The organism is Ohtaekwangia koreensis, assembly GCF_900167975.1.
GTDB classification, from domain to species: domain Bacteria; phylum Bacteroidota; class Bacteroidia; order Cytophagales; family Cyclobacteriaceae; genus Ohtaekwangia; species Ohtaekwangia koreensis.
The window spans coordinates 3,026,704-3,084,374 of record NZ_FUZU01000001.1 but is presented as its reverse complement, the minus strand read 5'-3'; the positions used below and the strand labels follow the sequence as shown (position 1 = coordinate 3,084,374).

The window sequence follows — 57,671 nt, the reverse complement described above, 5'->3', positions numbered from 1 at the left end:
GGCCTATATCCCGGCCAACGTCTGGTTACGGAGCCGATGGCTCATTTAGTGTTGCAAAAATCACTTTCGCCAGTCCACTATATAATGGGAAGAACGTAGAGATTTTTTATCCTCAGGGAATCACTTCTCCCAAGCCCACTATATTTTATTCGCATCCTTTTGGTGGAGAAGAGAGTGAATATAATATAGGGCTATACGAGTTCATTGCTAAAAAAGGGTATGTGGTAGTCTTTGCTCCCTATCCAACGACTGGTGTTACGGTGGATGAACGCTATAATACATTGTGGGAGAGTTTCAAGAAAGCAGCCACTGACTATCCGGACATCATCGATAAAACCAAGGTTGGCTTCATGGGACATTCGTTTGGCGGTGGCGCTTCTTTTGGCCTTGCTTACAAAGGATTTGTTGAAGAGGGCTGGGGGGCTAACGGACGCTTTATATTTGCGATGGCTCAATGGTATTCCTTTCAGATCACGCAGGCACAGCTGGAAAGTTTTCCCGCCAATACCAAACTGATTACACAGGTATATGACGATGACGTTACCAACGATCACCGGATGGCAATCGATATGTTTAAAAACATTAATATAGCAGCTTCTGAAAAGGACTTTATCCTGATCAGGAAAAGTACTTTGCCAACGTATACCTATATAGCAGACCACGTATTGCCCAACACGAAAGATGCCTATGATGCGTATGATTATTATGGGATATATAGATTGCTGGATGCACTGATCGACTATAGCTTTAATAATAACGCTGCCGGTAAAAAAGTTGCTTTGGGAAACGGTTCTGCCGAGCAGGTAACCATGCCAAGTTATGACGGCCAGGCATTGGCTCCGCTTGAGGTCACAGATAATCCAGTACCACAATATCTACAAACCAGATATGATTTCAGATGTGATTCCGATACGAACCTTCGGGGCGCGTACTGTGAATAACAAATCATCAGTTTTTTCAGTAGTTCCTCAGGATCAACGCCATGCTGTATAGTGTATATATAAAACTGGCGTTGATTCAACAGATTACGGATGTGAAATGGATCATTTGCATGACCTTGGAATAATTTTTTAGGGACGTATAGCAAGATCTTAGTATGCGCCACATTTTCTTATTTCTATCAGGGTTCGTTTTCGCTGCTTCGGTTTTCGGGCAGGGGGGAGACAAGAAACCCAAAATTACCGGCCAGGATCCGGTAAGCATTACCGAAGAACAAGCTTATACAATAAAACTCACGGACCTGGATGTTACCGATCGTGATGACTTGTTTTATCCCTGGGGCTTTACACTCCATGTTAATCCGGGTGCTAATTATACACTTTCAGGTAGCACGGTAACACCTAATGTTAACTTTACCGGTATACTTTCGGTGCCGGTAACGGTAAATGATGGTAAGAACGATAGTGAAGTATATAATTTCAAAATCACAGTAAATCCGGTTAACGATCCACCGGTTATTACAGGACAGGTTGCGCTTAAAACGGTTGAGAATACAGCGATCGTAATACAACTCTCTCATCTTACGGTAACAGATCCTGACAATACATATCCGACTGGTTTTTCACTGAGTCTTGCCGGAGGAGCAAACTATACGGTTAGTGGTACTACCATTACACCGGCAACAGGTTTTACGGGTACGCTTAGCATTGGCACTACGGTAAGTGACGGCACGGCAAGCAGCAGTGTATATAGTCTTAAGATAACGGTTTCTCCTGGCAATGTTGCTCCTGTCATTACAGGACATGCAGCCTTGGCCACTGCGAAGAATAAACCCATTACCATACAGTTATCAAATCTCCAGGTAACAGACCCTGATGATGTATACCCGAAAGATTTCACGATGACTGTTGCAGTAGGTAGTAACTATACCGTGTCGGGTGCCACCGTTACCCCGGCACAAAACTTCGTTGGTACACTTACGGTACCCGTAACTGTTAATGATGGCGCTGCCACCAGTGCGCCCTTCAATGTCAAGATTACGGTAACCGATGAGTTGATGATTACAGGACAGAAACCGTTGGAGATAAACGAAGGTCAGTCTATCACATTACAGTTATCAGACTTGGTTGTTAATGATCCGGATAATAAATATCCAACAGGTTTTACACTTCAGATCTCGCAAGGAGAAAACTATACGGTCTCTAATCTGCAAATAACACCTTCACCAAATTTCACGGGGAACCTGGGAGTTAGCGTTACGGTGAGCAATGGAAAAGCTACGAGTAAACCCTATACACTTACGATTGCAGTGAAGCCTGTCAATAACGCACCTGAAATTGTAAACCTGGAAACTGAGTCACTGTTATATACCATCACCAACGATCCAATCTTTATTACGAAAACACTCGACATCAAAGACGCTGACGACACCAACCTGGTATTGGCGGAGATCAGCTTTCAGCCCGAAACGTACCGGGGTGGGTTTGATGAGCTTACGTTCAAAAATACTTCGAAGATCCGAGGAGTATATGACTCTACGAAAGGTGTACTATCACTCATTGGTACTGCTACACTTGCCGAATATCGTGATGCCATACGCTCTGTTCAGTACTACTATAATAACGTGGAAGACCCGGAACTGGAAACCAAAACTATATACTTCCGGCTCAATGACGGCAAAACGTTAAGTGCACTGTATGAGCGTAAGATAGGTTTGATGGAAGATATAGGCTTTGATATACCCAACGCTTTTACGCCCAACAACGATGCTGCCAACGACACCTGGCGAGTAAAGCCTTTGAAGCAGGCAGATCGTTTTGATAATACGATCATCCGTGTATATAACAAGAGAGGTTCACTTGTATTTGAGACCACGGGATTCGATAAAGAGTGGGACGGCCGCTACAACGGAGAAGTTCTTCCTCCGGATACGTATTACTATACCATTGACCTGAACCTTACCTATATAAATACAAACTATAAAGGTATCGTTACGATACTGCGGTAGCGATCAGATGGTGTGATCTATCTTTGATTCAGATGCAACTCTATGAGTAGCATTTAAACATGTTTACACATCCTCAAAAAAAATACACCCCTGTGGTGGTTGAGAATTAAAAAATACTTTTACATTTGTTACATAATGAATACATCAATGCTTCATATCGCAGCTATTTGCCCGTTTCACAAGGATGTGAAATGGAAAATATTTGCCTGGGATCAGAGATGTCTGTAAGATGAAAGTAACCTTACCACGATATACAAAGCCCGGGCACCACCCGGGCTTTTTTATTAACTATTGATTTTGAAACCATGTCGTTTGACCATATACTTATAAACCTTAAACGCGAACTCATCCGCACCTTTGCTGTGACGGATGAATGGTTCGACAGAGAGCACCCGTTGCGTTGCTTCAAGCCTTCCTCGGGAGGATGGAGTATAAACGAAGTACTTGAACATGTTATGCTTACCAATCATTACCTGTTGATTCTTATAGAGAAGGGAGCAGACAAGGCGCTTCGCGCAAGCACGACAACTTCTGTTTCTGGTTTACAACTTGAAAATTACTCGCTGGTTAATCCTGCAATATTGGAAATCGCACAACCTGATGCCTTTACATGGGAGCGTCCGGAGCATCATCAACCCACCGGACAAAAACCGATGCAGGAGGTAAGAAGGGAATTGAGAGATCAACTTGAGCAATATTTATATATACTTGATCTTCTGCCCAACGGTGAAGGTATACTTCACAAAACTACAATGTCGGTTAATAATCTTGGAAAGCTGGATGTTTACCAATACCTATATTTCCTCGCCTTGCATGCACAACGACACATTCAGCAGATGAACAAGGTTGAGCAGGAATTTAATATGTCACCTGTAGCACCATTACTCAGCCTGTAAAATAAAGTTGCAAGATCAGCGCCACTTTCAGTGGGCGCTTTGCTTTTTTGAAGTGATAAAAGAATCCATTTATTTACTTAACAAATATGAAACTAATGTATTATTTTCACGTTTGTTAAGTAAATAGTATGAAAGATCAATCTCTTGGTGAATTCGAGGAGCTGGTATTATTGATGGTTGCCGCTCTTCATGACGAAGCCTACGGTGTGGCCATCCTGGAATCACTTGAAACCAGAATGGAGCGCAAGTATAATATCAGCGCTATACATGTGGCTTTGAAGCGCATGGAAGACAAGGGATTTATAAAATCTCATTTTGGCGGCATTACCGAAGAACGAGGTGGAAGACGAAAGAAGTTTTATGTAATCACCGCCTATGGAAAAAAAGTGCTTGATCAACAATATGAGTTACGCACAGAGCTATATCAACTTATTCCCAAGATATCGTTTAGCTCATGAATGCAGCACCCCCTAAATACGCGTTAAAGTTCCTTCGCTGGTTTTGCCGCGAAGATTGTCTGGATGAAATTGAAGGTGACCTGACCGAGCTCTATAGAAAACATTGCCTGGAATCTTCTTCACGTGCGCATTGGAAATTTGCAAGTAGTGTAATTCGTTATCTACGCCCGGAGTATATGAAGCTGTTTCAACGTAGCCGATCACATTCGCTAATCAGTATATCTATGATCCAAAATTATTTTACACTGGCTTTTCGAAATATTCGCAAGCGCGCTACATTTTCATTCATCAATATCGTTGGCCTGGCGATGGGTGTTTGCGCATGCCTTGTGATTTTAAAGTATATAGACTTCGAAACAAGCTACGATACATTTAATGTGAACGCAGCCTCGCTATACCGCATCAATCGGACGTTCATTCAGAATGAAGAACGAAAGTCTCCAAATATAATGACTACCTATGGGCTTGGCCCTGCATTGGCAACCGACTTACCAGAAGTAAAACGATATATCCGCACGCATACAGAACATTCAGTGGTAACCTGTGAGTCTGGCGAAAGTGACGCTAAGGTTTTTCACGAAGAGAATATACTTGCAGTCGACTCTACCTTTCTTCGAGCCTTTACCTTTAAAACGCTTACCGGTAATTTATCAACAGCCCTTGACCAGGCGAATGCCATCGTACTTACGCAGTCTGTGGCCCATAAATACTTTGGCGCTGCTGATCCGATCGGAAAGACATTGACACTTGCCGGTGGCCGCATGAGCGGGAGTTATACTGTATCTTCAGTTATGGAAGATATACCACAGAACTCACACTTTGATTTTGATATACTCGTTCCGCTCTATGCTATACTTCAAAGTACACAATACCAGAATGATGATGGCTGGGCGTGGAATAATTTTACAACCTATATTCAGTTGAATGATGGTGCGAACCAGCAAACAGCGGAGCAAAAGTTTCCTGATTTCTGCAGACGAAGACTTGATCCCAAATGGAAGGATTACAATGGGCATGTAGAATTGAAGCTGCAGCCGCTTCGTGACATTCATCTTCATCCTGGTTTGCGAGGTGATGTTGAAACCGTGAGCCGGGGTACCCTATATTTCTTTGGCATGATCGCTGTCTTTATAGTATTGATTGCCTGGATCAACTATATTAACCTTTCAACAGCGCGTGCCATGGAGCGTGCCCGCGAAGTGGGGATTAAAAAAGCCATTGGTGCTTTCCGTAGTGAACTCATAACTCAATTTCTTTTTGAGTCGGTTGTGATCAATTTCATCAGTACACTTTTGGCTGTTGGTCTGGCCATTACGTTACTTCCTGTACTTGGCGATATCATTGGAAAAGAGCTGTCGTTCCAGTTCAGCGATGTGCGACTTTGGTTTGCTCTCGCGGGTTTATCTATAGTAGGCACACTGGCTTCAGGTATATATCCAGCCTTTGTACTGTCGTCTTTTCGAATCACCAAAGTATTGAAAGGGAATGGGAGCGAAGGGCGTGGCTTTTCATTGCGTAAAGCATTGGTGGTATTTCAGTTTGCTGCTTCTTTAATTTTGATTACTGGTACATTTGTAGTCTATCGGCAAATTCATTTTATGCAATCACAAGACAAGGGATTGCAGATGGACCAAATGCTTGTTCTGTCAGGACCCGGTACGTTGCCATGGAAAACGGCACAACAGAAACTTGAGATCTTCAAAGAAGAAGTCAAGAAGATGCCCGGTGTAAAAGCTATCGCTACCTCGGGGGCAGTGCCTGGCGGTGGACACAACTGGGGCGCGGATATCCGCAAGAGCGGTACACCTGTTACAGAGATTAAGTCAGGAAGTGTCGTTTGGGTGGACCCGGATTTTATACCTACTTATAACATTACTTTTATAGCAGGTAAGAACTTTGACCCACGGGTTAAGTCAGATATGGAGTCTGTTATTATCAATGAAGCTTCGTTGGCTGCCTTTGGACTTGGCACAGCAGAACAAGCATTAAAAGAGCAACTTGTTATAGGAGAGGATACAGCTAGCATTATAGGCGTGTTGAAGAACTATAATTGGAGTTCTCTTAAGTCAGACTATACGCCTTTTCTTTTTCTTGCCGATACCATCGCGACCACAAAGGTATCCATTCATCTTGCGGCCCATACTATACCTGCTACCATAGAAGCGATTGATGAACGCTACAAGACGCTGATTCCAGGGGAACCATTTGAATATACTTTTGTGGATGATTCCTTTAATCGACAGTATAAAAGCGATCAGCAATTCGGTAGCATTTTTGGATTGTTCGCCACGCTTGCTGTAGCGATTTCATGCCTGGGTTTATGGGGGCTCGCATCCTTTACGACATCACAAAAAATGAAAGAGATAGGAATCCGAAAAGTATTGGGGGCATCGATCAGCGGTATAGTAATCCTGCTATTGGGCCAATTCCTTCAACTTGTGCTGGTGGCTTCATTCATTGCCTTGCCACTCTCCTGGTATGGTATAAATACGTGGCTGCAGGGATTTGCTTTTCACATCGGACTACACTGGGATCTGTTTGTATTGCCGATAGCTATATTAATGCTGATTGCGTTTCTTACTGTAAGTATGCAGGTAGTCAAGGGAGCTATAACCAACCCGGCTAAAATATTACGGTCGGAGTAGGGGGATGATGATACGTGTTGTGTGGATATATTTCAGTTTAGAAACCATCCCATCCCTCGTTGTCATCAACGAATTTCAAGGTTATATCGCGTAGTTCCTTTAAAAGTCTTTCGCGCAGTCCGTCTTCGCGGGTATAGCCTGTAATTTTAATAAGGCTTTCGCTTGAATTCTTATTCGTTACAGGAGGTGTTACACAGCTTACATTCATGCCGGCTCTTTGCATGCTGTACACATTGTTTGTGAATGCGTTACCGGTAGACGACTGTCCACAAACTTCAAACGTCCTCTTTGTATCGTCTTTTATAATTTGCCAACATCTTGTATACATACATTCCGGGCGTTAATTGCTTTCGCTGGAGCAAAAATACAACTTAACATTTTATAAAAATGCTTTTGTTTTACACGTATCAAACGCCTGTGAATCAATTAGCTAATTGCTCCCGGCAAGAGTTAACAACGCTTCATGTAAATATTTCCTGAATTCCGGAACGATTATTCCGGAATGTTGTTTTATTCTGGAACGATTATTCCAAAAACAACGAATCAAAATTAAGAACATGAAAAAGTTAACAAACAAAGTCGCAGTAGTTACAGGAGCATCAAAAGGAATTGGATCAGAGATAGCGAAAGGTCTGGCGGCAGAAGGAGCATCAGTTATTGTCAATTATGCATCGGCAAAGGAAGGCGCTGAAAAAGTAGTTGCCGAAATTGTAAAGAACGGTGGCAAGGCCATCGCTGTCAAGGGTAATGTAGCGCATCAGGCAGATGTAGACAACATCTTTACGGAAGCACAAAAAGCATTTGGAGGAGTAGATATACTCGTGAATAATGCTGGAGTATATCAGTTTGGCGCAATAGAAGATGTGACAGTTGAAGAATTTAACCGTCAGTTTAATACCAATGTATTGGGATTGTTACTGGTTACGAAAGGCGCTGTGAAAAGCTTTGGTGAGAAGGGCGGCAGTATTATTAATATCAGCTCAACAGTAACTCGTATAACACCTCCGGGAAGCTCTATCTATACAGCAACGAAAGGCGCGGTAGATTCAATCACGCAAGTTTTGTCAAAAGAACTTGGTGCCCGAAACATTCGTATCAACTCCATTAACCCTGGTATTGTAGAAACAGAAGGAACGCACTCTGCTGGTTTTATAGGAAGTGAGTTCCACACCAATGCAGTAAAAGCAACACCACTTGGACGTACAGGTCAGCCCAATGACATTGCACCCATTGCAGTATTTTTAGCATCGGACGATTCACGCTGGCTGACAGGTGAAACGATTATTGCCAGTGGTGGAGTACGATAAGTTATATATGAACGATGGTCTCTTTTTTGACGTTCTCTCATAAGAGGCTAGTGTACCCATACTTAAAAATGAATAGCTTTGCCTTTTAAACAGGTAAGGCTTTTTTCGTTATGGCACGAACAAAAGATTTTGATGAAAGCGAGGTATTAAATAAAGCTGTGTCCCTTTTCTGGCTTAAGGGATACAACGGTACGTCTATGCAGGATCTGGTAGATTCACTTGGTATAAGCCGGTCAAGCCTGTATGATACCTATGGAGACAAGCATACGCTATATTTAAAAGCATTGGAGTTCTATCAGAATACTTCTGGAAGCGCAATGTATAATATAGTGACCAATGCAACATCTTCCAAGGAAGCGATCAAGCAGCTGTTAGAGTTAGTCGTCAACAACTTACTCAATGATAAACAGCATAAGGGCTGCTTTATGGTGAATGCCGAAGTAGAGGTAGCTCCACATGATACCGAGGTAAGAGATATGCTTTGCAAAAATGAAAAACAGATTGAAGAGGCTTTTCATCTTGCAATACAAAGGGGGCAACAAAGCGGAGAAATTACCAACCGACAAGAGGCGAGGGCGATTACCCGTTTTTTCCTAACCACTATAAAAGGTATACAGGTATCCGCAAAGTCAACCACAGACAAAGCCTATTTTGATGACATCATTAAAACTGCTTTGTCGGTACTCGGGTGATTGCTTCGTCTCTGTAGAAAATCCTGAGAGTAATTATCAATCTCATCGTACCGTCTTTCCAAACTCCAGCCAGTCGAAACCGGTCTCAACCCGATTATGGCGCAGGGCAGGAATCTGCGTAGTAATCAGCAGCGTAGTACCACCAAGATCCGCATGATGATATTGTGGAAGCTGTTGTTTAACGGCTTTAACCATTTTAAAAGATACATCTGTAAAAACTTTTTGCACCGATTGTTTAAGCATGTTAATGTTATCCATGCCATACATCAATACAACCTGAGGTCTATACGCAGCTATATTTTCGACAATGCGATCAATGCGCGCATTATATACATGATCCTGGTATAATGCACGACTCTTCAAAAAACTCAGTTGTGGCAAATCAAGCCAGCTATAGTACCAGCCGTGATTATGCGGACAAGGCAGGGGATATAGCTTGATCAACGCTTCCTTCCGTGCATCAGGCAAAAGAAATCGCTGTTGTTGGTATGCAAGCACATCCGTAAGTTCTTCATTTCGGTAACCGTGTGCAAAGGCTATCAGATTTTTCCAAACACCGTGCAGTGTAGCATTGCGATCGAATCTATACTCATAGAGATTGGAAACTATACCAGCCTTTGAGCCACCGGATCTGAAAGCAACATGCCTGTATACTTCGCGAATATCACAGAGTGTTTCAAACGTCTTTTGAGAGTCGTATAAATAGTTAAACTTCTCCGCTACATCTTCAGGTAAATCACCACCGCTTTCCTCATATCCTATATACCAGATCTGCGCATCCCATGAGCCGTAGCCATAGAAGTTATCAATCCAGTAGGTGAGTCGCTCTTGTTCTATTAGCATGGTGAAATATAGCAACGCCATTCTTAACGTCAGCTTTTGAGTCACAATTTTTAATTCTGACTCTGAAGCCAAAGTATTATCTTGCCTGCCACCCAAATGAGAATTTAGTTAAACATAAAAGCATACTTAAAACAATAGCTTATGTCAGTAATATTAAATTTTACGGAAATTGAAAGAAACGCTGACGCCATCATCAGTGAAAACAAAACGTGCGGCTTATTTGAAATTAACAAAGACAAAGTAAAAAAACTCAACCAAACATATACCTCTAAAACAGAAATTTTTAGCAAATTATTGAAAGACCCACACTCAGTTTGGAAAGGAGAAGTATATAATATACCTCCAATACATAATTATATTTTTTATTTATTGGCATTGGACTTTGACAGCTCTGTCGGTTACCGAAATGAAGAAGATTATTTAGTGGTACTTGCATTCGAGCCTCAGCCAATTTATGCAGTCGTATCTCAGGCGAATAAAGATTTTGCAAATGATGGTTTAAAAGAGCTTGAAGTAATGTTAGAGCATGCCGTGGAAAGCAACTCTTTGATTATGGTTGATTGGGGATAACATAGGCGGGTGTCTTGTTATCAATCCAGTAGCGTAGGTAGCTCTTGTTCTATTAGCATATTGAAATATAGCAACCCGGCCGATTCTTACTGACATCTATTTTCTTCTTTTTCGGTCCCATATTTCGAGAATATATAGCAAGAGTATACTCACACTTACCCGCACTCTACATCGTAGGAACTAAGAGCTCTCGGATATCTACATTGAGAATTTTAGCCATCTTCTTCAAATCCTTTAAATGCGGCTGTGTTTTGTTATTGCAAATTGAGGCAATAGTGTTCTGAGTCTTGCCTAATTTTTCAGCAAGTTCTTTTTGACTGATTCCCTTAATGACAAGTACTTCCTTGATCCTATTAATCCTCTCCATGAATCTGTAGAAAGCGTGAAGATAGGTATTAATGTCGTTTAAAAAGGTATAAATCACTGTCAGTCTGGTATTTATAACACCTGGAATTGTATTTATGACCTTATCGAATACCAATTATTTTGATATTAATACAAATAATATTTACATTTATACTAATCTAATTTGTACTAAAAAGACGCATTCCATGTTAAAAGAAAATATTCAGAAACCCGTTTCTACTAGCAGTGTAGAATTGTGGAATGATCAACTCTATCCGCACGTAACACCGGAGATCATCGACAGACTGAACAATCTGCTGGACTTTACCGAACCGGGTGAGCTTCGCGAATATCTTCTCGAGATATACCATCTATACATTATTCACGAACACGACAGTCTTCCCTATAATTTTAAGGAGCTTGCGAATAGTATGCAGATACTTTTCGATTTTCTGAAATTCGCTCAAGAAGAACTGAATAATAAGTGAAGCTTATCCGCGAATCAAAGTGGAGATTTTTTTACGAGCGGGCGTAGCGAACCCTTGCATCTTTCTATACCGCACGTCCGTAATGTTCCGCGTTATGTTAAATTGCTTAGGCACACCGTAATCTTCTCAAGAGTTTTTTAACGAAGGCAAATTACACGACACTTCATCGTTTACTCCGGGCTGGGCAGCACAGCAACACGCTTTGGGCAGGCTTCGGAAGTGGGAGGGATGTGCGGACTGCACAATGGGTGTTGATGCTTGGGCAAGCAAAAAGCGATAGTGATAGAAGTGAAATCCCTAAGTTTGATGGCAGGATGAAGACGGAGTTAACTACTTCTTTTTGCATTGATAACTCTCAATAAACTTAATGTCGTCACCACGCCAATTACGCAACATTCAGCATATAGATTTTTTGTCTTAAGATCATGAGTTACCTGATTGCTTAAGTCGATGACCTTGTCTGTAGACTCAATTATTGCCCGGGCATAATCTCTCAACTCTCTATCTTGACTAGTATTCAGTTCTGATGCAATGTAAGTCGCAATCCTATTCTTAAACATACCTTCACTGACTTTAACTCCTTCAGGCGGTATGTGCTTGGCAGGGTCAAATATAAGTGATGAAATTTTTTGCATAATAGTTCTTGACGTATTACCGATGTTTTGAAGATCAACTGTCTCTGCGGCTTTCCTTAGGTCTTCAATAAGTTTAAGTTGAAGATTGTTTATTTCTTCCCATGGTGTGACCGCTGGCACAATATCATTATGGATTATCTGATATTTTCCAAGGTCAGGAAACATTTCAACCTTATAAATATTAATAGTTGTCATCTGTTGATACAACGCAGCCAAATCACTTTTTCCATGCGTCACTAACCGAAAGTACTTTGCAAATATTTCAGGATCTACACTTACATATAACGTAAATAAATCTTTTCGTGAGCCTCCGGTAAAAGCCATTTTGCTTCCAATTGCTATTTCTGAATGCCTTAATAATTCATAAAGCCACTTTTTGTCGAAATCGTCTTTAAGAAGTCGGAGTAGATATTGGTATTCAACATCTTTGATCGGTTCCATAATGGCCTAGTTAGGTTAATAAAGCTAAATATTAGAAAACGGAAATAAAAAAGCGTGTTAGCAAGTTTAAAGTTATATAATGGTTCCCGGTATGCTAAGTTGGTTACGCACCGCGATTTTCTCAAATGTTTTTTAGCGAAGGGCCATCACACGATCTCCATCGGTTACTTCCTGGCTGGGCAGCAACGCTTTGGTCAAGCTTTTAAAGTGGGAGGGAGGAGCGGAGTGCACCATGGGTATTGATGCAAAAGAATCATTCTATTCAATTATGATGCATTCCCCTTTACTAATTTCATCCATTACCTTTTTGTACTTAGTAACAATTTCAGACCCATTTTTATATCTCACCTTAACATATTCGTTTCTGCCTGGTTCCCTCTTACCAAGTTTTATTGGCTCAATCTGTCTCACAGTCCTCAAGCTATTCATTAGCCCTCGGGTCTGCTTTTGAATATTGTCTAGTCCACGTCTATCCACATATGACAGAGAATTTAAGGACGGCTTTACTTCCGATATTAATGAAAGAATTTTATTACCGTACTGAACACTACTATCTACGTTTCCTGAGTATGCATAATAATCCATGATGTAGAACAGTATCACAACGCTATCCGCCTTGCCTTCGGAAGATAGGCCCGTACTAAAATGCTTTTCAATTATTAAAGCTGTATTAAAAGCATCGTCATACTTTTTTGCTGCCCTAAAGTAATCAATGACACGAATGAACGCATCAAAATCTATCAGAGTCAAAGACTCATGAAAGTTGTCAAATTCATTAAACACTTTAATGTATCGAAGTAAATATGAAATTGATGCCTGAGAGTTATGGCTGCTTTCAACTAACCCTGCTATTAACGCAGATTTTCGTTCTATCTGTGGATCAATTCCATCAAACGTAATTACACGCTTATACAGCCATTGAGCGGCCTTTAGATTTTTACTGGTTAATGATGTTTCGGCTACTTTAAATAGTAAGCGATATTCTTCGATTGCCCCTGAATATAAATCGTTTAACGCATAATGGAGTAATCTTTGAAAATCATCTTCTAGTTCCAGTTCGACAAGATTCGAAAGAATGAGAGCCAACTGTATTTCCGAAAACAATGGAATAGTAAGAGTTGTTTCTTTAAAAGCTATTTCGCTTTCAATGATTAGGTCTGTTACCTCTTTAAATAATGATTTCTTAATTTCTGATGAATCTTCGCAAGTTATGATGAATAGTATAATTGTGGGCTTGGCATGGATTTCAACAAATTGTAAAGCCTCCCGAAATTTTTCAGCGGCAAGTGGCTTGTTCTCTAGTCTATAAATATATCCCAATCGATAATTAATCAATGCGAGTAAAGAATTTCTTGTTGGAATCTCTTCTTTATGTTCGCTGACGTAATTGAGTGCTTGTAGATAAGTAAATTCAGTGTTCTCCGCGTTATAGTTTTCCTCATCATTTAATAAACACTCACCTTTATTAACGTAAGCATTAATTACTGCACTAGGGTTGTGTGAATTGTGAATAATTTCATCGAAGTATTTTGATGCAACTTGTCTTTTGCCAAGTTTAATAAAGTTGGCTCCTATGTAGTTTATCTGCGTAAAATACGATTCTGGTGAAAGATCCATGCTAATAGGTTTTTCCAATAAATATTGATTGGAAAATTCATGATTACCAAGTTCGTAGTATGCTATTCCAATTTCATACTTTGCAAGATTTGCAAAATTGCCTTTGGGCTCGTTTTGTAAAAATTCCAACAATATTTTTATCCCCCCCTCATAGTCACCCTGTTTAATTCTTTCACAGCCATAGTCATAATAACCTTTCTTCTCAAGTTCAATACTATTTAACCATGCGTCAGATAAGCTTTCCTCAATCACTCGATTCTTTATTCGCAAGTTCTTCTTGTCGATCTTCGTTGACGTTATGCCAAAAAGATAAAATTTATTAATGACATCATCCGAAAGCTCAAGTGATTCACCCTTTTTCAATTTAATTAGCGCCTTTCGGACTTCTGTGTTATGTTTTATAAGGTCGCGAATGTGATCAATTGGTGGATTTTTGAAATTGGTTAAGTAGAAGTCTGTAATAGCCTTATCCACTGTTCCCTTCGTAATTAGTTCGCCTTGTAATTGCTCGTCCTCAATTAATGATAATATTTCGAAGGTCATCCTTGGATTACCTCGAAGCCAATCATAAATATACTCTTTGATATCACTACCTAGCTCCAACCCACTCTTAGAAACAAACTCTAAGAATTGCTCAAAAGTAAAATCGTCTAAATAGATAGGAATCGCTATATTAAATGGAGAATTCTCTTTCGTTTTAATCAGTTTCTCTGGATCAATTACCCCCGATAGAACATACGTAACTCGTTTTAAAACGGGATAAGTCTCATTGATGAAATAATTTTTTCTTATTTGTCCAAAGATGTCATCAGAGAAACTGTGCTTGCGTAAGTCATCAACTTCGTCCAGAAACACTACAATTGTACCAGGGTACCTTTTTAGTATTTCTCTCATTTCATTTTGATACTCTTCAGTCGGGCTAGCAGAATTATTTTTGCGCTTGGCAAGAATTACCTGAGCCGCTTCTTGAAATTCCTTAATGCTCTCATTGGCATTTAGGATTTGGTTTATAATGTACCTGAAGCAGTCTTGCGCAGACTCAAACTTGTTTGTAATGTCAATGTATACGTATCGGCTATTTTCATTCTCTAAGGCACGTTTTGTTTGTATCAACAGATTAGTCTTGCCCATCTGTCTCGCTACTGAAACGTAAGCTGGTTTGGACATTCTGAGAATTATTTCTCTTAACTTACGATCTGCGTCACGATGTACGTACAGGTCATCAGGAATGATCGCATTGTTATACAGCTTCTTTTCTTTCATATTGAGTAGCCTTCGGACTTAATCATCGAAATAGCATCAAATACAGACCCGCCTTCGAGGATCACTCGCTCGACAATACTTTTCAATCTGCCGGGTAGGCCCTCGCTTGTCCTAATCATTTCATTTGCTGATTTGAATGAAATCGAGAAGTTCAGCGCGGACTGAAGTAATTCTAAAAGTGAACTAAGTTCGTCATCGGTCCATAAATCAAAGTTTTTAAAAATGAAGTTTTTATGTGCCTTTATTTTGTTAGGATGATTTTCATCCCCACTTAGCAAATGAACCGTAGGATTTATCCGGGTACAGATAATCCATTTCACTTTATTATTGCTTTTGTTAAGATTTGCGTAGCGTTCAGAAACCTTAATAAAGCTTGCCAGGAAATCATAGAATTTCTCTTTGACTGAAATCGGCACTTCATCCACGAAAATTATTATATCCTCATTATTGGTAATCTGGCATAAATTATCAGAAATTTTTTCAAACACATTGTGTTTTGTCGAAGGAAGCGTCAAGCTACATTGAGCAATGATTTCGTTATTTATATAATGAAAATAATCTTCAATATTGCCGGACACCGAACAAGTTAGATCAATATGCTTAGCCTTTTTATTTTCAATACTAAGATTTCGTAATACGAGTAAAGTCTTACCTACACCCGAATGTCCACTTACCCATATATTTTTTGGATTTGCTAGATAGTTTTTAAAGATTGCATCTACTGTTCTTTCATGATAATACTTGCCGGAACCCGAAGTAAAAGAAATGGAAAACACATTATTTAACAACGAATAGTCTTTACTGACTGTGGAGAAGTCATCTAATTCGAGAGGTGGAAGTTTACTATCAACTAAAAATTTTTCAAACACTGGAATATCGTAGGCGCATAAGCTAGAATAAGCCCCATCTTTTCCTTTCAGCTTAAATAAGACTCCAACTAAGAACAGACTACCGCTTTGCTCGACAAATATTCCCGAACCTGAAAGACCGCGTATTGTTTCAGGCATGGCATTCTCGAAGGTGAATTGAACTATTTCTGAAGTAATTTCGAACATAGTGCTTCTTACAAATGAAATTCGGCACATCACGTTCTGCCGGGGCTCGGCTTTACCTTTTAATAGGAGGGGATAGCCATAAATTACAACTTCAGAACCTTTAGCCGCTTTTGCCATTCGCGTAGTTTGCAAATTGCTGATTCGTTTAAGAACTATAATAGCTATGTCAAGGTCCTGATGCAGGTGAACATCGAGCACCTCAGCAATTGGGTCAGTTTCCAGATATCTAAAGACTTTAATATCTTCTTTGTTGCATTTATCCGTTTCTGTTAGGCAATGTTTTGCAGTAAAAATATAAGTGAAATCGGAGGCTAATGGTTGAACTACGCAACCGCTGCCCTCAAAACCATTGCAAATAATTCTCACTGCATGATCATCGTATAGTTGTTCGATAGTTGGCACGTCAATTCATTAAGATTGTGTAGTTATTATCTTCGGTCAGATAAATGATTTCAAAATTGTATTTTTTGAAATCATCTTCTAGAAAAATGCCTTCCGTTTTTTCATTTTTGTAATTGAAGTATAAAATGATCTTATCCGGTCTGTGTGTAACAATCCGTGACAAACATTCTTTTGTAGGAAGCCCGTTGGAACCATCGGAGGATATGATAAAGTGATTACAGTCAATCATGCTCAGCAACTCTGGGCTAATGCCTGAGGCGCTTCCATGATGCGATACCTTCACAAAATTTAGCTGTAACTTATTTGTCGAACTGTAACCAAGCTTTTTCAAATTATTTGAGATTACCGAAGGAAACGCATCACCCATAAACAGCATACAAATATCCCCTTGCTCAATAAGAAAACCCATGCTAGCTCTATTTGCCAGAGATCCAATTTCTTTAAAGTTCTTATTTAAAAGTTCCTCAATTGAGTAACTAGAATCGTGTCTTGACGAGACTTCCAAAGGTTTATTAGATTCAAGTTCCCAATCCTTGTAGAATGTTATAAGATCTTCTTCGTTAGGTGAAAGCATTGTAAATTTTAATGGTCCAAATGTGTGAGTATCCGGGGCCTTCAGAATGAATTCCGCCAGAATTCCCTCTTCCTGCATCAAGCCTTCAATAGTCCGACTGTTCCGTACACTCATTTTTAGATCGTCTGCATCAGATATATGAATCGTACTTTCTGCTTTTTCAGGGAGATTTAGTTCCTTACTAATCAAGGCTCCTGTATTAAACCATACTTTCCTAAATAGACTAACTAACCTCTTTTCATCTTCGAGGTATTTCAAAAAACCACCAATGTGGTCATCATCAGTATGGGTCAGAATAAGGAGGTGGACAATCTTTCCTTCCATCAGTTCCTTCTTCAAGCTACCCTTAACATAGCTTTTCTTTGTGCCGGCATCAACCATTACCCTAATTTCCCCATCTTCCATTGGAACCGTGAGGATCATACAATCACCTTGGTATACTGGCAAAACTTTTAGTTTAAGCATTGGTATTAGCAACAGTAAAATTAATGATTACCGATCAGCGCTTCAAATGAGGACTGCACTAAGCTGTGCGCTGGAATGTGCGGCTATTTAACGTCAAATTATATAACTGGGTCAGACAGTTAGCCAAGTATAAGTTATATAATTTATATTATGTTAAATAGATTTATCAGCGGATGCTTGATCATAATTTGGCATTAAACTCAACGCAAAAAGCCTTAATCATAAGTAACGGTCCTAAAGCATATCCCGGGTAATCCCTTCCCTTGCTGAATGCTAAAAAACCATATACTTGTGGAGAATTATCGTTGTAGTATATTCGAGCTTGCGGCCAACTTCCAGCAGATGCTGCTTTTTAGTTTTTATCCAACGCTATGCATACGGTTTCTATTCTATCACATCAGATCACCATCGACCAACAGGTCATCACTTTTCCGCTGCCGCTCGACACGGTAAAAGGTATTTTTGGCGCTGACGCCGTCACCAATAAAGTCAAGTTTAATACGATTTACACTTGGCATGCGCTGGGCGTTTATGCTTATTCTAAGGACGAAACCGTTGTGGACGCGATCGCTTTTGAGATCAAGAAAGAAAAGACTTACAAATTTCTCCCTGCTTCCATTTTTCAGGGTGCGATTACGCTCGCAGGCGTACCGCTGCCGGCCTATACGTTGACAAAAAAGAAACCCACGGATACACATGCCAATTGGATTGCCGGTGACACGATGGTATTCCTCGACCTGAATGATCAGGACGAGATTCTTACTGTTGAGATTTCCAAATATGTGCCTGAGGTCATACCCGAACCCGACCGTTATGCGTTCAAGGCTATTGACGGCAAGCCCCTGCAGTTTAAGGATCTCAATTTCAAGCTAGCGGTGATCCAGGTGTTGATGTATGAGAAAGAATTGATCCACCCACCCTTCGACATCTTTGAGTTCGCCAAACGACACAAAGCACGCACCATCGATGTAGACTCGGAAGGGTATGACATCATACCCGAGGCGCTGCAATACTTCGAGCAATTACAAATAGACGAACGGTTGGCACCAGAAGTGGCTGAGCTCATGCAAGATGGCGGTAATGACATCTACATGAACATCATTCCATTCTGGAGCGGCTCTACGGATGACTTTAATATCCAGTCTTTTGAAGATGTCGATCAGTTCCCAAACCTGAAGACCATCATATTGTTTTATGATTCTCGCCTGAAGCAAATACAAGCGGAGATGAGGAAAAAGGGAATTGAGGTTGATCCACTTTGAGCGCTATCTCAAGTTTATCAGAGACAATGTTAGTCAGTTTGTGGGCAAGTTGGTCTCTGCCATATTCGTAAAGCATCATAACAACGATAGAATCTTCGACTTGTATTCTTACTATCAAATCGGCCATCAGGCGCAAAACAGATGCCTGCCCACTCCTTGAGGTTAAACTGGCCGACTGATGATATTCAAAACTGACAGGTAAACCTGTCGTTGACAGTTTCTCTTTATCGATCAGCTTTTCATGATTTCGAAAATGTCGAAGCCGATCAGTTAATCATCCACTATAAAAGCCGTTATTGTTATCAACTTATAAACCATTGCCGAATGAAATTTCCCCTATCACTTGCTGTTGGTATTATCGCGTTGAGTTCAGCGTGTTCTTCAGATGATGACGATACAGCATCAACCGTTGACTACAAAGAAGAGATGCGAAATCTGGTAATCAACATCAGCACCAAAGCGAAAAGCACTTCTCCCGACTTTGTGATCATTCCACAGAACGGCATCGAACTCGTTACACAAAACGGAGAAGACGATGGCGCATTGCACACTGCTTATCTTGATGCTATAGATGCCCACGGTCAGGAAGACTTCTTGTACGGATATGACGAAGATGATGTAGCAACTCCTTCCAGTGTTACAAGCTATCTGAAAACTTTCCTTGATCGCTCGCATAGCAGTGGCAACAGCATTCTCATTACCGACTATTGTTTTACAGAAAGCAAGCGATCAACATCCTATACTATAAATAACACGTATGGTTATTTGTCATTTGCTGCTGAGCACCGTGAGCTCGATTTCATTCCTGCGAGCGAACCTTACCAAGTGCATAGTGGTGATGTCAATTCATTATCCGATGCCAAAAATTTTCTTTACCTGCTCGATCCTCAGAATTTCTCGTCACGCACTGATTTTCTGGAGGCTTTGAAAAATACACGTTATGATATCCTGATCATTGACTTGTTCTTTCACGATGGCACTTCTCTCACTGCCAGTGAAATCGCTCAGCTAAAAACGAAGAACGGTGGTGGCAAACGAAAAGTAATTGCCTATATGTCTATAGGGGAAGCTGAAGACTACCGATATTATTGGCAAAGCGAGTGGAGTAAAACCAAGCCCTCCTGGATGGATGCTGAAAATCCGAACTGGCCTGGTAACTATAAAGTAAAATACTGGGAAGCTGACTGGCAAAACATCATCTACAAAAACAGCGATTCCTATCTGAACAAAATTCGGGATGCAGGATTCGATGGTGTTTATCTTGACATCATTGATGCTTTTGAATATTACGAATAAGCGCAAGGCACTCATTCCTTAGATGATCATATATATTTCTACCGAGCGATAACACGCTACGCTTGGTATCATAATTCCCTTCTTCTATCTTTAACGATCTTATTTTCCACCAACCCCAATTCATTATGAAAAAATTGTTTGTTACCACATTGCTATGTTCACTTTCTATGCTGGCGTTTTGCCAGGGACAATTCCAAAAGGAAACAGCAGGTTCGCTTAACTTCGTATCGGGCCACGTTATGCAACTTGCACAGGCAATTCCCGCAGATAAATATAGCTGGACTCCCGAGAAAGGTGTTCGCTCGATAGCAGAAGTTTGTGCTCACATTATTTCTGCGAATTATTTTTTTGCTTCCAAGCTCGGTGCAAAAATTCCTGAAGGTGTTAAAATGGAAACATTGGAAAAAGACCTGAAGACAAAAGATGCCATTACTGCGGAGCTCAAGAAGTCTTACGATCTGGTTATGGGTGCAATTAAAAATACTCCTGATGCATCGTTAGCAACCAAAGTAGAGTTTCCATTCCCCGGAGAATACACCAACATGTCAGCTATTCTTATTGTCGTTGGCCACTCGAACGAACACCTTGGACAACTGATAGCCTATGCGCGCATGAATAAAATTGCTCCTCCATGGAGTGAAGGCAAATAAATCTAACTAAAAAAATCTTCTGTTACTTCATAGTTTACCTCACAGGTGACCTTGAAATAACAGAAGATATATATAGTGCCTAATCTGAAGTTACCAGCTCAAGTTTTATTTAAGATATAGGGCACTCCTGCCCTTTCTTTACACGCATCCCCCCTACTACTTATTCAGCTCTCAGGCTCTTCACCGGATTTATTGAAGCTGCAGTTATAGTATGCCAGCTTACCGTTAGCAGTGTAATGAGCAGAGTACCCAAAGCCGCTGCAATGAACGCCCACCAAGGCATGGCCAGATGATATCTATAGTTTTCAAGCCATGATGAGACGGCTATATATGCAATGGGTATGGCCATGATGCTGGCAATAGTCACCAGCAGTACAAAGTCCCGCGACATCAATTTCCAAAGATCAAGCACAGAGGCGCCCATTACTTTGCGCACACCTATTTCTTTCATGCGCTGTTCCGCCATGAAAGATGAGAGCCCAAGTATACCCAGGCAACTGATGAAGATTGCCAACGTTGAAAATATAGTGGATAGTGTGCCCACGCGCTCTTCATCTCCGAATTTGCGAGCATAGGATTCATCGGTGAACTCATATGTAAACGGAACCTCGTTGTTGTATTTACTATATACTGCTTCTATGTTCGCCAAAGCTTCCGCTGTACTGATAGTCGGACTGATGCGCGCAACCAGGAAGTTCTCCTGCCACGTTGATAAATAATATAGTGTTGGTGTAACGGGGGTGTAAGGCGATGAAGTTATAATATCTTTTACCACGCCCACAACCGTATAAGGTGCATTACTCGACCGTACAGTTTCTCCTATTGGATTTTTCAGCCCCATATATTGTACGGCCGCTTCGTTGAGTATGATGGCGGTAGAATCAGATATATACTCGCGTGAAAAATCGCGTCCCATCACGATCTCCCACCCGATAGTCTTCCCATAATCATAGGAGCCACTGATCACTCCAAAATCGACTGACAGGTCGGGATCTTTACCATTCCAATCCAGTTGACTGGTGCTAGACCATTGCTGCGTTGTAGGAGACATAGCCTCTGCCATTGCCAAAATGGTTCCGTTTGCTTCGAGCTCATTCTTTACAGCATCAAAATGTGTATGAAGTTCACTAGCCATAGGTATTGCCACAAGTCCATTCGTGTCGTAACCGATGGGTCTGTTTTTAGCGTGCTGAACTTGCAGGTATACTACCACGGTACCGATGATCAATACAATTGAAACTGCAAATTGAATGGTGACCAGTATCTTTCGCGGAATAGCTGCATTGCGTCCGGCTTTGTATCCACCTTTTATGGCTTTGCTGGATTGAATAGATGACAGATATAGCGCTGGATAACTTCCGGCTATTATACCTATACCCAAGCAAAAAAGTATTGCGGTAAACCACCAGGTTATGTTCGTCCATTGCAGGGAAACATTCTTATCTGCAATAGTGTTGAAATATGGCAACACGATATATACCACACCTATTGCCAGCAACAGTGAGAAAAATGCTGTGAGTATAGATTCACTGAAAAACTGATAGATCAATTGGCTTCTCAGTGATCCGATTGCTTTACGGATACCGACTTCTTTCGCACGTTTCTCTGATCGTGCGGTGCTCAGGTTCATAAAGTTTATACATGCCATCAGCAGAACAAAGCCTCCGATGATTCCAAATAACCAAACGTATTCGATTCTGCCTCCTTCCTTTACTCCGTTTTTAAATTTCGAGTGGAGATGCCAATCCTGCATGGGATGAATAAACAGTGCAGGCTTTTTCTTTGCCAGTGCTTCATTTACTTTTTTCAGTTTTGCATCACGGATTTTTTCCGATGCACCTTCAAATGAAGCATGCTCTGCGAGCAAAGTATATACTACAAAGGCATTCGGCCTCCAGGGATCGCTCATGGATTTTATCCAGTCGGTAGCGTTGAATAAAAGATCCCATGATGCAATAAATTCGAGGTTTGAGAATTCGGAAGTTGAAGGCATATCTTTATATACACCTGCGACCTTTACGACCAGTCTCTTGTCACGGTCGATCGTTATGATTTCACCCAGGGGATTTTTATCACCGAAGTATGCTTTCGCGGTTCTTTCCGATAACAAAATAGATGAAGGATCTTTCAGCGTATGCGAAGAACCATATACCATTTCCAGCGAGAATATTTTTGTAAAATCCTGCTCTGCAAAAAGTCCTGTCTTGTTTAGCTTGTTGTCTTCCGTTGTAAGCAAATGTGGCTGAAGACCCGTTGTAAGCACAACGTTAGAAAAATCACTTCCGTAGTTCTTCCGCAGTTCCTCTGCGAGCGGCCATGGAAGCGTCCACCAGGTTTGTACTTCACCGTTATTGGTAACATTTTGTAATACACGACCGATGCGCGAATATTTATCAAAATGTTTTTCATAGGATAGTTCATCGGCAATCCACAGCGCTATAACAATGGTTACAGCCATTCCCACGGAGAGCCCGGTTATATTAATGAAAGCATGCAGTTTGTTTCGCACCATGTTGCGAAAAGCGGTTTTAAAATAGCTTTTATACATAGGCCACGTACTTATAGGGGTTACTGTTTGTTTCCGGATTGCAAAGGGTCGTATATAATGGAGTACTTCCAGCCAGATTACTAACCTTGCTATATATTTAGACCGCGTGAGTCGCGTAAAGCTATACATCTCCTCGAGGTCTCCCGTTACCTCATCCACTAAATCATGGCGGAGGAAAAGCCGGAGAAACCGCAGTGCAGCTTTGGGTATAGTATCTTGTTGTTTCAACTTAACTCATATTGAATTTTCCTGAAAATGCCGGGTACTGTTTCCAGAGTCCGAGCTTAAATTCCATTGACTCTTTCAACACGCGTTTTCCTAAAGCCGTCAGGGAGTAAATACGTTTTACCCGTGCGCCTCTTTCAGAGGTACCTTCTCGCGTCTGCGATTTTAAGAAGCCTTTGTTCTCAAGCCTGTCCAGTGTAGAATGCACAGCGCCAATGGAGACAGCCCGGTTGGTTTGTGTTTTAAATTCCTGGGCAATGCGGAAGGCGTACGTATCTTCTTCACCGAGGATTCCGATGATGAGCATGAGCACTTCTTCGAAATCACCTAAACGTGTTTCAATCATTCCTTACTAATTTGTAGAACGAATATACAGATATAGTGTTCATTCTACAAGTTAGTAATGAAAAAGTTTTTTTGCGATTGTGCGCTTTTTTTGAAGGTATAAACATATGTTCTAATAATAATCTTTGCTTCCTCCATAATCTTCTGTGCCAGAATCCAAAAAATTAGTTACTTGAACTCATGAATAAGTTTATCTTCTCGAAGGCACAAGCCCGAAAAATCATGCTTCATGCAGCGGGGTTATCTAAACGTGGGCAGTTTGGTAAGGGTAAAGAAGGTGTATACAAATTCATCGATCATCTGGGATTTGTCCAGATCGATACGAACTACGTTGTCGAGCGTGCGCATCACCATACCATCGTGTCTCGCGTACCTGACTACAAGCCTGAATGGCTCGATGAGCTCCAGGCAGAAGGAAGGATTTTCGAATTCTGGACGTTTGCTGCCGGATATATACCCCTGCATGACTTCCGTTTTTCGTTGCCCATAAAGGAAAGCTTTTCCGCCCGAAGAAAAGCGCTGACGCAGGCAGAGATCAATATGATGAAAAAAGTACTTGACCGGATCGGTCGTGAAGGACCTCTTATGGCGCGCGACTTTGAAAATGATCGTGTCACCAAAAGCTCGGGTTGGTGGGACTGGCGTCCTTCGAAGCTTGCACTTGAAAGGTTGCATCTTGACGGAAGGCTCATGACTGTGCGACGAAAGGATTTTCAAAAGGTATATGATCTGCCTGAAAATATAGTATCAGAAGAAATCGATACACGTATGCCCACTGCTGAAGAATTTGCCAGACATGTTATTCTGCGATCGCTCAAAGCCCTGGGTATAGCGTCCATAAAGGAAATTGTATATAGTGCCCGGTATGTAAAAAATTCTATAAAAACAGAAATACAAAAACTTGTTGATATAGGGGAAGTTTGTGTCGTAGAGGTTACGGGCGTCAAAACGTCTCCCCTCTACATGCTACCTGCCTATAAAAATAAAAAGATTGCATTGTCGGGCGATGCTTTTATACTTTCGCCATTTGATATACTCAATGTATACCGGCACCGCTTAAGAGATTTCTTTGATTTTGATTACCAGGTTGAATGCTTTGTGCCTAAGGCAAAACGGAAGTATGGATATTTTTCATTGCCGGTATTGATAGGAGACACTTTTGTTGCTCGCATGGATTCGAAAGCCGATCGAAAACAACGGACACTCATCATTCATAACCTTCACACCGAGTCACTCAAGTTAACCAAACCAATGAGCGATAAAATTTGTGAGGCGATTGAGATCTTTGCAAAGTTTAACCATTGCGATCGCATCATCATTGAGAAGTCAAATGACAAAGCACTTCTGGCCTCTGTGCGGAAGGCTTTAACGTAATTACTAGCCCCTATATCTATTCTTCATCAATGACTTATTGAAATTTCACGGAGCTTTGTTTCTTCAATGTCTACCAGGGAAAGATACTTCCGGATGAGTTCTTCATCGTATGCTTCTTCGCGGTTCAGTTGGTGAAGTGCCTTTCGCTGCTCATCCAGCAATGATAAGTATATATCTTGATACTGGATCAACACCTCCCGGCCCGTGCTATTGAAACCATCCAGATCGTTTTCAAATATACTCAGGTCGGTGCGAAGTTTGGTGGCCAGGTTCCGGATGTGTTCGTTCTCCCCGTGCTCTTTTGTATATACCTGTTCGAGATGTTTCAATGAACTTTGAGCAATTGTTTTTCGAATAGTCAATTCCTGTTCTTGCTCCTTTACTGCAGCGAGCGGATCTTCCATTTTCATTTTCCGGATGATCCAGGGAAGCGTTAAACCCTGAAATACAAGCGTTACCAGGATCACTATAAATGTGATGATAAGGATCAGGTTGCGATATGGAAACGCTTGTCCCGGTTGTATGAGCACGGGTATAGATAGCGCTGCTGCCAGAGACACAACCCCACGCATACCCGCCCAGCCAAATACGAACGGAACCTTCCAGCCGGGGTTAGGATCTGCTACGGTAATGAAGCGTCCTATGAACCGTGTAAAGAGCGATGCTCCCAGCGTACAACAAATCCTTGTAACAATCAATACCAGTGAGATTACCAGCCCGTATCCTATAGCTTCGCCCAATGTGACTTGTTCTACTCCGCTCACGATATAGGGCAGTTGAAGTCCGATTAATAAAAACACTACTCCGTTTAAAATAAACCCGATCGTGGACCAGACATTCGAACCTTGTACACGTCCCTGGTAAGTGAGCATGACGTGACGTTTGCTGGCCAGTAAAAGTCCTCCTGCGACAACCGCTAGTACGCCTGAAAAATGAAATCGCTCTGCAAAGTAATACATGCAATACGGTGCCAGAAAACTTAAGATGATCTCTATACTCGGCGTGGTCGGCAACCATCTGTATATAGCATAGAAAATGAGTCCTATAGCCAATCCGATCATTGTCCCCATAACAATGACAAGAAAGAAACTGCCCACTGCCTGTGACAAGTGAAATTGTCCGGTTACTATAGCGGCCAGTGCAAACCGAAACACAATGAGGGACGATGCATCGTTGAGGAGGCTTTCGCCTTCGGCAATGCTTACCAAACTTTTAGGAGCTTTTACCTGGCGCAATATGGTTGTAGCAGATATAGCATCGGGAGGCGATACAATTCCACCCAACAGAAATCCAAGCGCCAATGTAAACCCGGGAATGAGAGCCTGTGATGCAAACGCAACAACGCACGATGTAAAGATTACAATGGGAAATGCAAAGCTTGTAATAACACGTCTCCATTTCCAGAAATCTTTCCATGAAGTCTGCCATGCAGCATCATATAATAAAGGAGGTAGGAAAATAAAGAAAATGAGTTCAGGATCAATTGTGATATTTGAAAACAAGTTTGTGAAACTCAGCGCCAGTCCGCCCAATACCAGCACAATCGGGTATGCCAGCGTAAGCTTATTGGCTACCATAATCAATCCGATAATAATAAAGATAAGGTATATATACTCTATAAAATGACTTTGCATGGCAAGTGTTTACGGGTTAAATATAAAAGAAAAGCTTGTGATCTGGTTATAGAACATTCACCTATATATTTTATGGAGGCCCTGGTGTTAATCCTGGAAAATATCTGACTCATCTGGAAATATAGTTGACTGGTTAAAGAAGTTCGTATTGGAAATATAGCCCAAACAGCACCAGGCTACAGAACCTGAAACAAACCTTATGATAATCAAAGGTATGGAAATCACGCAAAGCTTTGTTCATGATTAGATGCGATACATTCAACGAAACCGCCTCCCTCCTGCGCCAGTGTCAATGGTAAACCGGCTTTTTAATGCATGACGTCAAGTCTTGCTATACTTTCAATACTATACTGTTAGAATATACTTCAATTTAAATTACTTTTGTGCGATGACGGGAAAAGCATGGGCAACAAAGGTTGGGTAAAAGAAGAGAGTTTGATCGGTCAGGTGCCGGAAGCAATGTGGCAAGGCGAACTAGAGAAATCATCTTCCAAATATCACGTAGTCGCTGCATGGGCCGCAATTATCTTTGATCCTGTTTTCGCCATCACCGACTATTTAAATATCCCGGAAGCCTGGTCGCATTTACTAGCGATCCGTCTGTGCGTATCACTCATCACATTAACCGTACTCATCCTCCGAAATCGCTTTTACCTCCCCTCCCACATTATCGTTGTCGTGCCCTTCACGCTGATCTCACTTCAAAATGCCTATACCTATGGTTTGATTAACGATAGTGATCTGCTTGGTCATAACCTTAATTTCACGGCGCTTCTGATCGGTACGGGTATGTTTGTGGCATGGAGCTGGCGTTATTCTTTCGTAGCGATTTTGTTGTCTATTATCAGTACGGCATACTTTGTCAACGGCAATTCGAATTTACAGATCAATGAGTTCTTTGTTCAGGGTGGATTGATCCTGATTTCTTCATTTATTTTTATGTCGATGCTCGTGCAGACCCGCTATAATCTCACCATTCGTGAAATTAAGGCAAGGCTTGCTCTACAGATCAGTAATAACGAAGTCCGTGTTCAGAATGAAGAGATCAAATTAAGAAATCATGAGATCCTGGCACAAGCCGAAGAGATAAATGGTATAAATGAGAACCTTGAAAATATAGTTCGCGAACGAACTGCAGAACTTGAAAAGAAGAATAAAGCACTTGAAGAATACGCCTTCATCAACGCACACAAACTACGAAGTCCGGTGGCCAGTATATTGGGATTGATCAACCTGATGAAAAAAGTACAGACTATTGATCAGGGAAAAGATGTACTTGAGCACCTGGAGATCTCTGCTGAGAAACTTGATGACGTTGTCAGCTCCATTACAAAAGCCATTGAACGTGGCGATAAAAAATAGAACTATAATCAAGGTACTGCAAAGCATCGATATACTTAAACAAGGCTTTCAGCTAATATATATATTCAATTCCAAATATATCTCAAGCATGGTTCCGTTGCGAAACCGGCAGAATTACCGTGAAGGTAGCGCCATCACCCTGAACCGATGTAGCAGATATATGTCCACTATGATTCTCAGCAATCTTCTTGCACATCGCCAAACCGATGCCCGTGCCCTGGTAGTCTGCCTTTGAATGCAATCGTTGAAATATATTAAAGATCTGCTGTGCATACTCCTGGTTAAACCCAATACCGTTATCTGAAAATGATATTTTATAGTATGCCATGAACGGCTTGAGATCAGGATATTCAACGCGCTCGTATTCACGCAGTGCCTGTGACGCAATTCGTATACAGTTTTTATTACCGGGTATAGAAAATTTAAGCGCATTGGATATGAGGTTACCGAAGAGTTGACTCATCTGTACCGGTATAGCTTCAATGGATGGAAGATGATCGCTTATAATTTCACAATCTTTCTGCTCGATCAGCAATTCGTAATCATTTACGATTTCGCTAAGTGTGTCGTTGAGGTCTACCGTTTCAAACTGATAGGTGTTCTTCGAAAGTTGAGACAGCGCCAATATATCCCGGATGAGTGTCAGCATTCGGGAAGCCGATGACTCTATCTTTTGCAAATATAGTCTGGCACGTGGATCGATTGTTTCACCCAGAGCATTGGTAAGCATTTCGGTGAACGTACTTATTTTTCGTGCCGGCTCCTGTAAATCATGGGATGTAATATAGGCGAACTGCGACAACTCAGCGTTTGATTTCTGGAGATCCGCGGTGCGTTCGGCTACTACTTCTTCAATTTCCAGGCGCGCCTTTACCTGTTGTGTGACATCAATGGTTATTGCCAGCACACCTAATATAGTTCCGTCTGAATCGCGGTACGGCTCGTAAGCAAAGTTCTGATATATAGTCTCATATTTCCCTTTCCGCAATAATGTTACCGGACGTTCATTGGCGTAGAATGCGTTCCCTGTAGTATATACTCCATCCATTAATTCCTCCAGGCCCTGGTTGCGCGCATCCGGCAATCCTTCAAATATAGGCCTGTTCATTACCTCTTCTGCTGGTTTGCCCCAGAGTTCAATAATCAGGTCGTTGGCAACTTCTACCACATGATCGGGACCTAGCATGATACACATAGCCACCGGTGCCTGCTTTACCATGTTACGGAAATTACTCTCGCTCCGTTCAACCTGTTGCTTGGCAATGATGAGATCCGTTACTTCTGCCGCGGTGTTCATAACACCGTATACATTGCCTTTAGCATCAAATAACGGCGTGAAACTATAATTGAAGTAATAGGTTTGAAGCTCGCCATCCACCATCAGGTCTACACGTTCATTACGGGCATGATATGGAACTCCAGTGGTATATACTCGATCCAGCTTCGGGTATATCTGCTGACTGTCTAATTCCGGTAATACCTCGTAATAGGTTTTTCCTACCATATGGGGGCCCTTTCCCCAAACATCAATAATAGCCTGGTTGACCAAGGCTATACGCATCTCTCTTCCTACGTATACACCTATAGGAAATGGAGCACTTTCCACCAGCGAGCGGACCTGATTTTCACTCTCTTCCAGTTTTTTTCGTGTCAGGATTTCTTCGGTGACTTCCACCGCTACCACCATCACTCCTGAAATTGAATTATCACCTTCCCGAAGTGCTTCATATACAAAATGAACATATACTGTTTCAGTCTTGTCTTCGCGGAAGAGCGTTACGGGTGCTCCGTATGCGGTAAAGGTCTCACCGGTTTTATATACATTGTCCAGCAGTGCTTCAAAGCCTTCATACTTTGCTTCCTGCAGTTCATTGAATATAGGTTTACCCAGGAATGTTCTCTCTGGTTTACCCCACAGTTTATACATACGTTCATTAGCAATCTCCACCACATGTTTAGGCCCTTTCAAAATACACATGGCAACGGGTGCCTGGAGAATTATCCTTTTGAAATTGGATTCGCTTAGTCTGAGTCGTTCGCGCGACTGTTCTATCTCCTTTAATAAATTTACTTTCCGGGTGGTTTCCGTGCAGACCACCAGCACACCATCGATCGTTCCGGTTTCACCTATAACAGAGCTATAGCTAAAGGTCCAGTATACATCTTCGATCTTGCCATTTCGAAATATCGGTACGAGCTGATCTTCCAGGAAGAAGGACTTGTTTTCATTTTTTACCTGTAAGATGAGCGGGTATATAATAGACCATATCTCAGGCCAACAGTCAATCGCTTTTTGTCCCAATGCTTCCGGATGTTTTCCTTCATTACCCAGACTCGGGCGATAAGCATCGTTGTAAAACTGGATCATCTCATCTCCCCACCAGAGAAACATGGGAAATCCGGAATGAAGAATAACACCAACTACTGCCTGCAGCTCCCGTGGCCATGTATCTACTGCACCGACAGGAGTAGACGCCCAATCGAATGTCCGGGTGAGCTCTCCCATTTCACCACCACCTTCGAGAAAATGATATTTTATTTCAGTATGCCCGATCATGTCACATCAAGCTATTTGGATAGCTCTTAATTTTAATAATTTGAAAAAATTACGAGTCTTGTGGTTGTCCGATTCGCTGCAACGTCAATTCATCAATCTCTCCAGGGCATTGAGTCCAATAAAAAGAGCAACACCTATAGCTTCATTGATATATATTCTCGAAGAAAAAAACTCACCATCATCGTCAACAGGCAACAAATTGTTAAACTTCATCGAACTTTAAAAGTAAGTTACGCAGGAATGGTTTAAAAACCTGAATTCTGGCTCGTAATTCAGTAAAAGCCTCTGTGCAGGACGGAGTTCTTTGCAAAACGAGATTTGAACTTTGTGGAGCCAAGCTTTTGTTTCGTTAAACAGACTGGATATGCAAGAGATATATAGTTATAAATAGACAATGACTGGGGAATGCATGCATGCGAGGTGCTACAATCGTTTTAAGGATCCATGTAGCGGTGTATTGAATGCGTTCCCTGCCGATCGAATCAACTCGTGTATTCAAATGATATCCGGTTCATCAGGCGATAGACTTTCATTTAAATTGAAAAAAAATGCGTAACAATGTAGCCCGGATTAACCAGTCGTGTATTTCCAACTTCAGTTTCCGCAGCTGATTCCACACAGTACACGACTACTATGCCCCGCAGTCACTCGCTCACACGCTTTTTTAAACCCTCGAAAATCCGGTTAACTTTGCTTTCAACGTTTTACTCAATTTTAAAAATGAACTGCGGCAAGGCTTTCGCGCTACTCCTCGTATTGAGCGTTGTGTACAGCAACGCTGTGGGGCAATCGAAAGTAACGGATAGTCTTGAACAGCGCCTTCCACAACTACAAGGGAAGCAAAAGATTGAGACTCTGAATCAACTCACCTACGAATTCATTACCCATGATAACGACAAAGTTGTTCGCTATGGCAACGAAGCCATTCGGCTCAGCAGACAAATCAAGTATATAAAAGGCGAAGCTGTTGCATATACATACCGAGGTGTATACGAATATCTTTCCGGGCAATTTGCATTAGCACATCAAGACCTGCACCGCGGCCTTACGTTATCCATCCAGGCTGGCGATCGGGCCAACCAGGGATATACCCTGTTGCAACTCGGTGTATGCGCCCTGGAAGAAGTAGAGAAAGATTCTGCGTTGTTTTACTTCAACAAAGCCTACGAGATTTTTAAGGATAGTACAAATGCGCTTACGCTCTCCAAGATATACCGGAACATGAGCGCACTCTATGGTCAGCGCTATCAATACGATAAACAACAGCTATACCTGGACCGTGCTATTGCCATACGCAGACTACTGTCCGATGATATACTTCTTGCCGATGCCCTTATTTTGAAAGCGGGCAATACACTGACATCAGGAGATATAGCAACCGCTGAGGCGATGCTTGATGAGGCGGAAGAACTCGTGAAAGATCATTATGAAGATCGTGAAGATCTGAATGACGTTCGCCATTTGCGAGCACTGATCTACTTCAGGAAAGGCAGGTTTGATGAGGCTGTAGTATTACTGGACTCGGCCCGTAACTATTATTATAGTAAATCACTCATCCGCAAGTATATCACCTTGCTCACCGACATGGGTAAAGTATTTTCTGATCGCGGTGAATATGAACTGGCACTCAATAATTTATACGATGCACTGCGATTAAGTAAAGAACATGGATTTGAGGCTGATACCTATAGCATCCGAAACCGGATCGGCTGGGTAAATTTTCACCTGGGTGACCTGACACAGGCCTTGCGACTTGCAAATGAAGGATTGCGCGATGGTCCGAAGCGACAGCTTCAAGGCGACCTGGCTGATGCACTGATGCTGAAAGGTGTGGTGCTTACGGACCTGAATGAATATATACCTGCGAAGGCATGCCTGGACTCTGTTGCAGAAGTCTATACGCGCATGGGAAACGACCGCGGCCTTAGTGAAGCATTGATGAACCTGGGGTTTATGGAAGCGAGGCAAAAACATTTTTCACAAGCACTCGCACTCTACCAGCAGAGTATACAGCGCGCTGAAACCTCGAACTATACCTTTGGATTAGCCTGGTCGCGCTGGGGAAAAGGTGATATATATGTACGGCAAGGTAATTTTAAAAGTGCTATACATTTGCTCGATCAGTCAGAAGAATATTGCAGGCTGGCACATGCTAACGAGTTGTTGATTCTGAATTATAATACGCGCAGGGATTTATTAGCAGCACAAAACCGGTATAAAGAATCATTGCAATATTCGATGATGGCCAGCGCATTAAAAGATTCTATCCACCGGACCGATCTTGCACGCAGGTTTGTTACCCTGGAGAAAACACAAGAGATCGAACAACGGGACCGCGATATAAAAGTCCTGCAAAAAGACAAGCAGCTAGCTCAGGACAAAATCAATTTACAGGAATCTAAACTGCGCCAGCAATTTATACTCTTGATTGCCGGAGTTATGTGTATAGCCTTGCTCGCTGCCCTTACGCTGATGTATTATCGTTTCTATGCACGCATTAAAACGCTCAACCGGGTTATTACAGAGAAGAACAAGCGGATACAGGCGCAAGCCGATAAACTCCAGGAGATGAATGCTGAGTTAAAGCATTTATACCAAGAAGTATCGGAACAGAATGAAGAGATACAGGCGCAGTCGAGCAGGCTATCGGAGAGTAACAAAAGCATCAGCGATCTAAACCGGAACCTGGAACAGATTGTAGCCGACAAAACACTTGAGCTGCGTACTACCAATGATGAGCTGGTACGATATAACAACGAGCTGCTACAATTCTCCTACACTGTTTCGCATAACCTGCGCGGCCCGGTGGTAAGGTTGCTTGGGCTTGCTTCGCTTGCACAGGCGGAAGAAGAATTAGTGCAGGCAAAGAAATGGGTTGACCTCATGGCGAAGACTGCTGCTGACCTTGACCTTATCATTAAAGACCTGAACAAAGTATTGGTATTACGAAATGAACCAGATCAGTACCTGGAGGTTGTGGCCTTCGAGAAAGAATGGCAGCAAAGTATAGCACTCCTGCAGGACAGCCTTACGGGACAGGAAGAGATCACTGCAGATTTCACGGCTATACCTGAAATCATTACGGTGCGCGCCATGTTGCAAAGTACATTCTACAATCTCCTGAGCAATGCTATCAAATTTCGTTCCCCCGACCGGCAGCTGATCATAAAAGCTACCAGCCAACACATAGAAGGAAAAGTGGTGATTGAAGTACAGGACAATGGTCTTGGATTTGATGCAAGTTTACACAAGGAAAAAATATTCAAACTATACAAGCGATTTCATACACATGTTGAAGGACGCGGTATAGGACTATATCTGATCAAATCACAGATCGAAGTGTTACATGGAACGATTGAAGTAGAATCACGCAAAGGATGGGGGTCACTTTTCCGCGTGACTTTACCACTGATAACTGAAGAGTCGCTGCATCATGCCAGTAGAGATCAAACCGCACAAGCTGATCCAGGTATATCATCCGATATAAAGAGTGGTGGATGAAATATACCGTGGCTGTCCAGTTTGTTTATCAACTAAAAGTTTCCTGAGCTATTCAATACGAACCTCATCCACAAAGATCCATGCCTTCCCTCCTACTCCTGCGTGCCAGGACGGAATGCTTCCTATATTTTGCGCATCGATGCGAAGGAATCGTGCAGATTTATTTTTCAAGTCCGCCCGGAAGTTCTTAATGATCGTCTTCTCAGACTTATCAACGGAGGCACTAAAGCTTTCTTCTTTTACGGGACTATATTTGATGCCATCCATTGAAACTGAAAAAATTACTTTCTTAGGAGCAAAAACCCATGCCCCCTGGTCGTGGAGAAAATTTACTTGAATACTGTTCATGCTTTTTGCTTCACGAAGATCTATAGAGGCTTTAAAGTCTGTGCCCTCGAACCCGAGCCAGTGTCCATCAGCATTGTTTGTTGACCCGAGTAATTTATCCGTTAACGTTCTTTGTCCACGAGAGGAATACCGGGCATGTGGTGGATACTGTAATGTAAGCAGCAATCGCTTCGGCACTTCCCGATAGTATACATGCGCAGAAGCACTTTGGGCAAGTCCTTCTTTTTTTGTAACTGCCCGTACTCGCGTAGGAGTATGTATTGTAAACGGCTTACTATATCGCGTTGAATTCACGGAAGGCTCAGCTCCATCCAAAGTATAGTATATTTCTACTTGTTCATCGGTGCTGTGAATGGAAACCTGTATGGTTTCGCCCGGCTCTATCTCAGGAAGAGCAGGTACTATCACAGGCGGGATACTCTGTTTGTCCCGGGGATGCGCGAAGTATAGTTGATCTGCGCGCAGCGCTGTACGCTTTGGCTCCGCTCCTTGTTGAATGTAAACTTCCAGGGATTCATCCGCTAGGATATGATCATACTGCACGGCTATAGCGTGATATCCTTTTTTCAAGGCTATAGCTTTACCCGGAGTGATCACTTCATCGTTTATCAACACGCGTGATGGATTAACAGCATACGAGAAAAACCGGTACTCATCATCCGCTTCTATGGTAATATAACCTTTCCAGGTCAGACCGAAATCATCGGTTACAAGCTGCTCGGGAGTAATGCTGATATACTTCTGAACACCTGTAACCAGCGGCTCTTCATCTGTCCAATGAAAGGGCTTGCCCGTGGTCGTTTTACGAAAGTACTGAAAGAGCAGTCCGTGCGCATTGTCTTTACTCACAGCAGAATTTTTATCAAGCGACTGTTGATGAACTCTTTCAGGAACAACGGGCAGTCCAGCTTCTTTGCGCAGTCGTGCCATAGCCCAGCACCACCAGGCAACTTGTTCAGCATTGCCCGGGTCTACCACCCTCCATGTACCCTGCTCAAACTCCTTTAGTTTGTCCCGGTTGATGCGATATACACCTGCAGACGTTCCGTTAAACAAGAACGAGTTCTCCATATAGATGGGATGCTTATACTGTACTATTTTCAGCATGGCGAGTATATCCTGGATGCGTTGCCATTCTTTTTCATGTCGTGCGTACTCGATCTCCCAGGCTATACCTTTGCCGATCATTTGCCCATAGAACTCTCCATCGGGCCATGAGTCAGTCGGCATCCAGTGTATACCATTCCAGATTTGCATATTCTTTCTATAAGCTTCCATGGTATTTACCATCACCGTGTGTGCGAGTGGTTCCCACTGGGCTGCGACTGGTGAGAGATTTACCCAGCCCATGCCATCAAAAGGTATATGCGCGTTGTTCTCTTTCAGCAGTAGTTCTCTATATATTTCTTTTCCATTTACATTTCGAACCAGGTGACGTTGCGCACCTTCACGAATAACGTTGATACGTTCTGTCCAACGCGCAGCATGTTCATGGTCGTTTCGCCTTTTGGCAATGGTAATCATGGCTTCCAGGGCCGCACCTGCAAAACATTGTGTGAGCAAATTATAGTTGCTCGGCACAAGACGTGAATGCTCAAATGCATAGTTGTAAACCAGGTTTGGTATAGCACCGGACTCTGTTAAGCCCAGGTAAGGCTTCTCGGTAGACTTATCCATCAACGTAGAGGCTATGTGCCAGGTGCGTTTCTCAAAGTCAGTTTCACCACGATGCACTGCAAGCTGTGCCCAGGCCAGGATAACATGCGCTTGTCCATCGACCTGATCGGTGCGACCTATAATTTTATAAGGATTACGAATCGAGTCGGCAGGTTTATCGGGATATACTTTGCGGTCAAATACATGCGGCACACGATCAAGTCCGTTTGTCCTCATGGCATCAAACACACAGGTGATCAAGTGTTCGGCACGCTCTGTGTCACCGGCCTCAATCAGCAAGGGAACTATAGCGCCTACCGTCCTGGAATACATACCTGCATATTGACCTGTTTTAGATTCTTGCAGAAATCCATCCGCTTCTACGCGATCCACTAAATCATAGTATGTACTGGAATATAATGCTTCGAAAAACTCAGACGAAACTTCATTCTTGATTTTGTCTGGTATATCATTCTTGTTATTTGAAGTGTTCTGACACGAGCATGTTAAGATGAAAAGTATAAGAATGAAGAAGGTATATCGCATAGAGGAAATCAATCTTGCTCAGGGCATAAAGCAGCAAGTTAAAGAAGTAATTAATTCCGGCAAGCGTGCGTAACTAATTCAGGAAATCTCCTGCTGTAGAACATTCGCACGATAACACGAAAAAAGATACCGGTATAGATCACACGGACACACGTGTATATAGCACAAGTGAAACACCCTACTGAATCCTTTGCCTTCTATCTACAATTATAGAGTACGTATAAAAAATAAGGCAAGCATATAAATATACACTTGCTTTATCTTATATATACTTGATGACAGGCTCTGCGCGTCTACCCTTCAAGTATACCGAGCGATAATTTTCCCTATTCAAAACCAAGCTTGGCTTTACCAGCTTGTACTTCAGGTGCTGACATAAACAATTTCCATAGCAAGCCGGAGCGATAATTTTCGATCATGACAATGGCAGGACCCTGGTCAATGGCAAGATAGCGCTTCGGATACCAGTTGTGATGTTCGCTGAAGGCATCATAAAATCCATACACGCCAAATGTTTTGTCGCCCAGGTCGAAGTAAAAATGCTTCAATGCTTTCATGGATTCCTCCGGAGTATAGGGGAACGATGACAATGCAGCGGTAGGTGAAATAACACCAAGATCTTCATTGGGACTATGTGCTGCATATCCGTTTATAGAATAACTTGCTGTTAAGCCCCAACTGTTCACTCCATAGCCCTTATAGCCTTTTGGATTCTCAATGCAGTATTGGCGATTGATGAGTGTATGATTTTTATTGTGTGTCCAATAGTCTGCGTAGCGGTCCTTTAAGTTATGTGGATCCAAACCCAGGAAAGAATAATGCGACCAGAACAAGGGACCACCAAATTGCTGCGCTCCATTGTGACGTAAGTCCAGGTGATAACCATATTGACTATGCGTGGAGTCGTTGCGTATACCACCTTTGCGCGCCCATCCATCGTGGTATACTTCTGCCGGTATACCATGTGTTGGTGAAGAGGCTGCAAGTATATACATGATGAGGCATTCATTATAGCCTTCCACCGCGAAGTTCATTTTCCATGCATTGTCAGGAGACCAATGCCAGTATAGAACATTTTTGTTATTCTGTCGATGCCAGTCGAACTCAACCTCTTTCCAAAGTTTATCGATACGTGAAGCAAGCGACTTCTCTGCGTCATTGCCGTCTTTAAAATATTGACGCACACAGAGCAGCCCCTGCAACAAATATGAAGTTTCCACCAGGTCGCCTCCATTATCATTCGGACTAAACGGCTTTACTTTACCGGTTTCACCATTCCACCAATGTGGCCATACGCCATGAAAGCGATCTGCTTTTTCAAGCCATGTAATAAAGTGCGTGAGCCGGTCAACACCTTGTTGACGAGTGATGAATCCGCGTTCCATACCTACCAGTATCGCCATCACACCAAACCCGGTTCCACCGGAAGTAACAATGTGTTTATCATTCTCGGGATAAACATTATCGGCATGAAATCGCTCGCGGGCAGCTCCCGATGTAGGCTCGGCTCCATCCCAGAAATATTGAAACGTTCGGGCTTCAACCAACGTCAACAACGAGTCGTCACTGATGGCGACAGGCGAGTATTGGAGCCCAGTCTTTTTAGTAGTTGTGCAAGCCGTCAGGACTACGGCGAACACCCAAACCAGGTATACTAATTTCTTTTTGATCATGATGGCTTGATATCTCTGTTTTATAAATCCGACAATTAATTTTCTAAAAAAACGAATATGGCAGAAATGCAAAACAAGTTAATAACCTAAGGTCAAAAAGGACACAAATCAAGACGATCTATAGCGCATAGACTGAAAATTATTTTTTAGATAAAAAACATTCAGACAAACGTTTTAAACATCTCAACACTTCATCTTGAAAATTCATTTTGCACTAAAAAAACATAGCCTGACGGAAGGCTTATTCAGCGGAATCAAGCATCGCCACAACGCGTGCCGGGGCAGCTGAGGCGCCTACAATTTTGAGCGGGAACACCGCCACCTTGAAACCACTATATGGTAACGCATCCAGGTTTACCAACTGCTCCATGTGGCAATATTCTTTATGCTGTCCTACCAGATGTGCACGCCAGAAGACTTCGGGATCATTAGACTCTTTTGCTTTTTTGATTTGATATGTAAGCGGCATATCCCAACCCCACGAATCAATGCCCATTACTTTTATTCCCTGATCGATTAGCCATGCCGTTGCTTCAGCACTCATGCCTGTGCCTATATATGGAAACTCTTTAGTGCCGTTAAATTTGTCGCGCCCTGTTTTGATCAGCACGATCATTCCTTGCCTGAGCACAAGATTTTCCTTCTTCAAAAAATCCTGTACATCCGAGAGCGTGATCACATCAAAGTCCGCTTTGTGTTTCATGTCAATCACGATGCCATCATTATAGCACCACTCGAGCGGAACCTGATCGATCGTCTTGGCAGGTTGTCCTGCACAGGTCGGTGAGTAATGCCAGGGTGCATCAATATGCGTTGTGGCGTGCACGCCCATGTGCTGAATTGTGTCGTCCGCCCAGCCTTCAAAACCTTTTGGAAACAACCGGAATGGTAATCCCAATAGCCGGATCAGCCACTTCGCTTTTTTATGAGGCTTGTGCTTGATTTTAACACGCATAAACCAGGGATCATTTTTGTTAAACTGAATCGGCTTCGACAGGTCAATAATCTTCATGATGCTCAAAACGTTAAGAAATAGAGTATACTTTCTACAGGGCTGCAAATGAAGTGAATTTATACTACATCTCCACGTACACAAATTTTAGGTATATAATTGATAATTAACATTTTGCGTATAGCCCTACCGGTATTGGTTCGATTTTTTATATACCTATTATAAACTTTGGACGTGGAAAATTCATTCTTCATCATCGGTCTTGGTTCTTCTGCTGGCGGACAAAATGCCCTTATTGAATTTTTTGAAAATTTACCCCCCGATCCAAACGCAGCCTTCGTGGTGGTCACACATCTATGGCGCACCCATAAAACAACTCTGGGCGACATCCTTTCCAAAGCAACACCCCTGCCCGTCTCGCTCATCAAGAACCATCAAAAGATTGAAAACAACCATATATATGTAATGCCTGAAAACGTAGAGCTTCAGATCAAATATGGTATAGCCTGCACCCGGCCCAGAAAGGAAGAGGAAATAATTAACCGGGCGATTGATACATTCTTTATATCATTGGCGGAAGATCAGAAAGAGCATGCTGCAGGAATTATATTTTCTGGATGCGGATCAGATGGTGCGAAAGGCGTTAAAAGAATTCACGAACTCAAGGGAAAAGTGTTTGTGCAAGATCCCACGTCAGCGGCATTCAACATGATGCCCAAAGCAGCCATAGAAGCGGATCATCCCGATAGTATCGAGACTCCGACTGCTTTAGCCAAGAACCTGGTATATCTTCTTTCCAAGAAATATAGTGTCATCCCCTAGCAAACGAAGTGATGCCCGGCACTATATGATTATTGTTCTTTTCCTTCAGAAGTTTTTTGACAAGTACTCTTATGATTTCTCCAAACAAATAAAATTTATTACTTTACCTGTTGTCCAAACTTTCACGCAGCATAATTATATCTTGGTCAAATTTGTATGGTGAGAATATTCGTTTTACTTGTTGTGATGTATAGCGGTGTATATACCGTCGGTGCACAGATCATTCAACCCATTGACAGCACGTATCTCTATGCATTTCCTGCGTTTGTAAAAAATGTTAACCGCATTAAAGAGAAGGTGTGGCCGGGTATGACACTCGGCCCGGCATGTATATTCAGGCTTCATGGCCCCGCCTTCCTGACTGGTCATCCTCAACCCCCTGCTGGCGCTAAACTTGTTGGTGACAGTATATATATGTTTCCTCAGGCCGACTACGGCATTATGGGAACATCCCAAACCGAAATAAATAAACATTTAACAGCACATAACAATTATGGGCAAACGCATTATGTTAGTCTCAACCAGTTTTATGCTGAACTGTTTCATGAACTCCATCATGTATATCAGCGAACCCATATCAAACAATTGAAATTTGACAATCCTGCCGACCTGTTAACCTATCCGGAAGACTATCACAACGATGCGATTCACCAGTATGAGAATGAACTTTTACTGGAAATGCTGTCCGCCTCGCCCAAGCAGTTGGCCGAGTATATAAACAAATTCTACAGTTGCAGAATGTTGCGCAAGGATATTATTGGCGATAAATATGCGGACTACGAAAAAAATGTTGAATCCTCCGAAGGACCCTCAACATACTGCGAGTATATGTATATGAAGGAATTTGCCAGTACTGCAAAAGAAAGGGAGTATATAAACAAGCGATTTTACTTTACACTTGTAGAACCCGCATACGGCAGAGAAGGATTACGAAACAGATTTCTGCTCAGTGGCATGGTTCAATGTATACTGCTGTCCAAAACGTTTAAAAACTGGCAAACAGAATACTATACTTCAGGCCTAACGCTCAACGACTTCTTTTTTTTGAAGTTCAAACCACATAACGTTAAACTTCCTGCCTTAACAGACTACGAGACAAAAGCCAAGTACTTTACAGCACTTGAGAAGGAAAAACACAAAAATCATCTGGATGCTTTTCATAGTCAGAACGGAATCAAGATCAGCATTACATTCAAAGACATTCCCCAGCTTAAGGGGCTAGATCCCATGCATGCCGAGTCTGTAAGTGATAGTCTGGTGCTGCATAGTACCTTACTGAAATTGGCGAAGGGCAACAATTATTTAACGGTAGCCAACAAGAGCGTAGCGACTTATGTCCATGGACAAATCTGGAAGGTAAAAAAAGTAACGCTGTTTGTTCCCGAAAACTCTATTCAGATAGACCAGGACATCTTTATCTGTAACGAAGAAAATGCAACCATTCGCTGGAAGTATATCAGCCAGGTAAAAACCGGCAATGAATATATAGTTATGCTAGAATAGGAGTACGTCAAAGTCCACTTATCTATGATGTCGGTATCACCGGCAAGTATACATGAAACTTCGCTCCGTTGTTAGGTGTAGAATCCGCATATATATGTCCATCATGTCTTTGAACAACTTTCTTTACAATGGCGAGCCCTATACCGGTACCTGATTCTGTTCTATCTCCCACGCGCCTGAACACTTCAAATATTTCGGTGGCCTGCTCAGGTTCGAATCCGACACCCTGATCTGAAAAGATTATTTCATGATGCGGTTTGTTCTTAACGATCAACTCTTCGGGTAACTCTCCGTTCTTAATAATTTTACTGGTAATGGAAATCATCGGTGGTTCACCGGGCTTGGTAAACTTGATGGCGTTTGAAAGAAGGTTTAGGAAAAGCTGATGAAATTGAAAAGAGATCCCCTTTACAAAAGGTAGTTTATCTGACTTTATCACCGTGTTGCTTTCAGAGATCCGAAGTTCAAGATCATTCTTGGCCGATGCCAGTATATCATTCAGATCAACCGTTGCGAAATCCCGGTCTGCAGAAACCTGAGAGTATACAAGCAGCGATTCCATGAGCAGTTGCATCCTGGAAGCACTCGACATTATCTTCCTGGTAAACTCCCGTATTTGTTCAACGGATTTATCTTCCTCTAATTGCCGTGCGGCAAATACCTGTATTTTCCGAATGGGTTCTTTCAGATCATGACTTACAATATAGGCAAACGAAGATAGCTCCGCGTTCAATTGTTCGAGGTCATGATTTTTAAGTTCAAGCTCCAGAGAAGTGTTGCGCAGATAGTCTTCGGCTTTCTTTCGTTCTGTAAGATCACGAGTAACTTTTGAGAATCCAATGATGTTACCGGCATCATCATGGAGTGCAGTAATAACAACACTCGCCCAAAACAGTGAGCCATCTTTTCGCTTCCGCCATCCCTCGTTGGTAGCTTTACCTTTTTGCGCTGCATCGTTCAATAGCTTTTCAGGCAAACCTTTTTTTAAGTCTTCAGGAGTATAGAATACACGAAAGTTTTTTCCGATGATCTCCGCAGCGGTATAACCCTTTATTAACTCCGCTCCCACATTCCAGTTCTGTATATCACCGGCGGTGTTCAAAAGCAAAATCACATAGTCTTGGACTTCTGCGATCATGCGATTAAAACGCTCTTCACTTCGTCTGAGTGCTTCGTTTCTTTCTCTTAGTTCAAGAGTATAAATTGAAAGCCTGTCTTCCGCTATTTTACGTTCACTAAGATCTTTAGTAACCTTCGAGAAGCCAATGATGTCACCGGCTTCATTATGCAGCGCTGTGATGGCAACATTGCCCCAGAACCTGCTGCCGTCCTTTCTAACTCTATATCCTTCGTGATTTACAAAGCCATCTTTTATAGCCTTGGCCACCAGTTGTTGTGGCAGATTGGCATCACGATCCTCCTGTGTATAAAACAACCGGAAATTTCTCCCTATAATTTCTTCCGAAGTATATCCCTTTAGTTTTTCAGCACCCTTGTTCCAGTCTATAATTTTACCAGACGGATCTAATAAAATTATAGCATAGTCGCGAACTTCCGAAACCATTTTATGATACCGCTGCTCCTCCTTCACTAACTCATCATTCTTCATGCGGAGTTCCTCGAGCACGTTGTTATACCGGTCTTCGGCTATTTTCCGTTGGGTAAGGTCACGCGTAACTTTTAAGTAACCGGTTACTTCTCCTTCCTCACTATGTACAGCCGTGATGGTTATACTTCCCCAGAACCTGGTACCATCTTTTTTTACCCGCCATCCTTCATGCACAGCCTTGCCGGTTTCCTTCGCCTGGTTTAGCAAAGTGCCCGGTAAATTCCTGTCGTTATCTTCTTTAGGGTAAAACAGCCTGAAGGTTTTTCCAATAATTTCTTCCGCGGTATATCCTTTGATCTTTTCGGCTCCTTTATTCCAGGAGACAACGATGCCGGAAATGTCCAATAGGATGATGGCATAATCTTCAACTTCGTTTATTACACTTTCCAGATGCACGGGGACGGAAGGGCCAGATACTGAGTTTGTAAAGGGTGAGTTATTCTGTACGGCTGAAGATACAGCAACGACTTTAGACTTCATTGCATTCTTGTTAGAGAGTGACAAAATTCAATTTTGTTTAAAAATGAATTACATACTGGCCATGGTTCGCCCACAAAAGTTAAACAAAACATACCTAGTGAAAATTTTGTGCCAGCCGATATCAGTCACTAATTACCAGACGATGAGATTTGTTAGCTTCAATGGCGCGTAATGTAGCCGGCAGGTTAGTTCTTGAGGAAATGGAAATTTTCTCAAGGAAGTCTTTGAGTTTCAAAAAGCTCGGTGGTTTTTCAAGGTAGCATATGGCGCCTGATTGCACAGCCCTTTTTCCATCGAGTCCTGCCGATGAAGTCGAATACATCACTACCGGGATCTCGCGCAATGTTGCGTCTGATTTTAATGTTGTAAGGCAATCCCAGCCGTTCATTTCAGGCATGTTGATGTCAAGAAAAATTATTTCCGGGCGCACCTGACCTCTGTAAAGAGCAGAGATCGCTTCCTTTCCGTTTGCTGCAGAATAAAGCTCGAGCGATTGATCTATATCCCGTAACGCTTCCCCAAAGAGGTCTGTCTCGTCTTGATCATCATCGGCCAAAAAAAATCTTCTTATCATTAAAGCTGGTTTACTAATAATGCATGCTTGGTTCTAAACTATCCAAAATTCTCCACACTCTATAGCCGAAGTCTGTTTAATATCAATTAATCTTCGATAAACGGTTTAACCAGCGTGATAAAAACTTACTGGCGAACATAAGCGTATGTTCTATAGTTCTTTGAACTAAAATCAATTTCTTTAATGACAAGCCATATGCCCTATACTATAGAAACAATAGCAGCTCCCTCTACCCTTGGATTAAGTTCGAACGGAGTGGAGAAACTTGCCGAGGTACTTCTGAGTTGCGGCTTGCAACAAAAGATACATTCGAATCACCCGGTGATTTATATACCTGCACATTATTACCAGCGCAGTACAATACGCGATAGCGAAACCAACTGCCTCAACACAAGCGCTATCATCCATTTTTCTAAAGTCCTGCACAAGGCAGTCACCACAGTCATACAACGAAAGCATTTCTGTTTTGTACTGGGTGGAGATTGCAGTATACTTTTAGGGATTACAGCAGCATTAAAAACAAAGGGAGTATACGGACTTGTTTTTATCGATGCCCATGCAGACTTCTATTCTCCCGAGAAATCTACCACCGGTGAAGTTGCTGACATGGACCTGGCTATAGTAACGGGCCGCGGACCTGAACTCCTTACAAACATCGATGGATTAAAGCCTTATATACTTGATGAAAATGTTATCCATATAGCACAGCGTGATGAAGAGCAAACTGAAGAATATGACTCTCCCGATATACGTGCTACAGATATAGCATGCTTCAGCCTCAAACAGATCCGGGCCGAAGGTTTAGGCGTCATAATGGAAAAAGTTCTGCGGCATATCAATACATTGGACATAGACGGATTCTGGATTCATTTCGATACCGATGTGCTCGCAGATGAAATTAATCCTGCTGTTGATTACAGGCTTCCCGGTGGGCTGCAATTTAATGAAGCGACCATGCTCCTCAGCAATCTTCTGGCCACCGGAAAAGCCGCAGGAATAAGCGTAACAATTTATAATAGTGACCTTGATGCAAACGCATATATAGCGAGGCAAATTACCGATTGCCTGGGTAACGCGTTTTAGGAATAACCGTGTTTCTTTTGAGAGCAGCTTGTGCTATATTACATTTATATACCATATCTCACCAAATAAATGAAATTCTTGAACCGAAGCCGCCTAAAGGTATATGTGATTTTAATTAGCACAATGTGTCTGGCATGCAACACGAACAAGCAAATTGAGAACGATACGCAAAATTCAGGCGTTACAGATATCGTAAATTATACCGAATCAGAGTATGATTCCATGAGAGAATATTTTACGAAAGATTCATTATTTCAAGCTGCTCTTGCTACCAAGTTTACCGCCGGTGACACAAATTTGCTAAAGATCAAAAACCTTTTATCCACCCCGTATAGTTTAAGGAATACTGTTGAGAAAAATGATTCTGTAATTGGCGCAATGATATATGCATACTCAGCGCAGAGAAATTTATTAAAAAGATTTGATGACATTAATGCTAACTTAGAAAGAACGCTAGGCGATTCTATGGAGATGGAGGAAAAGAAAGCAGAAGCCATGAGAGTGTTGTCAAAAATGAAAGAAGAACTTAAAAAGAATTGATGTACATATCGCTAGAACTTACAAGGTTGATCAAAATCTAAAAGACATTGGCTGGTTTGGTAAAATTATGATCTGAAGCACTCTTGTTGGTGTATCTGATAAAGCGTTTTGAAATGGATTTAAAATATAGATATAGTCATTTTACACCGCGGCCTCTTTATTGTACTTGGCCCTATACTCCAGAGGTGACATACCGGTAATTTTACGGAATACTTCCCGGAACGCCTTTACGTCCGAGTATCCAACATCGTACATTACTTCGTTGATGGTTTTGCGTGTCGACTCAAATGATTTTTTGGCTGATTCAATTTTAACGCGCTGTGAGTACTCCACCGGTGTATTTCCGGTGGCTTTGATAAACCTTCGGTCAAAGTTTCGTCTGCCGACAGCGAACCTGGAAGACAGCTGTTCAACGGATATTTTTTCCTGTAATTTACTTTCTATATAGGCTTGTGCTTTTTTAACCATGTCATCACCGTGTACTTTTTGTCCAGTGAAAATGGTGAAGGCAGATTGGCTTTGTCTGTCGATTTCTATTTGAAACACCTTGGAGCAAAATATAGCAGTTTGCCGATCATAATATTTCTCCACCAGGTATATCATTAAATTGAGAAATGAATAGGCGCCTCCATTGGTATAGATTCCGTTTTCATCGGTGATCAATTTATCTTCTTGTAGCTTTACTTTGGGAAACATCATTCTGAAATTATCGGCAGCTGCCCAATGGGTAGAACAGCTTTTCCCATCCAGCAGACCTGACGAGGCCAGGATAAAAGCACCGGTACATATACTGGCTATTTCAGCACCCGCCCTATATTGTTTCTCAACCCAGTCTATAACCGCTTTATTTCCCTTTACGGCTTTTTCATAATTATGATTCAAAGAAGGAATGATAATGAGATTCGTTTTGGCTATAGCGGAAATACTGGTATGTGGTTTAACAGTAAATAAACCTTCATAGAATTCTACCTTCTTGGAAATACCGGCCAACTGAATTTTAAACAACTCCTTCTTCCCTGTTTTCTTCCAGTATTCATTGGCTCTTGTGAATATCTTGTAAGCACCGACTATACTGCTGAGGTTGTTGGGTCCGTCAGGCACGATGATGGTGAGATGTTTCATGGACGTTTTTTTTACAAAGGTGGAAATTTCACATGTCCAAATCAACCCGTCAGAAAGTCCATTTTACACCCCTTCCAAGTAATTATTAGACTATACATTTGATATATGTTTTAATGTAATCAGAAACGAAAAAAATACGACTATGCAAAATCAGGATTTCACCACAACCCTATTGTTTGATCAATCTCCGAAAGAAGTGTTCGATGCCATCAACAATGTTAGCGCATGGTGGTCAGAAGAAGTTGAAGGAGGTACAGAAAAAGTCAACGACGTGTTTACCTACCATTATAAAGACGTTCATTTTTGTAAAATGAAACTGATTGAAGTTGTGCCCGAGACCAAAGTAGTTTGGCTTGTGTTGGACAATCACTTTAGTTTCACGATAGATAAGAGTGAATGGAAGAATACAGAAGTAAGCTTCGAAATCTCAAGGAAGAACGACAAGACACAACTCCGATTCACACATATAGGTTTAGTCCCCGACTATGAGTGTTACGATGTATGTAAAGAAGGATGGAGCAACTATATAAATGGCAGCTTACGGGACTTGATCACTACCGGCAAAGGACAACCCAACCCGAAAGAAGGTGCAGGCTTCAATGCCGAGTTGGTTGATAAATGGAAATTACAGTAATAAAGAGCATAACGATTATAGCGATGTATATACCACACTAAACAAACTACGACATGGAAAATAAAAATTTAACGATAACGTTTTTGGTTAATCAATCTCCAAACGAAGTATTCAACGCTATCAACAATGTTCGCGGCTGGTGGTCAGAAGACTTTACAGGCAACTCGCAAAAGGTAAACGATGAATTTGAAGTTCGCTTCGCAGATGTACATTACTCAAAACATAAGCTGCTGGAAGTAGTTCCTGACAAAAAAGTTCTTTGGCTGGTAACCGATAGCAACCTTGGTTCTCACAGTGACAAGCACGAGTGGACGGGAACGAAAAACAGTTTTGAAATTTCCGCTGAAGGAACAAAAACAAAGATCACTTTCATACACATCGGCCTGGTTCCTGAACTTGAATGTTTCAGCGATTGTACCAATGGATGGAACTACTACTTGTTGAAAAGCTTGTTGCCCTTGATCACAACCGGCAAAGGCCAACCTAATGTAGTGAAAGAAGAAGTTGAACACAAAGCAACGCAGAACTAAATGATTTGATTACCACGCATGACTATACTATAGCGATAACAGATGTAAGTCGGTCTATAGCCATGTATACATTATAACTATCAATATATACTATAGCACTATGACAACAAGTACTACAACAATGACCACGCGGGAGGCTGCGGAACGATTCAATGAACTTGCTCAACAAGAAAAGTGGTTCGAGATTCAGGAAGAATTATTTGCCGATACTGTAAGAAGTATAGACCCTGTTGATTCACCTTACTTCGGCTATGCAGAAGGTAAGGCCGCGGTTCGTAAGAAAGGTGAGGAATTTGTAGCCCGGATCGAGGCAGTGCATAGAAGATATACTTCTGCGCCCATCGTAACAGGAAATCACTTTGCTGTTACACGTGAAGTGGATATTACTGTACACGGTTTGGGAAGGATCCAGATTAACGAGATCATGCTCTATGAAGTGAAAGACGGAATGATTGTGCTGGAACAATTCATTTACTAAGGCGACTCTGTCAGATCGCTTAGGAGAAGCCTTTTGCTATAAAACAAAAAGAGGAAATTGAAATCCGTTTCAGTTTCCTCTTTTTATTTTACAACGGGTATGCTAACATAAAGGTCCTTCAAGGTATGATTAACAGGTCTATATCTGAGTTCTGAAACATGCAGAAAAGTAATCCGGAATCGAACAATGACGTTCGGTAACGAACCGCTCGTACCAACCTATAGTTGCCAGACGACCGGCAAATCGCGATATTTATTTCTGGTTTGATTGTTGGCAATGACCAAACCAGAAAGACCCCCCTCTATGATCAGAACCTATTTTAGAATTGCGTGGCGCAGTCTGCTGAAGAACAAACTGTTTTCATTCATTAATATTTTCGGGCTGGCACTGGCTATGTCTGTAGGTATGATGGTAATGATTCGTGTTAAAGATTCGCTTAGCTTCGACAAGTTTCATCCGCATCCGGAATATACCTATAGGATTACCTCGCACATTACCAACCCTGAAAAACTATCGTGGGAGTTGGCAAGTACACCGCTTCCTTTACAGGAGATTCTTGAACGGGATACGTTGCTGGCTGCTGCATCCGTAAATCTTTACCCTGTCATTCATGAATCTGCAACAGATGGTGCGAAAGATATAGTGGTGTCTGGAAGTTTTACACAAAGTTCTTTCTTTGATGCCTTTGGGTTTAAGCTTTTGCATGGCAACGCTGCAGTTGCCCTTTCCCAGCCTTTCAGTGTCGTGTTAAGCAGATCAACTTCAGAGAAATTTTTCGGCACCAACAACCCGGTTGGCAAACTGTTAACCCTTGAGAAGCTGGGGGTATTTCAGATAACCGGTGTATTGGCGGAAGCTCCCGGCAAGACACACATCAGTAACGATGTATATATATCCTATACTACGGTTGATAAGCTGGAAGCTTTGGGTAAGTTGCCACCTAAATCGAAGACGTTTAATTCCTTTGAAAGCGGCTATACCTATATTGTACTGCATGAGAACCAGTCGCGGGAAAAACTGCAGTCAGCCCTGGACAGGGTTGCCGGGGACATCAATCAGGATTCAGACCATGGTATATTTAGGTTCAAAACACAAAAGCTTTCCGCTATATCTCCGAATTGGGGAACGCTTTACAATGACTTTGCCCGAGCAGCATCCTGGGGCAAAATTATTACCGAGGGTACTGTGGCATTTATAATATTGCTGGCAGCCTGCTTTAATTATACAAGCCTTTCTATTGCGCGCTCGCTTACCCGCACACGTGAAATTGGTATTCGTAAGATTGCTGGTGCAAAGCGCTCGCAAATCTTTTTTCAGTATATAGTAGAATCCGTTGTATTATCTTTCTTCGCTCTGCTCCTGGCCTCTGTAATCTTATCGTTCATTTTGGAGTATAAACCTTTTAACGATGGTTATGAATTTATACCTGAAACATCTGTCGACTGGATTCTGATTTTATCCTTCACCGGTTTTGCTTTATTCGCAGGGCTGTTAGCGGGCGTTATGCCATCGTGGATCTTATCGTCTTTTAAAGCGGTAAAGATGTTACGAAATACGATGACAGAGAATATTATGGGCGGAATGACCTTGCGAAAAATTCTGCTGGTATTTCAATTTTCAATTTCACTGGTCGTTCTTATTTTCTTAACGGCCTTCTATAGGCAGTTCTCTTTTATGGAACAAGCTGACCAAGGGTTTACAAAAGAAAATATAGTGGCTATACCGGTGCAGCCTAAAGAAAGTGATTCTTTTCGAAATGAAATAACCCGTATAGCCGGTGTACAGATAGTGGGTTCAATCTCATCTATTTTCGGTGACCATCCTACGGGCTCTGCAAATATAGGGCTCTCGCACGATTCACAGCGCTCCGTAAAAATTGACTATTACTTTTGTGACGCTGGCGCGATACCTATAAATGAACTCCAGATAGTGGCAGGTGCTAACTTTGATAGCTATACCGAAAGTCGTGAGCAGTCTATTATTCTCAACCAAAAAGCTGTTCACGTATTGGGCTTTCAGAATATACATGCAGCAGTGGGTGAATCAGTGTGGATCGACAGTGCTCAGTTACGCATTGTGGGTGTCGTGAAAGACTTTTACAACAAGGGTGTTGCCAATGCTATTGCACCTATGGCTCTTCGTAACCGGGCAGCAAACCAGAACCTGATGGTGAAGATCAATCCGAATGCACTACAACAAACCACTTACCAGCTGGAAAAAGTATGGAGTAAAGTATATCCCGGCCGCATCTTTACCTATACCTGGCTCGATAAAGAAAACGCCAGGCGCTACGATCAAGCAGCAACTATTTCCTTGCTAGGCTTTCTTGCCTTCATGACCGTGGCCATTGCTTCCCTTGGCTTACTGGGATTGGTAGTCTTTACGGTAGAGACGCGCAGAAAAGAAATTAGCATTCGGAAAATAATCGGTGCAAGTGTGGGGCAATTAATCAATCTGTTATCCAAAGGGTATATAAAACTTCTGGTGATCGCAGGTATAATTGCTATACCTATAGGTTATCTTCTGAGTACATTTTTTCTGATGAATTTTGCCAATCGCGTCTCTTTTGGTGCTGGCTCAGCAATCACGGCGTTCGGCTTTCTGTTATTGATTGGTCTTGCGATGATCATCTCGCAGACATTCCGTGCATCGATTCAAAACCCGGTAAAGAATTTGCGGAATGATTAAAGTACTGTTGCAGTTACTATAGCATAACTCTAGGCAGCTTCACCATACTTTTTCTTCCACTTTTTATAGTTGGAAGCTAACAATTTTATAGCCGTTCGGATAGACGGAGCCCAATAGTTTCTAATCCCTATACCATCAGGAGCTGTGGTGTATCGCTGTGAGATCAATACCTTTTTCGTGGCTATATCAAAAAATACCACATAGTGATTCGCTTCCCGTTTTGCCTTCTGATACCGCTCGGCTATAAATACCAGCCCTATACCATCGGATTGCGTTCCCTGGTATGCTGCCACCATGGCCGCGATATCGGACTTATCCAGTGTGCTGTCGCTTGGAACGCTGCGGACCATCGGTATTGATGATGCATTCAGTTGTGCGACCGAAGCTGTATCGAAAGTGACTGCGCTTCGCTGTATGGCGCCCGCTACATTATACTTCTCTGACTCAACGAGGATGAGTGAATTCCAGCCGCGGTAATAATCATGCAGGTCTTTGTTGGTGAATGTTCCAACCATCTCGGCACGGGTATAGTCAATACCATACCACGTTATCTTCGTGTCGGTAAACAGATCCTTAAGCGTATATACTTTTTGGCAAAAGGCTGTGGAGTGAGTGATTACAACCAATACAATCAGGACACGGATCATATAGATTTATGTTTAGCACTAATAGGAAAGCTCGCGATGTACATTATAAGAGACTAGCTATACTTAATTATCTACAATATATGATTTAATTTCTCTGTTAAAACAATCTTTCTGATGCGCGCAAGAATTTCTACAAGTGCAGTATAAAAATAGGGTTTGTTTAAGCTTATGTGTCGATTTGCCAGATTCTCCTTGTAAAAATTAAACACAATGTATAGCCTATGCGTGGGAATGGTGTTTGAGTCTAAAGAAGGAAACAATATTCATTATGGAAAACAATGCATCAAAAATAAAGAACCTCGCACACGCTGAAGCAATTGATAAATTTAAGGAACTGGTAAAGCATGAAGCAACATGTCTTTTTACAACGCGCTTGACACAGGTTCCGCTTACAACGCGACCTATGAGTGTTCAGAAAGTATGCGACCAGGGTAACTTTTGGTTTCTAAGCGCGGTGGACAGTGACAAGAATCAGGAAATCTCAATAGATCCCAGAGTCCAGTTGTTTTTTCTCAATACTTCTGACTACGAATTTCTCACTGTATATGGTAAGGCTTCCATTACGCGCGATCCACAAAAAATCGATGAGCTTTGGACAGATATAGCGAAGGCATGGTTCCCGGAAGGAAAAAACGACCCACGTGTTTCGGTTATTAAAGTTACCCCAGAGGAAGGATTCTATTGGGACACCAAGGACGGGAAACTTGTTTCTATGATCAAGATCGCGGCCTCTGCCGTGATGGGCAAGACACTCGAAGAAGGCGTTGAAGGAACGATCTCTGTGAGATAGTGTATTGCAGGTATAAGCTCTCTCCTATCTACTTATATATATACCTAATTATTCGAGGCAATTCAGTTTGAAAATTAGTTTCATGTATCTCAACCATGCTCAGACAAGTTCGAGCATGGTTGTTTTTTGAGCTTCGGAGGCAATGCGTGTTACGCGCTCAGTGTTTACCGGAATACTAACGGTAAACGTTGTGAATACATTAGGCTGCGTATCAATGTCTATACTGCCACCCAAGGTTTGAATTGACTTCGATACAAGGTATAGACCTAAGCCGTTACCCTTCGAATGTTCACTCCCGACAAAGAACATATCCCAAAGATTCATTTGAATCTCAGGTATTATACCAACACCATTGTCACGAATACGCATAACGAGATTATCGCGCTCGATACGTGCCTGTAAATATACCTTTGGCTGGCTGCCGGGCTTTAAGCTTGAATAAAAGAAAGCGTTGTCCAGCAGGTTGTATACGATCGTGTCAATGAGTGCAGGATATGAATAGAATGATAGATCGGGTTCAAAATCAAAAGATATATCGATCGCATGATCACCAATGACCTGGCTGAATTCCTGACGCAGGAATTCTATTTTTTCTGAAAACCGAATGATGGAATAATTACCCGGCTGATTGATCTCATTGATGACGCGGAGCTTTTTAAGCATCCTGTCCATACGTACTGCAGTATAGGACATTCGCTTTACGAGCTCGGGTAATTCTGCACTGCTGCTATGGAGGGCGATGTTGCAAAGGCCCATAATAGAACATATCGGAGTTCGAAGGTCGTGTGATGCTCTGTATAGAAATATATCCATCTCACGATTTGCATGAATCAAAAGTCGCGTACGTTCTGAGACGAGCTCTTCCAGATTCTCATTCATTCTGGTAACCTCATCATTCGCCTTGATTAAACTTTTTTGTTGTTTCTTAAGCTTCATGCGCAGGTAAAATAAAAAGATCACCAGTATACCAAACACCAGTGTGATGGAAACTACAATAAGAATCTGTTGACGGAACGTCTTCTGCTCCTCCAACCTTTTACTTTCGCTTACCTCCAGTTTTTGTTCCAGGTTTTGTATGTCGAAAAAAGAAGACTTAAGGGATGACAATATGATTTTATAGCTGGATAAATTCTTGTAAAATTTATCTTCATTCTCCGTTAATACATGCTCCAATGTATTGAGATCATCCAGCAATCTGTCGCGTGTAGCCTGATCAAGACTGGAGGCGCCTCCTGTCAGTTTTTCGTTGATGATTCCGATTTTCTTTTCGAAGTCAGATCGCAGATTATCTAACAAATCATTTTCATAGCGTGCTTGTGCCAACAGATTTTCAACGTCCGTGCGCACAAAAGAGGAATCGGAAATCTTTCCTACAAAAGAAGTCTTCTGTTCATTCTTCAATTGTCTTACCAGTTGCTGGAACTTGGCATCAACGCGTTCTTTTTGATCAAAGGGTAATGAGGCTATCTCTATATTTTTAAATACGGCATAGAAAACAGTAAGTGAACGAATCGAATCCAGTTGGTTGATATCAAAGTCGGCAAGTATATCTTTTTGTGCTACATTTTCCGCTGGCAGGATCTTGTTCTTTTTCAGTGATTCAACAAGAAGAATCTTCCCTTCTTTCGAAGAAGTCATTTGCATTACTTTATAGCCGGCTATAGCAAATTGTGTGGCCTGTGGTGCTTCTTCGTTTAAAGCCAATGGCAGTATAAATATACCTTGTGCATTGGTAATGGATTCTGTGTTCTTGGCGCCATGAAAGGTGACCGTGACACGCGGCAGTGGTTTATGGTCCATCGTCATCACGGTTATCGGCTGGCTCTTGTAACTTTTCTTTCGCACCATGATCGATAATATACCTTTGCTATAATTCCACGATTCCGCCTCAAGGGTTTCGTCATTAATTTTAACAGACCGGGGCGGGAGATCTTCGTTGGGTACTTCACGAAATGTACCGCCCTTGTTTTCCAGGGATATATATTCCTTTTCGTTGATGGAAACTTTGATGTGCGTGAGTGGCGCGAGCTGCTGATCAAAGGCTTTGATCTGGATGAGGTTCTTATCCTGCGCCTGCAGCATAACACAAACCATGGACAACACCATTACCGATAATATATATTTAACACGCTCCTTCATACTCATTTGTTTCGAACTTACTTTACAGTCTTTGGATTTACAACGCCTTTAAAGGCATTCTTGACAACCACTATTTCATATATATTTTCCGTAACCTTCCGCTTGGAGAGCTCCAACCCTACAAACATTTCATCACCCGTCCGGGTATCCACTACTTTAATTCTGTACTGACTGGAGTACGGCACGGTAAGAGAAAAAGTCCCCGTGTCGTTGGATGAAGTTGTACTGACAGATGCATTCTTGAAATTGTCTATAAGATATAACTGAGCATGTGAAAAGATTTTAAGTTCCGTTGAATCCTTCCAGCTCTCTTCCTTATACTTCAGCACACCTTTTACTACCAATGGATAGCTTTGCAGATCAATATCCAGCTCGTATATATCATCGTTTCGGTTCTGTCGGTTCGACGTAAAGAATCCATGGGTACCATCATCTTCGAGATATATACCAAAGTCGTCAAAATTCGTGTTTACCGGGTATCCTATATTGGTCACTTCGCCAAAGCCGTTGGCCATTACGGGTGCTTTAAAAATATCGATTCCGCCCAGACCCGCATGTCCATTGGAAGAAAAGTATAGCGTATTATTCTCATCTATAAAGGGTAAGGACTCATCACCCGATGTATTAATCGCTTCGCCAAGATTAACGGGTTTCGTCCATTGATTATTCACGCGCGTTGACCGGTATAGATCTCTCTTTCCCATCCCTCCTTTCATATCAGAAGAAAAATATAGTATCTTTTCATCTTTACTCATGGCTGCATCCTGGATGGAATATTCTGTGCTATTAAAGGGAAATGGTTCCATGATACGCCACTTTCCATCTTGTTGTTCTGCAAAATATAGCTGCAGCACACGCTTGCTCTTTTCCTTTTGCGATGAAGTGGCAGTATAGAGCATTTTATTCTGGCCATCGTATAGTGTAACGGGTCCTTCATGGAAGGCTGCACGCAACTCGCGGCAGAACTGAGATGGCTCATCATAGCGGGTGGTTAACGGGCCGTGTAGCGTATCCGTTACGCGTTTGCTATAGTATGCTTTATAGAATGATTCACCATTGGCATCGGTCGAATGAATGAAACTCTTGCGTTTACGGTTGGAGATAAAAATGAGCCCGTCCTGGTAGGGCACGGCTCCAAATTCTCCTGACAGGGAATTTATCGCGAGTGATTTGACCGTATAGTGAACGGAGTCCTCGAACAAATATTTCCGGTTACGAAGCTGCCAAATCTTCTTTATAGTGCGCGGATCTGATGGTTCTTTTTTAAGGTATAGACTATACCACTCGATAGCCTGGTCATATAATTTTAGGGTACTCAACGTTTCAGCATACAGATACATGTCCGCCACCGGAAGTGTTTTTTCTCTGCCGATGACTTCTTTAAACCATACGTCTGCTTGCACCGGATCGTTCACGTAATGGTAGGCGCGCGCCAGCTGCAGGCAGATGTCATCATCGCCTTGCTTTTCAGGATGCTTATTATATAGTTCAATCGCCTTTTTATATTGCCCGTCACGAAAGTACTGATCTGCCTTTGCATCGTTTGTCTTGAAAAGAGAGAACACGGTTTCCTGGGCAACGGAAAAATCGGATATAGCAATCGCTAGTAAAAAGACAACAGCATACTTGATCTTACCAGGTATGTACATAGACATCGTTTAAAAAATCAACGTGGCGAGGCTACGTTGGTCTTGGTATATTTAAATATATAGTTCACCAAAAGCTCGTGTGTTCCTCCTGCTCCTCGCGATAGCTTACCCGTACCATAGTCATACGAGTAACCCACCTGAAGCTGTGGCGTCACCTGTGCTTTCATTAAAAAATCAATGGATTCCTGCTTCCGGTAAGACATCCCCAGTGTCAATACTTCTTTGATAAGCAAACAGGCATTCACGTCATAGGACACCGGAACACCCCGCATATATTTAATCAACATGCTTGGCTCGAGCTCAAGAGTCGCATTCAACGGTATACTATATCTGACAAAAAGAAAGTATTGGGACTTCTGCCAGGAAATTTGCATTGTATCGCTGACGGATATTTTATGCGGAACGATCTCGGGTGCAGACAGTCCGGCTGAAAATCTGGAGTTCCTGTAAAATAAGCCGGCTCCCACGGTAAAGGCTGTGCTGGATATACTTCCGTTGGACACCTTGGGATCAGTTAAGCCTGACCCCAGAAGAGAACTATAATCAGACCGATATGCATTTAATCCTGCCTGCAATCCCATGGCCAGGCACGCATGCTCTGACACATTCAAGCGATATGAATAACTTCCCTGAAAGCTTTGGTTTTTATGAACACCGATCTTGTCATTTACCAGAGATATACCAACGCCGGTATGCTTGTTGTCAAACAAGGTATGTGCCGAGAGGGTCTGCGTTACAGGAGCCCCATCGACAGAAGACCATTGACGTCTGTTTATAAAACTTATACTCAGGGCTTCGTCATTTCCGGCAA

Annotated in this window: 46 protein-coding genes (2 of these 46 only partly in view); 24 read left to right on the top strand and 22 right to left on the bottom strand. The window is 42.0% G+C overall.

The features are described from left to right. The 5 genes from B5Y40_RS12130 to B5Y40_RS12110 all read left to right on the top strand — a co-directional run. A protein-coding gene (locus B5Y40_RS12130) for an alpha/beta hydrolase family protein (RefSeq protein ID WP_079686916.1) crosses the window boundary here: on the top strand, positions 1–941 show its 3' portion. Its footprint begins 100 nt before the window's first position; 941 of the gene's 1,041 nt are visible here — the last part of the coding sequence; the start codon falls outside the window, past its left edge; its stop codon occupies positions 939–941. 155 nt (positions 942–1,096) lie between these two features. Continuing rightward, positions 1,097–2,947 carry a T9SS type B sorting domain-containing protein gene (locus B5Y40_RS12125; protein WP_079686915.1) on the top strand — a complete coding sequence of 617 codons (1,851 nt, stop codon included), beginning with the start codon at positions 1,097–1,099 and terminating at the stop codon, positions 2,945–2,947. A gap of 305 nt (positions 2,948–3,252) precedes the next feature. Beyond that, positions 3,253–3,843 (top strand): DinB family protein, encoded by a 591-nt coding sequence (locus B5Y40_RS12120; RefSeq protein ID WP_079686914.1) that lies wholly within the window; start codon positions 3,253–3,255, stop codon positions 3,841–3,843. A 128-nt stretch (positions 3,844–3,971) separates the two neighbouring features. Further along, on the top strand, positions 3,972–4,301 hold the full coding sequence (locus tag B5Y40_RS12115; RefSeq protein WP_079686913.1) for a PadR family transcriptional regulator: 330 nt from the start codon (positions 3,972–3,974) through the stop codon (positions 4,299–4,301). Further along, a complete protein-coding gene (locus tag B5Y40_RS12110; RefSeq protein ID WP_079686912.1) occupies positions 4,298–6,946 on the top strand; it encodes an ABC transporter permease in 2,649 nt (882 codons plus the stop codon). Before B5Y40_RS12115 ends, B5Y40_RS12110 begins: the two co-directional genes overlap by 4 nt. 37 nt (positions 6,947–6,983) lie before the next feature. Here the strand turns inward: B5Y40_RS12110 and B5Y40_RS12105 are convergent, their stop codons facing one another. Further along, positions 6,984–7,274 (bottom strand): hypothetical protein, encoded by a 291-nt coding sequence (locus tag B5Y40_RS12105; RefSeq protein WP_079686911.1) that lies wholly within the window; start codon positions 7,272–7,274, stop codon positions 6,984–6,986. Between the two features lie 229 nt (positions 7,275–7,503). Here B5Y40_RS12105 and B5Y40_RS12100 point away from each other — a divergent pair, with 229 nt between their 5' ends. Continuing rightward, positions 7,504–8,253 (top strand): SDR family NAD(P)-dependent oxidoreductase, encoded by a 750-nt coding sequence (locus B5Y40_RS12100; RefSeq protein WP_079686910.1) that lies wholly within the window; start codon positions 7,504–7,506, stop codon positions 8,251–8,253. A 110-nt stretch (positions 8,254–8,363) separates the two neighbouring features. Continuing rightward, positions 8,364–8,945 (top strand): TetR/AcrR family transcriptional regulator, encoded by a 582-nt coding sequence (locus tag B5Y40_RS12095; RefSeq protein WP_079686909.1) that lies wholly within the window; start codon positions 8,364–8,366, stop codon positions 8,943–8,945. A 42-nt stretch (positions 8,946–8,987) separates the two neighbouring features. On the opposite strand, the gene B5Y40_RS12090 is transcribed toward B5Y40_RS12095, so the two are convergent. Continuing rightward, positions 8,988–9,833, bottom strand: a complete 846-nt coding sequence (locus B5Y40_RS12090) for a hypothetical protein (protein WP_143785713.1) — start codon at positions 9,831–9,833, stop codon at positions 8,988–8,990. Positions 9,834–9,929: 96 nt separating this feature from the next. Between B5Y40_RS12090 and B5Y40_RS12085 the strand changes: the two genes are divergently transcribed. Beyond that, complete coding sequence (locus tag B5Y40_RS12085) at positions 9,930–10,358, top strand: hypothetical protein (protein WP_079686907.1); 429 nt, start codon at positions 9,930–9,932, stop codon at positions 10,356–10,358. Between the two features lie 166 nt (positions 10,359–10,524). On the opposite strand, the gene B5Y40_RS12080 is transcribed toward B5Y40_RS12085, so the two are convergent. Then, positions 10,525–10,725, bottom strand: a complete 201-nt coding sequence (locus B5Y40_RS12080) for a helix-turn-helix transcriptional regulator (protein WP_079687182.1) — start codon at positions 10,723–10,725, stop codon at positions 10,525–10,527. 184 nt (positions 10,726–10,909) lie between these two features. Here B5Y40_RS12080 and B5Y40_RS12075 point away from each other — a divergent pair, with 184 nt between their 5' ends. Beyond that, positions 10,910–11,191, top strand: a complete 282-nt coding sequence (locus B5Y40_RS12075; RefSeq protein ID WP_079686906.1) for a hypothetical protein — start codon at positions 10,910–10,912, stop codon at positions 11,189–11,191. 326 nt (positions 11,192–11,517) lie between these two features. Here B5Y40_RS12075 and B5Y40_RS12070 read toward each other — a convergent pair whose 3' ends face one another. From B5Y40_RS12070 to B5Y40_RS12055, 4 genes are all read right to left on the bottom strand, one after another. Continuing rightward, a complete protein-coding gene (locus tag B5Y40_RS12070) occupies positions 11,518–12,267 on the bottom strand; it encodes a hypothetical protein (RefSeq protein WP_079686905.1) in 750 nt (249 codons plus the stop codon). A gap of 258 nt (positions 12,268–12,525) precedes the next feature. Beyond that, positions 12,526–15,147 carry an AAA-like domain-containing protein gene (locus B5Y40_RS12065; protein WP_079686904.1) on the bottom strand — a complete coding sequence of 874 codons (2,622 nt, stop codon included), beginning with the start codon at positions 15,145–15,147 and terminating at the stop codon, positions 12,526–12,528. Continuing rightward, positions 15,144–16,604 carry a trypsin-like serine peptidase gene (locus tag B5Y40_RS12060; RefSeq protein WP_079686903.1) on the bottom strand — a complete coding sequence of 487 codons (1,461 nt, stop codon included), beginning with the start codon at positions 16,602–16,604 and terminating at the stop codon, positions 15,144–15,146. The genes B5Y40_RS12065 and B5Y40_RS12060 overlap by 4 nt, the downstream gene beginning before the upstream one ends. A gap of 1 nt (position 16,605) precedes the next feature. Continuing rightward, a complete protein-coding gene (locus tag B5Y40_RS12055; protein WP_079686902.1) occupies positions 16,606–17,643 on the bottom strand; it encodes a ComEC/Rec2 family competence protein in 1,038 nt (345 codons plus the stop codon). Between the two features lie 371 nt (positions 17,644–18,014). Between B5Y40_RS12055 and B5Y40_RS12050 the strand changes: the two genes are divergently transcribed. The 3 genes from B5Y40_RS12050 to B5Y40_RS12040 all read left to right on the top strand — a co-directional run bounded on the left by B5Y40_RS12050 (position 18,015) and on the right by B5Y40_RS12040 (position 20,851). Then, positions 18,015–18,905: a DUF6892 domain-containing protein gene (locus B5Y40_RS12050; protein ID WP_079686901.1), complete on the top strand. Its 891-nt coding sequence runs from the start codon at positions 18,015–18,017 to the stop codon at positions 18,903–18,905. Between the two features lie 324 nt (positions 18,906–19,229). After that, complete coding sequence (locus B5Y40_RS12045; RefSeq protein ID WP_079686900.1) at positions 19,230–20,201, top strand: endo alpha-1,4 polygalactosaminidase; 972 nt, start codon at positions 19,230–19,232, stop codon at positions 20,199–20,201. Positions 20,202–20,326: 125 nt separating this feature from the next. Next, the gene (locus tag B5Y40_RS12040) at positions 20,327–20,851 is read left to right on the top strand and encodes a DinB family protein (protein WP_079686899.1); all 525 of its coding nucleotides are present in this window, start codon (positions 20,327–20,329) and stop codon (positions 20,849–20,851) included. 160 nt (positions 20,852–21,011) lie between these two features. On the opposite strand, the gene B5Y40_RS12035 is transcribed toward B5Y40_RS12040, so the two are convergent. Further along, positions 21,012–23,627: an ABC transporter permease gene (locus tag B5Y40_RS12035; protein ID WP_221408909.1), complete on the bottom strand. Its 2,616-nt coding sequence runs from the start codon at positions 23,625–23,627 to the stop codon at positions 21,012–21,014. A 1-nt stretch (position 23,628) separates the two neighbouring features. Further along, positions 23,629–23,970, bottom strand: coding sequence for a PadR family transcriptional regulator (locus B5Y40_RS12030; RefSeq protein ID WP_079686898.1), 342 nt, complete (start codon positions 23,968–23,970; stop codon positions 23,629–23,631). A 179-nt stretch (positions 23,971–24,149) separates the two neighbouring features. Here B5Y40_RS12030 and B5Y40_RS12025 point away from each other — a divergent pair, with 179 nt between their 5' ends. Further along, a complete protein-coding gene (locus tag B5Y40_RS12025; protein WP_079686897.1) occupies positions 24,150–25,343 on the top strand; it encodes a winged helix-turn-helix domain-containing protein in 1,194 nt (397 codons plus the stop codon). Between the two features lie 26 nt (positions 25,344–25,369). Here the strand turns inward: B5Y40_RS12025 and B5Y40_RS12020 are convergent, their stop codons facing one another. After that, on the bottom strand, positions 25,370–26,977 hold the full coding sequence (locus tag B5Y40_RS12020) for a Na+/H+ antiporter (protein ID WP_079686896.1): 1,608 nt from the start codon (positions 26,975–26,977) through the stop codon (positions 25,370–25,372). Positions 26,978–27,379: 402 nt separating this feature from the next. Between B5Y40_RS12020 and B5Y40_RS12015 the strand changes: the two genes are divergently transcribed. Further along, positions 27,380–28,339 (top strand): phytochrome family protein, encoded by a 960-nt coding sequence (locus B5Y40_RS12015; protein WP_079686895.1) that lies wholly within the window; start codon positions 27,380–27,382, stop codon positions 28,337–28,339. An 82-nt stretch (positions 28,340–28,421) separates the two neighbouring features. On the opposite strand, the gene B5Y40_RS12010 is transcribed toward B5Y40_RS12015, so the two are convergent. Both B5Y40_RS12010 and B5Y40_RS30015 read right to left on the bottom strand, forming a co-directional pair. Continuing rightward, complete coding sequence (locus B5Y40_RS12010; protein WP_079686894.1) at positions 28,422–30,896, bottom strand: PAS domain-containing sensor histidine kinase; 2,475 nt, start codon at positions 30,894–30,896, stop codon at positions 28,422–28,424. 84 nt (positions 30,897–30,980) lie between these two features. Next, positions 30,981–31,109: a hypothetical protein gene (locus B5Y40_RS30015; protein WP_262497176.1), complete on the bottom strand. Its 129-nt coding sequence runs from the start codon at positions 31,107–31,109 to the stop codon at positions 30,981–30,983. 507 nt (positions 31,110–31,616) lie between these two features. On the opposite strand from B5Y40_RS30015, the gene B5Y40_RS12005 reads away from it, so the two are divergent. Further along, complete coding sequence (locus tag B5Y40_RS12005) at positions 31,617–34,397, top strand: ATP-binding protein (RefSeq protein ID WP_159453683.1); 2,781 nt, start codon at positions 31,617–31,619, stop codon at positions 34,395–34,397. 48 nt (positions 34,398–34,445) lie between these two features. Here B5Y40_RS12005 and B5Y40_RS12000 read toward each other — a convergent pair whose 3' ends face one another. The 3 genes from B5Y40_RS12000 to B5Y40_RS11990 form a co-directional block, all read right to left on the bottom strand. Continuing rightward, entirely contained in the window at positions 34,446–36,947 is a 2,502-nt protein-coding gene (locus B5Y40_RS12000) for a chitobiase/beta-hexosaminidase C-terminal domain-containing protein (protein ID WP_079686892.1), read from the bottom strand. Between the two features lie 326 nt (positions 36,948–37,273). Beyond that, positions 37,274–38,620 carry a glucoamylase family protein gene (locus B5Y40_RS11995; protein ID WP_079686891.1) on the bottom strand — a complete coding sequence of 449 codons (1,347 nt, stop codon included), beginning with the start codon at positions 38,618–38,620 and terminating at the stop codon, positions 37,274–37,276. 241 nt (positions 38,621–38,861) lie between these two features. Further along, positions 38,862–39,632, bottom strand: coding sequence for a cyclase family protein (locus B5Y40_RS11990; protein WP_079686890.1), 771 nt, complete (start codon positions 39,630–39,632; stop codon positions 38,862–38,864). A 174-nt stretch (positions 39,633–39,806) separates the two neighbouring features. Between B5Y40_RS11990 and B5Y40_RS11985 the strand changes: the two genes are divergently transcribed. Both B5Y40_RS11985 and B5Y40_RS11980 read left to right on the top strand, forming a co-directional pair. Continuing rightward, positions 39,807–40,394: a chemotaxis protein CheB gene (locus B5Y40_RS11985; RefSeq protein WP_159453682.1), complete on the top strand. Its 588-nt coding sequence runs from the start codon at positions 39,807–39,809 to the stop codon at positions 40,392–40,394. Positions 40,395–40,550: 156 nt separating this feature from the next. Next, the gene (locus B5Y40_RS11980; protein WP_143785711.1) at positions 40,551–41,897 is read left to right on the top strand and encodes a hypothetical protein; all 1,347 of its coding nucleotides are present in this window, start codon (positions 40,551–40,553) and stop codon (positions 41,895–41,897) included. A 22-nt stretch (positions 41,898–41,919) separates the two neighbouring features. On the opposite strand, the gene B5Y40_RS11975 is transcribed toward B5Y40_RS11980, so the two are convergent. Further along, positions 41,920–43,986 (bottom strand): PAS domain-containing sensor histidine kinase, encoded by a 2,067-nt coding sequence (locus B5Y40_RS11975; RefSeq protein ID WP_079686887.1) that lies wholly within the window; start codon positions 43,984–43,986, stop codon positions 41,920–41,922. 121 nt (positions 43,987–44,107) lie between these two features. Beyond that, positions 44,108–44,560: a response regulator gene (locus B5Y40_RS11970; protein WP_079686886.1), complete on the bottom strand. Its 453-nt coding sequence runs from the start codon at positions 44,558–44,560 to the stop codon at positions 44,108–44,110. A 183-nt stretch (positions 44,561–44,743) separates the two neighbouring features. On the opposite strand from B5Y40_RS11970, the gene B5Y40_RS11965 reads away from it, so the two are divergent. Continuing rightward, entirely contained in the window at positions 44,744–45,643 is a 900-nt protein-coding gene (locus B5Y40_RS11965) for an arginase family protein (RefSeq protein WP_079686885.1), read from the top strand. A gap of 222 nt (positions 45,644–45,865) precedes the next feature. Then, the gene (locus B5Y40_RS11960) at positions 45,866–46,183 is read left to right on the top strand and encodes a hypothetical protein (RefSeq protein WP_143785710.1); all 318 of its coding nucleotides are present in this window, start codon (positions 45,866–45,868) and stop codon (positions 46,181–46,183) included. A gap of 141 nt (positions 46,184–46,324) precedes the next feature. Here B5Y40_RS11960 and B5Y40_RS11955 read toward each other — a convergent pair whose 3' ends face one another. Next, entirely contained in the window at positions 46,325–47,305 is a 981-nt protein-coding gene (locus B5Y40_RS11955) for a GlxA family transcriptional regulator (RefSeq protein WP_079686883.1), read from the bottom strand. A gap of 142 nt (positions 47,306–47,447) precedes the next feature. Between B5Y40_RS11955 and B5Y40_RS11950 the strand changes: the two genes are divergently transcribed. From B5Y40_RS11950 to B5Y40_RS11935, 4 genes are all read left to right on the top strand, one after another. Next, positions 47,448–47,939 (top strand): SRPBCC family protein, encoded by a 492-nt coding sequence (locus B5Y40_RS11950; RefSeq protein ID WP_079686882.1) that lies wholly within the window; start codon positions 47,448–47,450, stop codon positions 47,937–47,939. A gap of 53 nt (positions 47,940–47,992) precedes the next feature. Next, positions 47,993–48,469: an SRPBCC family protein gene (locus B5Y40_RS11945; protein WP_079686881.1), complete on the top strand. Its 477-nt coding sequence runs from the start codon at positions 47,993–47,995 to the stop codon at positions 48,467–48,469. A gap of 100 nt (positions 48,470–48,569) precedes the next feature. Next, the gene (locus B5Y40_RS11940; protein WP_079686880.1) at positions 48,570–48,947 is read left to right on the top strand and encodes a SnoaL-like domain-containing protein; all 378 of its coding nucleotides are present in this window, start codon (positions 48,570–48,572) and stop codon (positions 48,945–48,947) included. 303 nt (positions 48,948–49,250) lie between these two features. Next, positions 49,251–51,635 carry an ABC transporter permease gene (locus tag B5Y40_RS11935; RefSeq protein ID WP_159453681.1) on the top strand — a complete coding sequence of 795 codons (2,385 nt, stop codon included), beginning with the start codon at positions 49,251–49,253 and terminating at the stop codon, positions 51,633–51,635. 29 nt (positions 51,636–51,664) lie between these two features. Here the strand turns inward: B5Y40_RS11935 and B5Y40_RS11930 are convergent, their stop codons facing one another. After that, complete coding sequence (locus B5Y40_RS11930) at positions 51,665–52,282, bottom strand: hypothetical protein (RefSeq protein ID WP_079686878.1); 618 nt, start codon at positions 52,280–52,282, stop codon at positions 51,665–51,667. 268 nt (positions 52,283–52,550) lie between these two features. On the opposite strand from B5Y40_RS11930, the gene B5Y40_RS11925 reads away from it, so the two are divergent. After that, positions 52,551–53,072, top strand: a complete 522-nt coding sequence (locus B5Y40_RS11925) for a pyridoxamine 5'-phosphate oxidase family protein (RefSeq protein WP_079686877.1) — start codon at positions 52,551–52,553, stop codon at positions 53,070–53,072. 99 nt (positions 53,073–53,171) lie between these two features. Here B5Y40_RS11925 and B5Y40_RS11920 read toward each other — a convergent pair whose 3' ends face one another. The 3 genes in view from B5Y40_RS11920 to B5Y40_RS11910 are tightly spaced (at most 17 nt apart) and all read right to left on the bottom strand, a layout consistent with a single transcriptional unit that may run on beyond the window. Next, positions 53,172–55,211 (bottom strand): sensor histidine kinase, encoded by a 2,040-nt coding sequence (locus B5Y40_RS11920; protein WP_159453680.1) that lies wholly within the window; start codon positions 55,209–55,211, stop codon positions 53,172–53,174. A 17-nt stretch (positions 55,212–55,228) separates the two neighbouring features. Then, positions 55,229–56,860 carry a tetratricopeptide repeat protein gene (locus B5Y40_RS11915; RefSeq protein WP_079686875.1) on the bottom strand — a complete coding sequence of 544 codons (1,632 nt, stop codon included), beginning with the start codon at positions 56,858–56,860 and terminating at the stop codon, positions 55,229–55,231. A 17-nt stretch (positions 56,861–56,877) separates the two neighbouring features. Next, positions 56,878–57,671 carry the 3' portion of a PorP/SprF family type IX secretion system membrane protein gene (locus tag B5Y40_RS11910; protein ID WP_079686874.1) on the bottom strand. The gene runs 148 nt beyond the window's last position, so only the last 794 of its 942 coding nucleotides appear in the window; the start codon falls outside the window, past its right edge; it ends in the stop codon at positions 56,878–56,880.

What these genes read in the sequence shown, in the direction of transcription:
- B5Y40_RS30015 (WP_262497176.1), bottom strand. Translation starts at nt 31,109, where the DNA reads ATGAAGTTTAACAATTTGTTGCCTGTTGACGATGATGGTGAGTTTTTT.
- B5Y40_RS12120 (WP_079686914.1), top strand. Translation starts at nt 3,253, where the DNA reads ATGTCGTTTGACCATATACTTATAAACCTTAAACGCGAACTCATCCGC.
- B5Y40_RS12100 (WP_079686910.1), top strand. Translation starts at nt 7,504, where the DNA reads ATGAAAAAGTTAACAAACAAAGTCGCAGTAGTTACAGGAGCATCAAAA.
- B5Y40_RS11970 (WP_079686886.1), bottom strand. Translation starts at nt 44,560, where the DNA reads ATGATAAGAAGATTTTTTTTGGCCGATGATGATCAAGACGAGACAGAC.
- B5Y40_RS12125 (WP_079686915.1), top strand. Translation starts at nt 1,097, where the DNA reads ATGCGCCACATTTTCTTATTTCTATCAGGGTTCGTTTTCGCTGCTTCG.
- B5Y40_RS11935 (WP_159453681.1), top strand. Translation starts at nt 49,251, where the DNA reads ATGATCAGAACCTATTTTAGAATTGCGTGGCGCAGTCTGCTGAAGAAC.
- B5Y40_RS11940 (WP_079686880.1), top strand. Translation starts at nt 48,570, where the DNA reads ATGACAACAAGTACTACAACAATGACCACGCGGGAGGCTGCGGAACGA.
- B5Y40_RS12085 (WP_079686907.1), top strand. Translation starts at nt 9,930, where the DNA reads ATGTCAGTAATATTAAATTTTACGGAAATTGAAAGAAACGCTGACGCC.
- B5Y40_RS11960 (WP_143785710.1), top strand. Translation starts at nt 45,866, where the DNA reads ATGAGAGAATATTTTACGAAAGATTCATTATTTCAAGCTGCTCTTGCT.
- B5Y40_RS12020 (WP_079686896.1), bottom strand. Translation starts at nt 26,977, where the DNA reads ATGCAAAGTCATTTTATAGAGTATATATACCTTATCTTTATTATTATC.
- B5Y40_RS11925 (WP_079686877.1), top strand. Translation starts at nt 52,551, where the DNA reads ATGGAAAACAATGCATCAAAAATAAAGAACCTCGCACACGCTGAAGCA.
- B5Y40_RS11945 (WP_079686881.1), top strand. Translation starts at nt 47,993, where the DNA reads ATGGAAAATAAAAATTTAACGATAACGTTTTTGGTTAATCAATCTCCA.
- B5Y40_RS12070 (WP_079686905.1), bottom strand. Translation starts at nt 12,267, where the DNA reads ATGGAACCGATCAAAGATGTTGAATACCAATATCTACTCCGACTTCTT.
- B5Y40_RS12025 (WP_079686897.1), top strand. Translation starts at nt 24,150, where the DNA reads ATGAATAAGTTTATCTTCTCGAAGGCACAAGCCCGAAAAATCATGCTT.
- B5Y40_RS12110 (WP_079686912.1), top strand. Translation starts at nt 4,298, where the DNA reads ATGAATGCAGCACCCCCTAAATACGCGTTAAAGTTCCTTCGCTGGTTT.
- B5Y40_RS12055 (WP_079686902.1), bottom strand. Translation starts at nt 17,643, where the DNA reads ATGCTTAAACTAAAAGTTTTGCCAGTATACCAAGGTGATTGTATGATC.
- B5Y40_RS12075 (WP_079686906.1), top strand. Translation starts at nt 10,910, where the DNA reads ATGTTAAAAGAAAATATTCAGAAACCCGTTTCTACTAGCAGTGTAGAA.
- B5Y40_RS11990 (WP_079686890.1), bottom strand. Translation starts at nt 39,632, where the DNA reads ATGAAGATTATTGACCTGTCGAAGCCGATTCAGTTTAACAAAAATGAT.
- B5Y40_RS12000 (WP_079686892.1), bottom strand. Translation starts at nt 36,947, where the DNA reads ATGCGATATACCTTCTTCATTCTTATACTTTTCATCTTAACATGCTCG.
- B5Y40_RS11920 (WP_159453680.1), bottom strand. Translation starts at nt 55,211, where the DNA reads ATGAAGGAGCGTGTTAAATATATATTATCGGTAATGGTGTTGTCCATG.
- B5Y40_RS12115 (WP_079686913.1), top strand. Translation starts at nt 3,972, where the DNA reads ATGAAAGATCAATCTCTTGGTGAATTCGAGGAGCTGGTATTATTGATG.
- B5Y40_RS12095 (WP_079686909.1), top strand. Translation starts at nt 8,364, where the DNA reads ATGGCACGAACAAAAGATTTTGATGAAAGCGAGGTATTAAATAAAGCT.
- B5Y40_RS12010 (WP_079686894.1), bottom strand. Translation starts at nt 30,896, where the DNA reads ATGATCGGGCATACTGAAATAAAATATCATTTTCTCGAAGGTGGTGGT.
- B5Y40_RS11950 (WP_079686882.1), top strand. Translation starts at nt 47,448, where the DNA reads ATGCAAAATCAGGATTTCACCACAACCCTATTGTTTGATCAATCTCCG.
- B5Y40_RS11995 (WP_079686891.1), bottom strand. Translation starts at nt 38,620, where the DNA reads ATGATCAAAAAGAAATTAGTATACCTGGTTTGGGTGTTCGCCGTAGTC.
- B5Y40_RS12080 (WP_079687182.1), bottom strand. Translation starts at nt 10,725, where the DNA reads ATGGAGAGGATTAATAGGATCAAGGAAGTACTTGTCATTAAGGGAATC.
- B5Y40_RS11930 (WP_079686878.1), bottom strand. Translation starts at nt 52,282, where the DNA reads ATGATCCGTGTCCTGATTGTATTGGTTGTAATCACTCACTCCACAGCC.
- B5Y40_RS12045 (WP_079686900.1), top strand. Translation starts at nt 19,230, where the DNA reads ATGAAATTTCCCCTATCACTTGCTGTTGGTATTATCGCGTTGAGTTCA.
- B5Y40_RS12050 (WP_079686901.1), top strand. Translation starts at nt 18,015, where the DNA reads ATGCATACGGTTTCTATTCTATCACATCAGATCACCATCGACCAACAG.
- B5Y40_RS11975 (WP_079686887.1), bottom strand. Translation starts at nt 43,986, where the DNA reads ATGAAGTCTAAAGTCGTTGCTGTATCTTCAGCCGTACAGAATAACTCA.
- B5Y40_RS12015 (WP_079686895.1), top strand. Translation starts at nt 27,380, where the DNA reads ATGGGCAACAAAGGTTGGGTAAAAGAAGAGAGTTTGATCGGTCAGGTG.
- B5Y40_RS12030 (WP_079686898.1), bottom strand. Translation starts at nt 23,970, where the DNA reads ATGATTGAAACACGTTTAGGTGATTTCGAAGAAGTGCTCATGCTCATC.
- B5Y40_RS11915 (WP_079686875.1), bottom strand. Translation starts at nt 56,860, where the DNA reads ATGTACATACCTGGTAAGATCAAGTATGCTGTTGTCTTTTTACTAGCG.
- B5Y40_RS11955 (WP_079686883.1), bottom strand. Translation starts at nt 47,305, where the DNA reads ATGAAACATCTCACCATCATCGTGCCTGACGGACCCAACAACCTCAGC.
- B5Y40_RS12040 (WP_079686899.1), top strand. Translation starts at nt 20,327, where the DNA reads ATGAAAAAATTGTTTGTTACCACATTGCTATGTTCACTTTCTATGCTG.
- B5Y40_RS12105 (WP_079686911.1), bottom strand. Translation starts at nt 7,274, where the DNA reads ATGTATACAAGATGTTGGCAAATTATAAAAGACGATACAAAGAGGACG.
- B5Y40_RS12065 (WP_079686904.1), bottom strand. Translation starts at nt 15,147, where the DNA reads ATGAAAGAAAAGAAGCTGTATAACAATGCGATCATTCCTGATGACCTG.
- B5Y40_RS12005 (WP_159453683.1), top strand. Translation starts at nt 31,617, where the DNA reads ATGAACTGCGGCAAGGCTTTCGCGCTACTCCTCGTATTGAGCGTTGTG.
- B5Y40_RS11980 (WP_143785711.1), top strand. Translation starts at nt 40,551, where the DNA reads ATGGTGAGAATATTCGTTTTACTTGTTGTGATGTATAGCGGTGTATAT.
- B5Y40_RS11965 (WP_079686885.1), top strand. Translation starts at nt 44,744, where the DNA reads ATGACAAGCCATATGCCCTATACTATAGAAACAATAGCAGCTCCCTCT.